The sequence below is a fragment of the Caulobacter sp. DWR1-3-2b1 genome, assembly GCF_049895765.1.
Lineage (GTDB): Bacteria > Pseudomonadota > Alphaproteobacteria > Caulobacterales > Caulobacteraceae > Caulobacter.
The window spans coordinates 1-56,389 of record NZ_JAFCSZ010000003.1 but is presented as its reverse complement, the minus strand read 5'-3'; the positions used below and the strand labels follow the sequence as shown (position 1 = coordinate 56,389).

Genomic DNA, 56,389 nt, shown 5'->3' with positions numbered 1-56,389 from the left:
TCACGCCCGTGGCGATCTTGGAGAGGTCCATTATGACTCTTCTGTGGAATGGGCTCCGCGGGGAGGCGGGCCTGCGCGGGCGGATGTATAGGCTACAAGTGTTGCGGTGCGAAAGAGGCCCCGCATGACGGCGGTTCCAGGGGTTGTCGCCGTGGTCTTTGAGGGGCTTCCAACCGTTCGCCTATCGCGCTATACAGCTCACACATCGTCCGTCAGCGCTGAGTGCGCTTTCGAGCGGCGGCCCGAAAGGCTGCCGCTTTTTCTTTGGCTGTTTGGCGTCAGCGCCTTTTAGCCCTGTTCTGAGTTGAGAAATCTGTTGCGCGGCAAGACGCAGGAAGACCGTGATCTGATCGAAATTCTCGATCCCGTAGCCGAAACCGTTGGCTTCGAGATCGTCCGCCTGCGCCTGATGGGCGGGGCGGAGACGCGTCGCCTGCAGATCATGGCCGAGCGTCCGATGCAGCCCGATGGCTCGGGCGGCGATATGAATGTCGAGGATTGCGCCAAGCTGTCGCGCGCCGTGTCCGAGATCCTGGACGCCGCGGATCCGATCAGCGGCGAATACACCCTGGAAGTCTCCAGCCCCGGCGTGGATCGCCCGCTGACGCGACTGAAGGATTTCGACGACTATTCCGGCCTTGAGGTGCGCATCGAGCTCGATCGCGTCGCCGAGGGCCGCAAGCGTTTCAAGGGCGAACTGGCCGGGGTCGAAGATGGCCAGGTCGGTTTGAACATTGAGGGCGAGGACGACACCACCGTCTATTTCCCGTTCGAATGGCTGGTCGACGCCAAGCTGGTGCTGACCGATCAGCTGATGAAGCGGGGCGCCGCCCAGCGCGCCGCCCGCGTCGGAGCCGAAGGTGAAGACGCCAACGAGGATGACGTCGGAGCCCAAGGCGAAGACGTGGACTCCGAAGATTTCGGCGACGACGCCGAAGAGGACATTGACCTGTCCGAAAGTGAAGAGGACTGACCATGGCCATCGGCATTTCCGCCAACCGGCTCGAGCTGCTGCAGATCGCTGACGCGGTCGCGCGCGAAAAAGGCATCGAGAAGGAAGTCGTCATCGAGGCGATCGAGGACGCCCTGCAGAAGGCGGCTCGCGCCCGTTACGGCGCCGAGCACGACATCCGGGTGAAGATCGACACCAAGACCGGTGAGACCTCGCAAAAGCGGATCATCACCGTGGTCGGCGACGACCAGGAGATCGAGGGCGAGATCGGCCAGGTCCAGCTGTCGATCGCCAAGCGCACGTGGCGCGACGCCGAAATCGGCAAGGTTTATGAAGAAGACCTGCCGCCGTTCGAGATCGGCCGCGTCCAGACCCAGATGGCCCGTCAGGTCGTCATGCATAAGGTCCGCGAGGCCGAACGCGAGCGCCAGTACGACGAGTACAAGGATCGCGCCGGCGAGATCATCAACGGCAGCGTCAAGCGCGTCGAATACGGCAATGTCATCGTCGATCTGGGCCGCGGCGAAGGCATCATGCGCCGCGACCAGTCGATCCCGCGCGAGAACTTCAACGTCGGCGACCGCATCCGCGCCTACATCTACGACGTCCGCCGCGAGACCAAGGGTCCGCAGATCATGCTGTCGCGCGCCCACGGCGGCTTCATGGCCAAGCTGTTCGCGCAGGAAGTGCCGGAAGTCTATGACGGCGTCATCGAGATCCGCGCCGTGGCCCGCGACCCGGGTTCGCGCGCCAAGATGGCCGTGATCTCCAACGACGGCAGCATCGACCCCGTCGGCGCCTGCGTCGGCATGCGCGGTTCGCGCGTGCAGGCGGTGGTGGCCGAGCTGCAGGGCGAGAAGATCGACATCATCCAGTGGTCCGAGGACGAGGCGACCTTCATCGTCAACGCCCTGGCCCCGGCCGAGGTCTCCAAGGTCGTCATGGACGAGGAAGACGAGCGCGTCGAAGTCGTGGTGCCCGACGAGCAACTGTCGCTGGCCATCGGCCGCCGCGGCCAGAACGTCCGCCTGGCCTCGCAGCTGACCGGCTGGCAGATCGACATCATGACGGAAAGCCAGGAGAGCGAGCGCCGTCAGAAGCAGTTCACCGAAACCACGGCCCTGTTCCAGGAAGCCCTGGACGTCGACGAGGTCATCGCCCAGCTGCTGGTCACCGAAGGCTTCGCTGCGGTGGAAGACGTCGCCTATGTCGAGCCGCATGAAATCGCGGCCATCGAAGGCTTTGACGACGAGACCGCCGACGAACTGCAGACCCGCGCCCGCGAATTCCTCGACAAGGAAGCCGCCGCCCTGGACGCCAAGCGCGTCGAACTGGGCGTCGAGGACTCTGTGCTGGAAATCGAAGGCGTCACCCTGCCCATGGCTGTGGCCCTGGGCGAAGGCGATGTGAAGACCGTCGAGGACCTGGCCGGTCTGGTGCCAGACGACATGCGTGGCTGGTTCGAAACCAAGGACGGCGCCCGCGTGCGCGAACCGGGCATCCTGGAAAGCTTCAACCTGTCGCCCGAAGACGCCGAAGCGCTGATCATGCGCGCCCGGATCGTCATGGGCTGGGTCGAGGCCCCGCCGGAGCCAGAATACGAAGAGCCCGTCTATGAAGAGGGCGAGTTCGTCGAGGGCGAGGCCGGGACGGAAGTCGAGGCTGAAGCCGAGGTCGAAGCTGAAGCTGAAGCTGAAGCTGAAGCTGAAGCTGAATCGCCGGCCGAAGTCGCCGAAGACAAGCAGGACTAAGAAAGCTTCGGCCCTTCCGGATCGCCGGGAGGGCCGAGGTCGTTCAAGAGACGCATGGATCAAGACCCCGCCGATACTGCCGTTGAGCTGGACGTTCCCGTCGATCCCAACGCGCCCCAAACCGGGCCCCAAACTGGGCCGAAGACCCATGCCGAGGCCTTTCGCCTTCGCAAGGATGTCGTTCTGGGCGAGGCGACCGACGAGGCCAAGCTGATCCGTTTCGTCGAAGGTCCGGGCGGCGTCGTGGTTCCAGACCTGGCGCGCAAGCTGCCGGGACGCGGGATCTGGGTCGGGGCTGACCGCGCCTCCGTGACGCTGGCGGCCAAAAAGGGTCTGTTCTCGCGCTCCGCCAAGACCAAGCTGAGCGCGCCGGCCGATCTAGCCGATCAGGTCGAGGCCTTGCTGGCCAAGCGGGTTCTTGACGGTCTGGGTCTTGCGCGGCGAGCCGGAAACATTATCTCGGGCTTCGAAAAGGTCGCCGCCGCGCTGAATTCCGGCAAGACGGCCTGGCTGATCGAGGCGTCCGACGGCGCCGACGACGGTCGCCGAAAGATGCTCACCGCCGTCTACAAGGCCCCGAACAGCCCGCGAATTCTGGGGATGTTCACATCCGACGAATTGGGTTTGGCCTTGGGCGGGGAGAATGTGATACACACAGCGCTTCTTGCCGGGCGTGGCACTGATCGCTGGACTTTGGACGTCGAGCGGTTATCAGGCTTTCGCCCACTACTCCCCCCGACCTGGTCGGCGAGTTGGCGCGAGGAGCCCTAGTGTCTTTCCATCCGACCGGCGCGTCCGGCTGGACGGTAAGGCTCTAGAATCTTTTAGGGGGCTCGACCCGATGGGGTCGAGCTTGTGAGTTTAGGGTCTGGAAACGAGCCTTCTTCGTGAAGGTACGTCCGGGCCCCTTTCTCATATGGAACGAACGGTTTTTGGCTGGGTGATCCCGGCGGAAGTACAAGCGAGCGCATGAGCGACGAGAACGATAACGGTCGGCCCGGCACCCCAGGTGGGCGCGCGCCCATTACACTGAAGCCCCGCCAGGGCTCGGTGAGCGCCGGCGTGGTGAAGCAAAGCTTCAGCCACGGCCGCACCAAGACGGTAGTGGTCGAAACCAAGCGGACACGTCCGCACGCCGCGCCTGCCGGTAACCTGGCCGCGCCGTCCTCGGCCGAGCGCCGCCACACCAACGAACCACGTCAGTCCCAGTCTTCGGGCGGCGGCGGCAGTTCGGCAGGGGGCCTCTCGCAAGACGAGATGCGCGCCCGCCAACGCGCCATCGAAGCGGCTCGCGAGAACCAGGATCGTCAGGCGACGCAGCGCGCCGCCGACGAGGCGGGCGCCCGCGCCGCTGAAGCCGCCACGCGCGAGGCAGCGGCCAAGGCCGCAGCGGCTGCAAAGGCCGCCGCGGAACCAGCGCCGGCCCCAGCGCCCGCGCCAACCCCGGCTCCCGCTCCGGTCGCCGCCGCACCTGTGGCTCCGGCGCCGGTCGCTCAGGCTCCTGTGCCTGCCGCGCCCGTTGCGCCCCCGGCTCCTGTTGTGCCTCCGGTCGCTGCAGCTCCAGCCGCGCCGCGCGCCGAGGCTCCGCGTCCTGCGGCGGCCTCGCCCAACCAGACCCGGACCTACGAGCCCAGCCGCGAACGTCGCGACGACCGCACGTCGACCACCACCTATCGTCCGCCGGCCGGCGAGCGCCCGCCTCAGGGTGATCGTCCGCAGGCCGATCGGCCGTTCAATCAGCGCGCTCCGCGTCCGGACGGCCCCTACAATCAGCGCACGCCGCGTCCCGATGCGGCCGCGCCGCGTGGTCCGCGTCCGGAAGGCGCCGGCGGTTTCCGCCCCGACCGTCCGCAGGGCGACCGTCCACAGGGTGACCGCCCGCAAGGCGACCGTCCGCAGGGTGATCGTCCGACCCAGACCGTCCGCTATTCGGCCCTGGCTCCGCGCCCAGCTCCCGGCGCTCGCCCGGGTCCCGGCGGTCCGCCGCGCGGCCCGCGTCCCGGCGCCCCGGCAGCCGCTCCGGCGACCCCGGAAGTCCAGCGCGCCATGCGCTCGGCTCCGCGTCCCGGCGGCGAAGTCAGCCGTCGTCCCGAGGACGATGATGATCGCCGCAAGGCCGCCGCCCCCGGCAAGGCAGTGTCGCGCGCCAAGGGCGCTCCGGTGCGCCGCGAAGGCCGCCTGACCATCCAGACCGTGGCCGGCGATGGAGACTCCGCCGACCGCATGCGCTCACTGGCCTCGGTTCGCCGGGCCCGTGAACGCGAAAAGGAAAAGCGCCGTGGCGGTCCCGCCGAGGTTGTGAAGGTCGCCCGCGAAGTGGTTATTCCCGACGTCATCACCGTGCAGGAGCTGTCCAACCGGATGGCTGTCCGCGGTGTCGAGATCATCAAGTTCCTGATGCGTCAGGGCGTGATGCTCAAGGTCAACGACATCATCGACAACGACACCGCCGAACTGGTGGCGACCGAATTTGGTCACACCGTCCGCCGCGTGTCGGAAGCCGACGTCGAAGAAGGCTTCATCGGCGCCGAGGACATCGACGATCACCTGGAGTCGCGGCCCCCGGTGGTCACGGTCATGGGTCACGTCGACCACGGCAAGACCAGCCTGCTCGACGCGCTGCGCAAAGCCGATGTGGCCGGCGGCGAACATGGCGGCATCACCCAGCACATCGGCGCCTATCAGGTGCGTCTGGAAAATGGCGAGAAGGTCACCTTCCTCGACACCCCGGGCCACGCCGCCTTCTCGCAAATGCGGGCTCGCGGCGCCAACATCACCGACCTGGTGATCCTGGTGGTGGCCGGCGACGACGGCGTCATGCCGCAGACCATCGAGGCCATCAAGCACGCCCGCGCCGCGGAAGTGCCGATGATCGTGGCCGTCAACAAGATGGACAAGCCGGGCTCGGATCCGACCCGGGTGATCAACGAACTGCTGCAACACGAGATCGTTGTCGAAAGCCTGGGCGGCGAAACCCAGATCGTCGAAGTTTCGGCCAAGACCGGCCAGGGCCTGGACGAACTGATCGAACGCATCCTGCTGCAGGCCGAAGTTCTCGACCTGAAGGCCAACCCCGACCGCACCGCCGACGGCGTGGTGATCGAGGCCAAGCTCGACAAGGGTCGCGGCGCGGTCTCCACCGTGCTGGTCAAGCGCGGCACGCTGAAGCGCGGCGACATCGTCGTGGCCGGCAGCCAGTTTGGCCGGGTTCGCGCCCTGCTCAACGAGCGTAACGAGCAACTGAACGACGTGGGTCCCTCGACTCCGGTCGAGATCCTAGGCCTGGACGGCGTGCCGTCACCCGGCGACCCCTTCGCGGTCGTCGAGAACGAAGCCCGGGCTCGCGAGCTGACCGAGTACCGCATCCGCCTGAAGCGCGAGAAATCGATGCATCCGGTCGGCGCGGGCGCCACCAGCATGGCCGACATGATGGCCAAGCTGCAGGACAAGAAGTACCGCGAGCTGCCGCTGGTCATCAAAGCCGACGTGCAGGGCTCGGCCGAAGCGATCATCGGATCGCTGGACGCCATGTCGACCGACGAGGTTCGCGCGCGGATCATCCTGTCGGGCGCCGGGGCGATCAGCGAAAGCGACGTCATGCTGGCCAAGGGCGCCGGCGCGCCGCTCATCGGCTTCAACGTCCGGGCTTCCGCCCAGGCGCGGGCGCTGGCCGAGCGCGAGGGTGTCGAGATCCGCTACTACGCGATCATCTACGACCTGCTGGACGACATCAAAGGCGTGCTCTCGGGCATGCTCGCGCCGATCCAGCGCGAAACCTTCCTGGGCAACGCCGAAGTGCTGCAAGCCTTCGACATCTCCAAGGTCGGCAAGGTCGCTGGCTGTAGGGTCACCGAAGGCGTGGTCCGCAAGGGCGCCAAGGTCCGGATCATCCGCAACGACATCGTCGTTCTGGAACTGGGCACCCTGCAGACCCTCAAGCGCTTCAAGGACGAGGTCCCCGAGGTCCCGTCTGGCCAGGAGTGCGGCATGATGTTCGCCGGCTTCCAGGACATCAAGGTCGGCGACACCATCGAGTGCTTCACCGTCGAAGAGATCAAGCGCCAGCTCGACTAGGCGTTCGATCGAAACTCAGCTTAAAGGAAAGGCGCGGGCGCAAGCTCGCGCCTTTCCTGCTTTGGGAGATCGCGGATGGACGCGCGTATCGACTTTCTCAACGGGATATGCCAGCATATTCCCTGCTGAGTGGAGCGATGCTATGACCAAGGTCACCGTGGGAACCTGGGGCAAGAGCCTCGCCGTCCGCGTGCCGCAGGACATGGCGCGTCTGGCGGGTCTCGTCGATGGCGAGCAGGTCGAGATCGAGGTCAAGGATGGCGACATCCTGATCCGTCGGTCGGACGCCAAGGCGGAGGCCCGGGCAGAGGCCTTGGCGGCGATGGAGCGTATTGTCGAGCGTAGTAAGGGCTTTACGCTTGGCGACGTAACGCTGCGCGAACTGATCGACGAGGGTCGCCGCGGGTGACTTTGGTCCTTGACGCCTCACTGACGATCGCAGCGCTTCTCAAGGACGAGCGCACCCAAGCCGCTCAGGAAATTCTACATCGCGTATCCGACGTAGGTGGGTGGGTTCCATCGTTGTGGCGGCTTGAGGTCGCCAATGTCCTGCGCAATGCGGTCAGGCGGGGCCGTTGCGATCAAGCCTTCACCGATGCGACGTTGAAAGACTTGGCGGGATTCCCGATTACCGTAGATGCGGAAACCGACAGTCAGGCATGGGGCGCGACCTTGAACCTTTCGCGCGCTGAAAGTCTCACCCTCTACGACGCCGCCTACCTCGAGCTGGCGATCCGGCTGGGCGCGACGCTGGCGTCTTGCGACAAGGATCTGGCCGCCGCCGCGCGCCGCAACGGTCTCGAGGTTCTCACCGCCTAAACCCGTCGGACTGGAATTCGCCCGATTCCGGCGCTACGCCTTTAACATGCGTATCAAAGCCCTCCTCGCCCTAACCGTCGCGACGCTCTCGCTGAGCGCCTGCGCTACCGCCGACCGCTATGACGCGGCGGGCGACGTCCATGCCCTGCTAACGGCGATCCGCGACAGGGATCGGGCCGCCTTCGACGCGCGCGTCGACCGCCGGGCGCTGAAATACGAGATCGAGACGCGGTTGCTCGAAGAAGCCCGGCATCGCAAGGCTGACAATGCTCTGATGGCCGCCGTCGCCGTATTGGCCGGGCCGGCCGCCGACATCGCGGGCGAGGCTCTGATCCGGCCGGAAACCTTCCGCGCGGCGGCCAGCTATTACGGCTACACACCCGACCGGCCGCTGCCTGGACGCGTCGTCATCGCCAGCGCCCTGCGGCCGGCCGGCGACGGGCGGGTGTGCGCCGCCAAGATGAACGGCCCCTGCATGCTGACCTTCACCCGGGACGGCTCGGTCTGGCGGCTGAGCGGTTTCGACCCCGAAGCGGCGAACCTGCACTTCAAGCGATGAGGCTGGCGTTACCAATCGTTTTGGCGGCCTGCGCTCTGGCCACAACCGCCCACGCCGAGAAGCGGATGTTCTCCTACGACCCGATCTCGGCGGACGCCAAGCGGCTGACGGGGGCGGGTCTGACCGTGCTGTTCGACCAGGGCTTGATGGGCGCCAGACCCATCAAGGTGCTGGCCACCGGCGTCCCGGCCCAGGGCCTGCTGATCAAGGGCAAGGATCGCGATCTCGGGCCCAAGGGCTTGGCCGGGCTCAAGGGCGTCGACGCCGACGCGGCGCTGTACGAGATCGATCCCAAGGCCGAACAGGGCAGGGTCTATATCCGCGCCTTCTGCCCGGGGGCGACGCGCCTGTGGCTGAGCTTCAGCCGCATCGCCCTGCGCCGCGACTTGCGCATCCAGGCCCTGGGCGATGATCTGAAGGCGCCGGGCCGGGCCCGGGTGTGCGGCACACTGGACTTCTCCTGGCGCGGCGAGTGGAAGCTGCCAGACGGGCGCCGGCCAGACCCGATGGAAGACTGGACCGACAACCTGAACGGTGTTCGCTAGACGTCTTGTCGTCTGGCGAGATCACGGCCAAGCTCTCGCTCGTAGCAAGGGGCGAGACCAGAATGACCAGCGCGCTGGACGGCTTCACGCGGTTCGAGTTCGACGACGGCCGCTGGACGCGGGAGGTCTGGCGGATCGGGACTGGTCCCGCTGTCATCGTCATGCATGAAATCCCAGGCCTGCATCCCGGCGTCCTGGACTTCGCTCGCGACGTGGCCGCCGCCGGCATGACCGTGTTCTGTCCCAGCCTGTTTGGCGAGCCGGCCAAGCCGGTCAGCACCGGTTACGCCCTTCGCGTCATCGGCAAGATCCTGTGCGTGCGCCGCGAGTTCAACGCCTGGGCCACCGACCGCTCCAGTCCCATTGTTGACTGGCTGCGAGCCTTGGCCCGGCAGGTCCACAAGGAATGCGGCGGCAAGGGCGTGGGCGCCGTGGGCATGTGTTTCACCGGCGGTTTCGCCCTGGCGATGATGACCGAGCCGTCGGTGGTAGCCCCGGTGCTGTCGCAGCCTTCGCTGCCGCTGGGCAAGAAGGGCAGGGCGTCGCTGGGCTGCTCTGATGTCGAGATCGCCTGCGCCCGCACCCGGTTCGAGACCGAGGACCTGTCGATGCTGGCCCTGCGGTTCTCTTCCGACAAGCTGGTCCCCGACGAACGGTTCGAGACGCTGAAGCGCGAGTTCGGAGACCGGGTGGAGACGGTGGAACTGGCCGACTCCGACGCGGCGCCAAATCCGGCCATGGCGCCGCATTCGGTCTTGACCCTGCATCTGGACCGTTCCGACCCGTTGGGCGCGACCATGCAGACGCGGGACAGGGTCATCGCGTTCTTCAAGGCTCGGACCGAGGCCTAGGGCTTGGTGCGGGAGCTGGCATGACCAAACCCGCTTTCGTCGTGCCGATTCTGATTTCCGAACGTCTGATCCTGGAGCCTTTGTCCTTCGATCATGCTGCGGGCATGTTCTCGATGTGGCGGCAGCCGGCGGTCTGTCGCTTTTCGGGCGTGACGAATGATTTCGAGGGCCGCCCGATCAGATTGCCGGCTGAAAGTTCGGCTGACAGCGACAGGATCATCGACTTCTTCGTGCGACATCAGGCGGAGGGAACAGGTTTCCGGTGGGCGCTGATCACCCGCGCGGAGAGGCGGTTTGCTGGAACCGTGGGCTTCAACAGCCTGGGTCGCTGTTCGGAATTTGCCTACCATCTCAGTCCCGATTTCTGGGGGCGAGGCTTGATGAGCGAAGCTTCGCGTGTCGCCCTCGACTGGCTGCTGGATCACGAGGGTTTCGCTGAGGCGGACGCTTTCATCGATCCGCGCAATCAGGCCTCGGTCAAGCTCGCCACGAGTCTGGGCTTCCGGTTTTCGGGCCTGACTATCGAGGGCGACGCACGCTACGTCCTCGCGGTATCGTCCGGCTAGAGCGCTTGGACTGGACTTTCCCGCCTCACGCGCCTAGACACCGCGCCTTGATTTTCTCCCCGCGCTCCGGTGTTCGATCCGCCGGCCGGGCCTTAAGGACCTTCGCGCCATGAAGCGCCATGACGACAAGACTCCCAAGCCTGTTTCGACGGGTCCGTCGCAGCGCCAGCTGCGCGCCGGCGAGCTGATCCGCCACGCCCTGGTCGAGATCCTGCGCCATGAGGATCTGCAGGACCCCGCCCTGATCAATATCTCGGTGACCGTCACCGAGGTGCGGATGACGCCGGACCTGCGCCACGCCGTCTGTTTCGTCGAGCCCCTTGGCGCCGGCATCGCGCCCCGGATCGAGCGCGAGGCCTCCTCGCCGTCTCGGATCGCCGTCGAGCTGGGCAGCCCTGAAGTGGTGGTCGCGGGCCTCAACCGCGTGGCCAAGTTCCTGCGCGGCCGCCTGGGCAAGACCATCGACATGAAGTTCACGCCGGACCTGAAGTTCATCCACGACGAGAGCTTCAACTCGGCCGCCTATATGAACCGCCTGTTCGACAATCCGGTGGTGCAGCAGGATCTGCGCAGCCTGTCCGATGTGGTCGGCGAGGATGACCAAGCAGACCGGAAAGACTAGTCGTGGCGCGCCGCAAGAAGGGCGACGCCGTCTCGGGCTGGCTGTGCCTGGACAAGCCCTACGACCTGACCTCGACCAGCGCCGTGACCCGCGTGCGCCGGGCGTTCAATGCCCAGAAGGCGGGCCATGCCGGCACGCTGGATCCTCTGGCCACCGGCATCCTGCCGATCGCCCTGGGCGAGGCGACCAAGACGGTTCCGTTCCTGGTCGACGCCGACAAGGCCTATCGCTTCACCATCCAGTGGGGCCGCAACACCACCACCCTGGACCGCGAGGGCGAGACGACGGGCACGTCCGACCTGCGTCCGACCCGCGACGAGGTCGAGGCTGTGCTCTCGGAGTTCGTCGGCGAGGTCGACCAGATCCCGCCCAACTATTCGGCCATCAAGGTCGACGGCGAGCGCGCCTATGACCTGGCCCGCGAGGGGGTCGAGTTCGAGCTCGCGACGCGCAAGGTGAACATCCACGCTCTCCGCGTGCTTGAGACGCCTGACGTCGATCATGTCGTGCTGGAGATGGAATGCGGCAAGGGCACCTATGTCCGCGCCGTGGTCCGGGATCTCGCGGCCCGGCTCGGAACCTGCGGTCACGTCGATCAGCTGCGCCGGACGCGGGTGGGGCGGTTCACCGAGGATGCGGCGATATCGCTGGAAACTCTCGAGAATTTGAGCTATGAGGCCCGCCTGTCGGAGGCATTGCTTCCGGTCGAGACCGCGCTGGACGACATCCCGGCGCTGGCCGTGACCGATGAAGACGCCTTCCGGCTTGCGCAAGGACGCGCCATCGTTCTGCTCCCAAGGCAGGTTGAAACGCTGAAAGCCGAGCTCACGCCCGGTGATCGAACCGTTTCGGCCATGGTGGGAGAGAGGTTGGTGGCCTTGTGCGAGATGCGCGCCGGACGGCTCAATCCGGTGCGGGTCTTTCAACTCACCTGAGCGGAGACACACCGATGTCGATCACTGCCGAGCGCAAGACCGCTCTTATCGCCGAACACGCCCGCACCGAGGGTGACACCGGCAGCGCCGAAGTCCAGGTCGCGATCCTCTCCGAGCGCATCGCTAACCTGACCGAGCACTTCAAGACCCACAAGAAGGACAACCACAGCCGTCGTGGTCTGTTGATGATGGTTTCCCAGCGTCGCAGCCTCCTCGACCACCTGAAGAAGTCCGATGCTGGTCGTTACACGACCCTCATCGAAAAGCTGGGTCTGCGCCGCTAGTTTTGGCGCAGTCGGCCGCTTCGCTCACGCGGGGCGGCCGAACGCTTTTATGGAGCGTGACAGTCGAAAGTGGATCCCGGTTTCGACGCCCGTCACGCGACAATGTTTTATGGCTCACGTTTCAAGACAGGCCGAAACGAGAGTTGCTGCGGATCCGCCTCATGCGGGTCCGACCACGTAAGCCGGAGATCAAGATCCCCGGACGCCTGTCGAACTGGATGAGGAATACTCGGGACCGCCATTCGGCCGCCCGCCCCTGTCCGTCCTGAAGGAAATGGGTCCTTCGGAACCGAAAGAAGCAAATATGTTCGAAATCATGCGCAAGACGATCGAGTGGGGCGGCAAGACGCTGGTCCTCGAAACCGGTCGCATCGCCCGTCAGGCTGACGGCGCCGTTCTGGCCACCATGGGCGAAACCGTCGTCCTGGCCACTGCCGTGTTCGCCAAGAAAGCCAAGCCCGGCCAGGACTTCTTCCCCCTGACCGTCAACTACATCGAGAAGACCTACGCCGCCGGCAAGATCCCGGGCGGCTTCTTCAAGCGCGAAGGTCGTCCGTCGGAAAAGGAAACTCTGGTTTCCCGCCTGATCGACCGTCCGATCCGCCCCCTGTTCGTCAAGGGCTTCAAGAACGAAGTCCAGGTCGTCTGCACCGTGCTGCAGCATGACCTTGAGAACGATCCCGACATCGTCGCCATGGTCGCCGCATCGGCCGCCCTGGTGATCTCCGGCGCCCCGTTCATGGGCCCGATCGGCGGCGCCCGCGTGGGTTACGTCAACGGTGAGTACATCCTCAACCCGACGCTCGAAGAGCTGAAGGAAAGCAAGATGGACCTGGTCGTGGCCGGCACCGCCGACGCCGTGATGATGGTCGAGTCCGAAATCCAGGAACTGTCTGAAGAGATCGTCCTGGGCGGCGTCAGCTTCGCCCACAAGGGCATGCAGGCCGTGATCAACGGCATCATCGAACTGGCCGAACACGCCGCCAAGGAGCCCTTCGACTTCCAGCCGGAAGACACCGACGCCCTGAAGGCTGAAGTGAAGAAGGCCGTCGGCAAGGATCTGGCCGAAGCCTACACCATCCGCGCCAAGGGCGACCGCGTCTCGGCGCTGTCGGCCGCCAAGGCCAAGGCCACGGAAAAGTTCGCCAAGAGCGACACCAATCCGGCCGGCATCGACCCGCTGAAGCTGGGTTCGGTGTTCAAGGAACTGGAAGCCGACATCGTTCGTCGCTCCATCCTCGACACCGGCATCCGCATCGACGGCCGCACCGTCGACAAGGTCCGTCCGATCCTGGGTGAAGTCGGCATCCTGCCGCGCACCCACGGCTCGGCCCTGTTCACGCGCGGCGAAACCCAAGCCATCGTGGTCGCCACCCTGGGCACCGGCGACGACGAGCAGTTCATCGACGCGCTGGAAGGCACCTACAAGGAAGCCTTCCTGCTGCACTACAACTTCCCTCCCTTCTCGGTCGGCGAGACCGGTCGGATGGGCAGCCCCGGCCGCCGCGAAATCGGCCACGGCAAGCTGGCCTGGCGCGCCCTGCGCCCGATGCTGCCGGCCAAGGAAGACTTCCCCTACACCATCCGCCTGGTCTCCGAGATCACCGAGAGCAACGGCTCGTCCTCGATGGCCACGGTCTGCGGCGCCTCGCTGGCCATGATGGACGCGGGCGTTCCGCTGGTCCGTCCGGTCTCGGGCATCGCCATGGGCCTGATCCTCGAAAAGGACGGCTTCGCCGTCCTGTCCGACATCCTGGGCGACGAGGATCACCTCGGCGACATGGACTTCAAGGTGGCTGGCACCAGCCAGGGTCTCACCTCGCTGCAGATGGACATCAAGATCGCCGGCATCACCGAAGAGATCATGAAGCAAGCGCTGGCCCAAGCTAAGGGCGGCCGCGAGCACATCCTCGACGAGATGAACAAGGCGATGGATGCGCCTCGTGAAGAAGTCGGCGACTACGCGCCGAAGATCGAAACCATCACCATCCCGACCGACAAGATCCGGGAAGTGATCGGCACCGGCGGCAAGGTGATCCGCGAGATCGTCGCCACCACCGGCGCCAAGGTCGACATCAACGACGAAGGCACGGTCAAGGTCTCGGCCTCGGACGGCGCCAAGATCAAGGCCGCGATCGACTGGATCAAGTCGATCACGCAAGAAGCTGAAGTCGGCGCGATCTATGACGGCAAGGTCGTCAAGGTCGTCGATTTCGGCGCCTTCGTGAACTTCTTCGGCGCCAAGGACGGCCTCGTCCACGTCAGCCAGATCAGCAACGAACGCGTCGCCAAGCCGTCGGACGTGCTGAAGGAAGGCCAGATCGTCAAAGTGAAGCTTCTCGGCTTCGACGATCGCGGCAAGACCAAGCTGTCGATGAAGGTTGTCGACCAGGAAACCGGCGAGGACCTGTCCAAGAAGATGGAAGTCAGCCCGGAAGACGCCGTCAGCACCTGAGGGTGATGCGGTCCTTCTGAGGACGGATCAGCAGGCGGGCGGCTCCGAAAGGGGCCGCCCGTTTTGCGTTTGGGGGGTAGGGAATACGCCGGTCGCGTGACACAGCTGACCTATGACCAGATGGGTGAGAATTAGCTCGGGCCGCCTTGCCGTCTTGCAGGCTACGCGATGCGCCGAACACGCTATGCGCGTGCCAGACGATGTCGATGCGTTGATTGACTGCATAAGATCAGCACACTTGTCTCTGAGCGCCGGAATGACCGAGGCGCTGACAGACACCGCAGGTGTGGGCGCTCTAGAACCAAAAATAGAAAAGCTGATCCTAGAGGCGCTGAACCTGGGACAGTTTCCCGACATCCCAGAACGGGTTCTGCCGTACGCTCAGTTGGTAGAAGCGGTTCAAGAGCCAGGCAGACTCCCTTGGGGGGACGTTCTCGTTTTCACGAATGAGGAAGCGGAAGCTTTGAAAAAGCTCAACTTCTATCGCGAGCTAATCGATCACGTAAAGCCAACCTCATGGGTGCTGGCGGCGAGTGACCTGAGTGCGGCGATAGTTGGTTCACTCAGTGTGTTGCCCCGAGTGATCGGTACCGCCGCCCAACGCTATTCCGTATGCGAAGTGGCCGCCGTTGCTGATGCGGTGAAACGGACCAGATTCGCGCTTAGTGAAGGCATCCCTCGGGATGCTTCCCCGCCTTGAAACCCTTGGTGGAATTGGAGCTCTGGGGTCAGACCGTGTCAAGGACGGCCCGCAGGGCCGCCGCGACGCGGCCGGCCCGAGGCCGGTCCTTGACACGGTCTGACCCCAGAGCAAGCTCACCTCCAAGGATTTAAGGCGCAGTCTTGGCCGGGCTGGGTGTCAGCTCCCACTCACATCCGTCATTTCCGCCCTTATGGCGGGAACCTCTGGTTCAGCTGACACGTGAAGCGCAAGCGAAGTGCGCGCACTTCGCCCCTCCCGCACCTGTTGCGGCGGCGAGGTTTCCGCCACAAGGGCGGGAATGACGGTGGGTGCAGGTGTTACCGCCGCGCCTCGGTCGCCATGCGGATCGCCAGGCCGCCCAGCACCGTCGCCATCAGCCAGCGCTGGATCAGGACCCACACCGGTCGGCCCGCCAAGAAGCTCGCGATCGAGCCCGCCGCCAGGCAGATCAGGCCGTTAACGGTCAGGCTGATGACGATCTGGCTGCCGCCCAGGATCAGCGACTGGCCCAGCACCCCGCCGTGCTCGGGCTTGATGAACTGCGGCAGCAGCGACAGATAGAGCATCGCCGCCTTGGGGTTCAGCAGGTTGGTCAGGAAGCCCATGGCCATCAGCTTGGCCGGCGGGTCTTTCGGCAGTTCGCGCACCTGGAACGGCGAGGCGCCGCCCGGCCGGATCGCCTGCCAGGCCAGCCAGCCCAGATAAAGCGCGCTGCCGAACCTCAGCACGTCATAGGCGATGGGCGCGGCTCCAGAGAGAGGTGGGGCGCCCAGGCGAACGGCTTTGCTGTGGTCCGCGCTCCCTTAAGGGTGCTCGCTCTGATCGCCAGTCGCGCGGACGGGGGGAAGCTACACCGGGTTCCGCCCGCTGACCACGGGGACCGGGATCGCGCCGTCCCCGGATGGGGAGGGGGATAGGCGGGAAAATCCTCCCCCTGGCGGGAGGTGATCACGAAGCGATCGGAGGGGGAAGTCCTGCTGAATCAATGCGGTGTTCCCCCACCGGCCTCCGGCCGCCTCGCCCCTTCGGGGGAAGGACCGCACGAGCGTCCAGACAATCGACGCAGCCCCCATAAAACCTGCCGTATTCTTGACCCACCTCGTCGCGAGGAAAGGGCGCAAGGCCAGCGACCGTTGCGGCGACGAGGGGTGATCGAGCGGGGACAGGCGGGCGTAATGGCTCGCGGTCCGGCGTGAATGCTATTCACGCCGCCCGTCCGGGGCTGGAAGCGTACGAGGCGTCACATACCGCCCAAGCGCAGGCTCTTGTGAACCGGTCACGCGGAGCGGACGGCTTCGTCGAAACGGTAATCTCTAACTCACATCCGGACGTCGTCCGGACGCTCCGCGACCCTTTCCATCCCTTCGCAGCGAGAGCGCGAGGTCGCTCAGCCGTGCGCCCCGGCGATCCCTCCATTTCTGAGAATGATTATCATTGCGACCCTGCAATGGCGCCGCTAAGAACGCCTCGCAATAACAGAAAGGGGCGCGAGGGATCGTCGCCCGCTGGGGACAGGATTTCTTATGCGTAACCCGAACACCCGTGGTGTGGTCAGCCGTCAACGTCGCGCTCTGGGGGCGGCCGCCGTCGCCGGCGTCGCCGGCCTGACCTTCGGCGCCGGCCTGGCCCATGCCGCCGATATCGACGCTCCGGTCGCGACCACCGCCGCCGCCGACGCGACCGAAGTCACGGGCGTCAAGGTCGACGGCAAGAAGGCCACCGACGTCCAGTCGGCCAAATACACCGCCCCGCTGGTCGATACGCCGCGCTCGATCACGGTGATCTCCAGCAAGATCATCGAGCAGACCGCCGCCACCTCGCTGACCGACATCCTGCGCACCTCGCCGGGCATCACCTTCGGCGCGGGCGAAGGCGGCCAGCCCCTGGCCGACCGTCCGTTCATCCGGGGCCAGGCCTCGGGCAACAACGTCTTCGTCGACGGCATTCGCGACGCCGGCGGCCAGACCCGCGAAGTGTTCAACCTGGAACAGGTCGAGGTCATCAAGGGTCCGGACTCGGTCTATAGCGGCCGCGGCTCGGGCGGCGGCAGCATCAATCTGGGCAGCAAGTCGCCCAAGCCCACCAACTTCATGCGCGGCTCGGTCGCCGGCGGGACCGACGCCTATGTCCGCGCCACGGCCGACGCCAACTACGCCTTCGGCGAAACGGCGGCCTTCCGTCTGAACCTGATGGCGACCCAGGGCGACACGCCCGGCCGCGACAGCATCGATTTCAAGCGTTGGGGCATCGCGCCATCGCTGGCCTTCGGCATTGGCGCCGACACGCAAGTGACCGCCAGCTACTATCACCTCGACACCGACCAGGACCCCGACTACGGCATCCCGCTGGCCAGCAAGCGCACCTGGGGCGTGGCGGGCACCGACAGCAAGACGCGTCCGGCCGACGGCATTTCCGACGTGTCCCGCGACGCCTATTACGGCCTTTCGGCGCGCGACTTCATGAAGACCAAGGCCAACATCGCCACCTTGGTCTTCAACCACCAGATCAATGACGACTTCTCGGTCCGCCAGGCCGTCCGCTATTCGAAGACCATCAACGATTACGTCGTCACCAATCCCGGCGACGGCGGCGCTGCCCAGTTCGTGGCCGGCGAATGGTGGATGAAGCGCGGCACCAAGGCCCGTTACAACCCGGCCACCACCGTCGCGGCGGTCACCGACTTCAGCGGCAAGTTCGACGTCGGTTCGATCAAGAACAGCTTCAACCTCGGTGTCGAGCTGTCGCGCGAAGTCAACGAAAACGCCGCCTACGTCATCTACACGACGGCGGGCTCAGCCTGCCCGACGGGCTTTACGCTCAACTCCACCACGGCCGGCGTCGGGGACTGTACGCGCCTCTACGCCCCCAACCCGGGCGATGCGTGGGCAGGGATCATCACCCGCGCCCCGGCGGCCCGGACCGTCACCAAGACCGCCGCCGCCTACGCTTTCGACACCATCACCCTGACCCCCAAGCTGCTGGTCAATCTGGGCGTTCGCTATGACGACTATTCGACCAGCGGCCTGAACGTCACGGCCACCAGCGCCAACGGTCTGATCACCGGCGTGACCTATACCGGCGTGGCCAAGGCGACCTGGAACTTCTTCAACTACCAGATCGGCCTGGTCTACAAGCCGACAGCGTCGAGCAGCCTCTACACCTCCTACTCGACGTCTTCGACGCCCCCAGGCATTGCTGGCGGCGATCAGAGCACCGCGGGCTCGGTCGGCACAGGCAACCTGGCCACCACGCAGCTGGAGCCGGAAGACACGACCAGCTACGAACTCGGCGCCAAGTGGAACCTGTTCGACGACACCCTGGCCCTGTCGAGCGCGGTGTTCCGCACCGAGCGCAAGAACGCCCAGGTCCTGATCGACGCGGGTATGTACGCCCAGGTCGGCGAGACCATGGTCCAAGGCGTCGAGCTGGGCGCCTCTGGCAACATCACGCCCAAGTGGCAGGTGTTTGGCGGCTATACCTACATGGACAGCGAACTGGTGAAGGGCGCAGTGACGATCCCGGTCGCCGGTGGTCCGCCGGTGCAGAGCCTCTTCGAGGGCGACCCTCTGGCCAACACTCCCAAGCACACCTTCAGCCTGTTCACGACCTATCGCGTGACCCGCAAGATCGCCCTTGGCGGCGGCGCGTACTATGTCTCGGACAGCTTCGGCGGTAACCAGGGCGGGGCCGGCGGCGGGGCCAACAAGGTCTATGCCCCGTCCTACACCCGCTATGACGCCTTCGCATCGTGGGCAATCAACGACGAGGCCGACCTGCAGCTGAACGTCCAGAACCTGACGGACGAGCGCTACATCACCAAGACCAACGGCGTGCACCACGCCGACCCGGCCCCGGCGCGCCAGACGATGCTGACCCTGAACGTCCGGTACTGAGACTCCCCTCTCAGACTTGACGCGCGCCCCGTCTGGCCAGCCCAATGCCGGACGGGGCGCCTTCATGTCCGGGGCTTTGGTTGTTCAAGAGATGATGCTGCAGATTCCCGAGGTGCTGACCAAAGACCAGGTCGCCGAGTGCCGGGCGATCATGGACGCCGCGCCCTGGATCGACGGCAACATGACCTCGGGCTTCCAGGCGGCCCTGGCCAAGCAGAACCAGCAACTTCCGCAGGCCGGCGAAGCCGCCAGGGCGGTCGGGGCGATCCTCCTGGCGGCGCTGGAGCGCAACCCGCTGTTCGTCTCGGCGGCCCTGCCCAGGACAATTCTCTCGCCGATGTTTAATCGCTACGGCCAGGGCATGGGCTTTGGCGACCACATCGACAATTCGGTCCGCCGCGATCCGGTCACCGGCCAGACCCTCCGCACCGATCTTTCGGCCACCCTTTTCCTGTCCGAACCCGAGGACTATGACGGCGGCGAGCTGGTGGTCGACGACCTCTATGGCAGCCATGCGGTCAAGCTCTCGGCCGGCGACCTCATCCTGTATCCGGCTTCCAGTCTGCACCATGTGACGCGGGTGACGCGCGGAACCCGCATCGCCAGCTTCTTTTGGATCCAGAGCCTGGTGCGCGACAACGCCCGGCGGGCCCTGCTGCTGGACATGGATGTCGCTATCCAGCGCCTGTCCCAGACGGTGGGGGCCGCCGACCCGTCGATCCTGGGATTGACCGGAACCTACCACAACCTGCTGCGCCAGTGGGCGGAGGTCTGAGGTGGGATCGAATGATCGCACTCGGCGAACAATGATGTCCGACGCCAACCATAAGTTTACCAAATGCCCCCCACGATCCGCTCGCGATCTTCCGGAGCTCTGATGCCTTCGCCCTCGTCACCCGACGCGACCCCGCTCGCGCCTTCGCCCTTCGGCGAGGCGCAGGCGGCGCGTTGGTTCTTCGAGAACGCCAATGACCTGTTCGCCGTAGTCACGCCCGACGGGCGGTTCTCGGTGGTCAACCGGGCTTGGACCAAGCTTACCGGATGGTCCTCCGAAGAGCTGATCGGACAGCTTTTCATCAGCTTCGTCCACGCCGAGAGCCATGACGAACTGGCCCGCACCGGCCAGCGGCTCAGGACGGCCGGCTTCGCCGTCAATCGCCTGCGGGTCCTGTGCAAGGACGGCGGCACGGTCTGGCTCGAAGGACGATCGCATCTTGGCCCCAATGGCGAACTGGTCGGCGCCTTGCACGACGTTTCGTCAGAGGTCGCCGCAAGCCGCACCCGTGAAATTCTGGCCGACGCGGCCGGCATCGGCATGTGGACCTACGATCCTCGAACGCAAGCCCTCGACTGGGAGCCCGACGCCCTGACGGCCACCGGACTGTCACCGGCCGACCTGGACACCGCCGACGCCTTTCTGGCGCGGGTTGGCGAGGATCAGCGCCAGGCGGTGTTCGACACCTATCAGCGGGGTGTCCAGACGGGCGATCCCGGGACCGTGGAGTTCCGACTGCGGGGCCGCGACGGCCAATGGTTCACCCTGCGCTCGAGCTTCCGGGCGGAGCCGCTCGAGGGTGGCCAGTTCATGCTCAAGGGCATCTCGCAAAACCTCACGGACGTGGTCCGCAGCCGCGACGCGGCCTTGTGGGGCGAGCACCGCGCCCGGCAACTGGTCGAGGACGCGCCGTTCGCCGTGGCGGTCTACGGCTTGGACCTGCGACTTCACCTCGTCAGCCCGCGGTTTCTCGACATCTTCAAGTCGAGCGAGGCCGATGTCATCGGAAAGTCGCTGCACGAGCTGACCCATGGCGCTCGCCGCCGGTTCGTCTCGGCGGTGACCCGCGCGCTGTCCGGAGAGATCATCACCCGCCGCGAGGACCGGCTGCGGGACGCCGAGGGGATGGAGCACACCCTGCGCTGGGAAGCGCGTCCGTGGCGCAATGCAGCCGGTGCCATCGTCGGCGTCATCACCTATATGGACGATGTCACCGCCCTGGCCGACGCGCGGCGCGAAGCACGGGTCAATGCTCGCCGGCTGCGGATCGCCCTCGGCGCGGCGCGGGCCGGGGTCTACGAGATCGACCATGCGGGCAAGAGCTTCTGGGGCTCGCCCGAATTCCACCGCATGCTCGGTCGGAAGATCCACTATGAAGACGTCCGGGAGGCCGTCTGGCCGATGATCCACCCCGAGGATCGCGACTCCCTGCTGGCCGCCGCTGATCTCTGGCGCAAGACCGGCGACTGGGGCGCGCATTCCGTCGACGCCCGCCTGATCACCGAGTCTGGCAAGGAGCGCTGGATGCGCATCTTCCACGAGGTTCGCAACGACGCCGCCGGCCGCGCCCGCAAGGCGTTCGGCATGATTCTCGACATCGACGAAAAGAAGCGCTCTGAGCTGGCTCTCGTCCAGGCCGAACGCCTGGCCCAGGCGGCCAGCGAGGCCAAGGCCCAGTTCCTGGCAAATATGAGCCACGAGATCCGCACCCCGATGAACGGCGTGCTGGGCGTCATGCACCTGCTCAGACGCCAGGACTTGCCAGGCGACGCCTCCGAGCTGCTGGGCGAGGCCCTGGCCTGCGGCCAGATGCTGTCGACCCTGCTGGACGACGTGATCGACATCTCGCGCATTGAGGCCGGGCGGCTGGAGATCAATCGTGAACCGGTCGACCCGCGCGAGCTGCTGAGCGGCATCGGGCGCCTGATGGCCAGCCAGGCCGAGCACAAGGGCCTGACCCTGAAGATCGACGCGCCGGATCTGGGCTGGATCGACACCGACCCGACCCGGCTGCGCCAAGCGCTGTTCAACCTGATCGGCAATGCCGTGAAGTTCACCCTGCAAGGCTCGGTCACGGTGCGGGCGCGGCCCGTCGAGGGGGCGGCGGGGCGGCAGATCGCCTTCGATATCATCGACACCGGCATTGGCGTGCCTCACGAAGCCCAGGCGCGCCTCTTCGAACGGTTCGAGCAGGGCGACGCCAGCACCACCCGGCGCTTTGGCGGCTCGGGCCTTGGTCTGGCGATCACGCGCCGGCTGGCCGAAATGCTGGGTGGCGAGGTCGAATTCCAGTCGGAGCCTGGCGTCGGCTCACGCTTCACCCTGACCATCGCCGCGTCAGCCTCCAGTGCGCCCTTGGCGGTCGAGCAGGCTTCCGACGACATCCTGGCGGGCCTGCGAATTCTGTTGGTCGAGGACAATCCCACCAACCAGCTGGTCGCCTCGCGGATCCTGGAGCAGCTGGGCGCGGTGGTTCACAAGGCCGATGACGGCCTGTCCGGCATTGAGGCGACGCGCGACGGCGCCTTCGACCTGGTGCTGATGGACATCCAGATGCCGGGGATCGACGGCCTTGAGGCCGCCCGTCGCATCCGCGCCTTGCCAGGTCGCGCCAGCGCGACGCCGATCATCGCCCTGACCGCCAATGTCATGGCCCATCAGCGCGCGACCTATCGCGCCGCGGGCATGGACGGGGTCGCCGCCAAGCCGATTTCGCCGGCCGCCCTGATCGCGGAAATCCTGCGCCTCGCCGAGGACAGGGCTATTTCAGAGACCGCCGTCGCCTGAGTTTCCCCCGCCGTCGAACCGCGCTAAAGCTGGCGCCGAAGAGAGCGTGGCGGCTCCAGGGGGAACAATATGACCGACCAGACGACCAAGGAAGAAGGTGCGTCGATGCGGACCGTGGTGGCGGCCTCGTCGGCCGGAACCGCGTTCGAGTGGTACGACTTCTTCATCTTCGGAAGCCTGGCCCAGGTCATTTCCAAGACCTTCTTCACCGGTCTTACGGACGCTGCCGGCTATATCGCGGCTTTGGCCCTGTTCGGGGTCGGCTTCGCGTTCCGCCCGCTGGGCGCGCTGGTATTTGGCAAGATCGGCGATCAGGCCGGACGCAAGGGCGCGTTCCTGGCCACGGTGCTGCTGATGGGCGGCGCGACCTTCGCGATCGCCTTCCTGCCCACCTATGAGCAGGCCGGGATCATCGCGCCGATCCTGCTGATCATCCTGCGCTGCGTGCAGGGCTTCGCCCTCGGCGGCGAATACGGCGGCGCCGCGATCTATGTCGCCGAGCACTCGCCCCCCAACAAGCGTGGCTGGTCGACCTCATGGGTGCAGACCTCTGCGGCCTTTGGTCTGTTCGGCGCCCTTCTGGTGATCATGGCCACCCGCGCCGTCGTCGGCATCGAGGCGTTCGACGCCTGGGGCTGGCGCATTCCCTTCGCTGTCTCGATCGGCCTGCTGGGCATCTCGGTCTGGATGCGCCTGAAGCTCACCGAAAGCCCGGCCTTCGCCAAGATGAAGGAAGAGGGCCAGGCCTCGAAGGCGCCCTATGCCGAAGCCTTCGGCCAGTGGAAGAACATGAAGCTGGTGATCCTGGCCTTCCTGTCGATGATGTGCGCTCAGGGCGCCGTCTGGTACACCAGCTTCTTCTACAGCCAGACCTTCATGGAGAAGTTCCTGAAGGTCGACCCGGTCACCATCAACGCCCTGATGATGACGGTTACCGCGGTCAGCGCGATCTTCTACGTCGTCTTCGGCTGGCTGTCGGACAAAGTTGGCCGCAAGCCGGTGATGCTGGCCGGCATGACCCTGGCCCTGGCCTTCTATTTCCCCGGCTTCCACCTGCTGGAGCGCGCCGCCAATCCGGCCCTTGCCGAGGCCTCGGCGAAATCGCCGGTGTCTGTCGTCGCCGATCCAAAGGACTGCGCCCTGCAGTTCGACCCGGTCGGCAAGGCCGCGTTCGTCTCCTCCTGCGACATCGTCAAGAGCGCCCTGGCCAATGCCGGGGTCTCCTACGCCAACCGGAAGGCTCCGGCCGGAACCCCAGCCGTGATGAAGGTCGGAGAGGTCGTGATCGCCTCGCCCAGCGCCCAGGGGCTGTCGAAAGCGGAGACCAAGGCGGTCAAGACCGCGACCGAAGCCAGGATCAAGGCTGCGCTCGCGGAGGCCGGCTATCCCGCCAAGGCCGATCCGGCCCGCATGAACAAGCTTGGCATGTTCGGCGTTCTGTTCGTCTTCGTGATCGCCGCGACGGCGCTGTTTGGCCCGCTGGCCGCCTGCCTGGTCGAGCTGTTCCCGACCCGGGTGCGCTACACCGCCCTGTCGCTGCCCTATCACATCGGCACCGGCTGGGTCGGCGGCTTCGTGCCGTTCTTCGCCTTCGCTATCGTCACCGCGGTGGGCAACATCTATGCGGGCCTCTGGTACCCGGTGTTCTTCACGCTGGTCAGCGTACTTACGACCCTGTTCCTGCTCCCCGAAACCAAGGGCCGGTCTCTCGACGAAGTGTGACAGCCGAAAGTGGACGCCGGTTTCGGCGCCCGTCACACGCTAGGTTGAAGTTTGATCAGGTCGCCGGCGCTGACAGCAGAACCTCGACGGCGACGCCGGCCGAGGTCAGGGCCTGAACCAGCGCCGGTTCGACCGGGCCGGTGATCAGGCGAACGACCTGACGGCCCTCGCCGGCCAGCTGGATCAGCCGATCGGCGCTGGCTTCGTCCGGCGAGATCCGCTCAACGTCGCGGCGAGCCATGGTCAGGATCTGCGGATCGACGTCGGCGTCGAACACCAGGGCGTCGGCAGCCGACAGGGCGCGAACGGCGCGGAGGGTCAGCAGGTCCGAGGGGCCCTTTCCGGCGATGAACCGGACCCGGCCCTTCCGCGCCGAGCCCTTGGCCAAGGCCTCGCGGAACAGCCGTCCGGCGGTTTCCATGTCGCCCGACATCGCCGCCTGAGCCGCCTCGCCAGCGGCCGCGTCGCGCAGGAAGGCGCGGCGCTCATGCATGGCGGGCAGGGTCTTGCGGACCTCGTCCTGAAACTTGCGGAGCAAAGCGGCGACGCGGCCTGCGCCCTCGGGCACCTGGACCTCGATATCGTTGCGCAGCATGGTGGCCAGCACCGGGGCCGAGCCGCCGGTGCCGACAGCGGCCACGACCTCGCCCCGGTCGATCACCGCCGGGGTGTTGAAATCGCAGAGGGCGGGCTTGTCGACCACATTGACCAGCACCCGCGCGGCCCGGGCGGCGGCGGCGGCGGCCTGGACGAAGACCTCGTCATCGCTGGATATGAAGGCCAGGATCGCGCCGGCATAGGAGCCGGGCAGGAAGGCGGCGTGACCGTCGATGCGCACCAGCGTGGCCGGTGAGCCTTCGAACAGGCGAGCCTTGTTGTCGGCGCCGTCACCGGAACCGGCGATCACCACCTTACGGCCGGTCAGGGGGAAATAGGCGGGAAAGCTGTCCAAGAGGGTCCCCTCAGCGCGTCTGGCAATTGTCATAGGGTCCGCCCGGAAAGCCCGAGAGGCGGGCGCCGTCGCCCCTGCCCCAGATTTCGAACGGCCCCTTGGCATACCGCGCGCCGGACGCCGACCGGGCTAGGGGCAGGACCTTGGTCACGCCGCCAGCCGAGACGACGGCTTTCTTGCCGTTGGCCTGATAGGCCGCCTTGAAGGCCTTGCCCTTGGCGCATCCGTAGGTGATCGGCGTGGTGATGGCCGGACCGGGTGTCACGGTGGCGCAGGCTGAGACGGTCAGCAGGACGACGGCGGAGACGAGCAGAAGGCGACGCAAGGCGAACTCCCGGCTTACAATGACCGCGAAGCAGGCGGCGGCCGGAGCATAAGCGGTTTCGCGGTCGCTCCGCGCCCCCTCTCATCGCCCGGCCGCGACTTTCGCACGATCTGTTTCAACCGCGCCGCGAAACCCGGCGACCGGGAGCGAAATATTGCTGGTCTTAAAGGGTGTGAACGGTGTTAGGTTTGGAGCTCTAGCAGGGTCGCGCCCCGGCCCGAGCTCGGTTGGAGGCGAAGACATATGGCCGCGACTCTCGACGTGAACGGCAAGGCGGTGACGGTCCAGGCCGATCCCGCGACACCCCTGCTCTGGGTTCTGCGCGACGAACTGGGCCTGACCGGAACCAAGTTCGGCTGCGGGGTCGCCCAGTGCGGCGCCTGCACCGTACATGTCGACGGCCAGCCGATCCGCTCGTGCGTCACACCCATCGAGGGTCTGGCCGGCGTCAAGATCACGACCATCGAAGGCCTCGGCGGGGCGCACCCGCTGCAGCAGGCCTGGGTCAGGCACGACGTGCCGCAATGCGGCTACTGCCAGTCGGGCCAGATCATGTCGGCCGCCGCCCTGATCGAACAGAACAAGGCGCCCAGCGACGAGCAGATCGACGAGGCCATGAGCGGCAATATCTGTCGCTGTGGCACCTATCAGCGCATCCGCGCCGCCATCAAGGACGCGGCGGGCCTGCCGCCGACGACCACCGCCGCGAGCGGCCAGCCGCACGCCGACATCGACGAAGCGATCGCCGCCGCTACCGGCGCGACCAGCCGTGGAGCCGGCCGATGAACGGACCTCTGAGCAAGTTTGGTGCGCAGGACGGCGTCAGCCGGCGCGACGTCGTGGTCGGCGCCACCCTGGTCGGCGGCGCTCTGCTGGTCGGCTGCTCGCCCGCCGACATCATGAGCGCCGGCTCCAAGATCGAGGTCGGCGCTTTTGGACCCTTCATCAAGGTCGCCGCCAACGGCGCGGTGACGGTGATCTCCAAGCATGTCGAGTTCGGTCAGGGCAATCACGCTGGCCTGGCGGCTATCGTCGCCGAGGAGCTGGACGCCGACTGGACCCGGGTCATGGTCGAGCAGGCCCCGGCCAACGCCAAGCTCTATGCCAATGGCGGCATGGGCGTGCAGCTGACCGGTGGCTCGTCCGCCATCTCAAATTCCTGGGACCAGCTGCGCAAGGCCGGCGCTGCGACGCGGGCGATGTTCGTCCAGGCCGCCGCCGCCAAATGGAGCGTTCCGGCGGGCGAGATCGCCGTCAAGGACAGCGTCCTGAGCCACAAATCGGGCAAGACCGCCGGCTTTGGCGAGTTGCTGGCCGAGGCCGCCAAGATCGCCCCGCCGGCGAATCCCGCCCTGAAGGATCCCAAGACCTTCACCCTGATCGGCACCGACCGAGTGCGCCGCAAGGACTCCCAGGCCAAGAGCGACGGCACAGCGCGCTTCACCCAGGACGTCCGCCTGCCGGACATGCTGACGGCCATGGTCGCCCACGCCCCACGCTTTGGCGGCAAGGTCAAAAGCTTCGACGCCGCCGAGGCCAAGAAGGTGCCGGGCGTCGTCGACGTGTTCGAGATCCCGACCGGCGTGGCCGTGGTGGCCCAGTCCACCTATGCCGCCCGCATGGGCCGCGAGGCTTTGACGCTGGAGTGGAACGAGGACAAGGCCGAGAAACGCAGCTCGTCGGCCATCGCTTCGTCCTTCCGCGACATCGCCGCCGGCAAAGGCCCGGCCGACCTGAAGTGGGAGGGTTTCGACTCCAAGGGCGACGCGGCGGTGATCGGAAACGCCAAGGGCGCCAGGGTGTTCGAGGCGACCTACGAGTTTCCCTATCTGGCTCACGCCACGATGGAGCCGATGAACTGCGTAGCCGCCGTGAACGGCAACAAGGTCAAGCTGACCTTTGGCTCGCAGGGCCAGACCCTGGACCAGATGAACGCCGCCAAGATCGTCGGCACCCTGCCGGGCTCGGTCGAGATCGAGACCCTGTTCGCCGGCGGCTCGTTTGGCAGGCGCGCCACCTTCCAGTCCGACTACGCCGCCGAATGCGTTCACATCGCCAAGAAGATCGGCAAGGGTCGGCCGGTGAAACTGGTCTGGACCCGCGAGGACGACCAGCGCGCCGGCTATTTCCGGCCCCTGGTGGTCCATGCCGTGAAGATCAGCCTCGACAAGGACGGCTATCCGGCCGCCTGGCGCCATCGGATCGTCAGCCAGTCGATCATGAAGGGCTCGCCGATGGGCGGCAAAGGCCCCGACCAGACCGCCATCGAGGGCACGGCCGGCTCGCCCTATCTGACGGCCACGCCGATCGTCGACGCTCAACTGGCCTGCCCGGAGGTGGGCGTGCCCGTGCTCTGGTGGCGCTCGGTGGGCGCGACCCACACCGCCTTCGTCATGGAACACACCATCGACCAGCTGGCCCGCAAGGCCGGCAAGGATCCGGTCGAGTATCGGCGGGCGCTCTACGTCAAGGCCGGCGCGATACGGCACCTGGCGGCCCTGAACTTGGTCATGGAAAAGGCCGGCCCTGCGCCGACTGCGGGCTGGAGCCGGGGCGTGGCGGTGCACGAGAGCTTCGGCTCGGTGGTTGCCCAGGTCGCCGAGGTCAAGCTGGTGGAGGGTCAGCCCAGGGTTGGTCGTGTGGTCACCGCCATTGATTGCGGCGTCGCCATCTCGCCCGACCAGATCGCCGCTCAGATGGAGGGCGGCACCTGCTACGGCCTGTCGGCGGCCCTGTTCGGTGAGGTCACCCTGACAGACGGCGCGGTGGATCAGACCAATTTCGATGGCTATCGCGTGCTGCGGATGAACGAGGCGCCAATGGTCGAAACCCACATCGTACCGTCGGGCGCCGCGCCCAGCGGCGTAGGCGAGCCGGGCACGCCAGTGATCGCGCCGGCTGTGGCCAACGCCCTTCTGGCGGCGACGAGCAAGGCTACCGCGCGCCTGCCTTTCACGGCGACAGTCTAGGCTTGTGACGTCCGGCGCGCGGCTTGCGCTGGACGTCGGAAGACGCCGGCCCCATGCTGTCGGTATGGTGGAACCAGGCGACAGCCCAGGCTTCGAGCGTCTGACCCCGCGTGAGCGGGAGATCCTGCGTTTGATCGCCAGCCATCTGCAGTCCAAGGAAATCGCCCGGCTGCTCAGCCTCTCGCCTAAAACGGTCGAGATGCACGTCCTCAGCGCGCGCCGCCGGCTGTCGGGCCTGAGCCGCCGCGACGCGGCCCTGGCCTTCATCGCCTGGGAAACCGACCCCGGTAATGACTACCGTAAGCAATCAGGCGATCTAGCCCTGGCCCCGGCGCGGGTCCCTTCTCACCGAACAGGTGGGAACGACCATGAACGACAACCAGACCCGGGACACGGCGCGGATGCGCCAGGAGGCCTCGGGCTTTTTCATCGCGAGCTGGCAGTCCCTGGAAGAGGGGCTGATCCTGCTGGCGGGAACGCCGGAGCGGGGCCAGCTGGTTTCCGAGACGGTGTCGGCTCTCAGGAAGTCGCAGACGGCGGGAGATCCGCCCTCGAAGCTACTGCTGCGCGTGCTGGCGGCGACGGCCTTTCTGGCCGACGACCGGCCGCTGCGGCACGAGCAGGGGGGAGCTGGCGCGATGACCTGACTCCCCTGCAATGGCTGGGCCTCATCGTTGGGCTGGCGATCCTGAGCGGACTTCTGCTTGGCGCCCTGACCACCGGAGCCCATGACTTCCTCTATGCCCTTCAGCGGTTCCGCGAGGGCTGGAGCCCACCGCCGGCGCGCTAATCGACCGGCGACTATCCCAGAAATCGAGATCTTGAACGCGCGGACGATCTCCGCGTGACCGGAGAGTCTTGCATGAAACGGATCGATGCGGCCCGCGCCGGGGCCCAGAAACTGATGCGCGCCGAGGCGGCGATCGACGCGGCCCTGCGTGAGACGGCCGAGCTGGTGGGTCTGCTGCCAACGCTCCGGCTGGAGGCCAATCTGTCGGCGGTCATCGGGCAGGACGCGGTGGACGACCTGGGCGAGACCCTGGCCCACATCCTTTCGGCTCGCCGCACGATCATCCGCGCTCACAATGGCTTGCAGGCGGTGCGCGTGCAGATCGGCTGTCGGACGGTGTCGGTCGGGGAACTGGACAAGCCCCGCGACGTGCCGCGCACGGGCGGCTTCCACGCTGTGGAAGGAGGCCGGGCCGCATGAGCTTGGCCTTCTCTCTTGGTGAAGCTTACGGCATGGTCGCGCACCAGTTTGCGTCGGGACCATGCCGTGTACCAAACCCTCACTCCGTGGATATCGTTCAGCATCGCGGTTCTGATCTGCGGCTTCGCCATCTGGAAGGCCGATCGCTGGGCTCGGTTCGTGGCGATTGTCTATCTGACGGGCTGGATCGCATCATCGCTTGTCCAGATTCGCGATCCGATGAGCCCCGAATGGGGCGTCATGGTCGTCGACGTGGTGGCGATGTTCCTGATGGTTTGGGCTTCGTTGAAGGCGCGCCGATTGTGGAGCGTCTTCGCGGCGGCCTGCCAGATGATGGCGGTGGCCTCGCACGTGGTCTCGATCATCGATCTGCGCATCTATGTCGCCACCGTGATCATGGGCCTGGCCCTGCTCAGCTATGGCGTACTGGTCGCCCTGCTGGTCGCGACCCTGTCGGCCATCCACGCCAGGCGGGCCGCCCATGAGCGGGACCTCGACCCTCGTCCATGAGGTTTCGGATGAGGAGATCGCCGAGTTCACGCGGGGCCTGAACGCGCTGGGACCGCTGCAACGCCGCATCCTGGCCGTCCTGATCCCGCGACTGATCGCGCTGGAGGAACGGGGCGACCCGGAAGGGGCGATCCGTATCATCGACGAGATCCGCGCCATCCTGCTGACCGAACGCCCGACCTGCCACTAGACCCGGTGAATATCTGCGGGACGGTCGATGTCGAACAGCACGCCGGCGTTATCCGTCTCGACGGCGATGAAGCGCTCGCCGGCCTGGCGGATCAGCCCCTGGGCGCCGGCATCGCCGTCGAGCGCTCGCAGGGCCGGGATCCAGTCGCCGCCGAACAGCACGGGATGGCCGCGCTTGCCGGCATGGGAAGGTGCGGCGATCCCGCTCCGTCCGGTGAGGGCGCGGATTAGAGCCGGCGCGACCTCTGTCCCGACCAAAGGCATGTCGCCCAGAAACACGAAGACGCCGTCGATGTCGGTTGGCACGGCCCGAGCGGCGGCGGCCAGCGAGGCGCCCATGCCCCGGGTCGGATCGGCTACCTTGACCAGGCGTGCGTCGGCGCGCTTGTCCAGTCTCCGTATTGCTGCTTCCAGTTCGGCATCATTGCCAATCGCGACCACCACCGAGAAGGCGGGGCTCTCGAAGGCGGTGGCCAACGCCCCGGCGATCAGCGGGCGACCGCGAAACGGCGCGAGCAGCTTGCCGCCGCCGAAGCGGGCGCCTAGGCCGGCCGCCAGGACGATCGCCGCGAACCTTCTGCTTTCGCTTTCCGCCATGTCGTCCAACGCCTATCTTGTCTTCAGACATGACGCCCTATGACGACAGCCCCACGCAAGCGGTCTTGACCACGCCCCGTCTGATCGACGGGTTTGGCAGGGTTGTGAGCTATCTGCGCGTCTCGGTCACGGACCGCTGCGACCTGCGCTGCGTCTATTGCATGGCCGAGCACATGACGTTCCTGCCCAAGGCGCAGGTGCTGACGCTCGAAGAGCTGGACCGTCTGGCGTCGACCTTTATCGGCCTGGGCGTGCGCAAGCTGCGTCTGACGGGCGGCGAGCCCCTGGTGCGCAAAGGCTTCATGGATCTGGTCGGCGGCTTGTCGCGACACCTGCGGTCGGGGGCGCTGGACGAGTTGACCCTGACCACCAACGGTACGCAACTGGCGAAATATGCCGTGGATCTGGCGCGAGCCGGGGTGCGGCGGATCAATGTTTCGCTGGATACGCTCAAGCCCGACCTGTTCAGGCTCCTGACCCGGGGCGGCGACGTCGCCCAGGTGATCGGCGGCATCGACGCGGCCCTGGCCGCCGGGATCGCTGTGAAGATCAACGCCGTGGCCCTCAAGCACGACAATGCCGGGGAGCTGCCGGCCCTGATCGCCTGGGCTCACCAGCGCGGCTGCGACATGACCCTGATCGAGACCATGCCTCTGGGCGAGATCGACGAGGACCGCACTGACCAATACCTTTCGCTGAAGGATGTGCGCCGCGACCTGACGTCGTTCTGGACTCTGGAAGACCTGAACTACGCAACCGGAGGCCCGGCGCGCTATACCCGCATCGCCGAGACGGGCGGGAGGCTGGGCTTCATCACCCCGCTCAGCCACAATTTCTGCGAGACCTGTAATCGGGTCCGCCTGACCTGCACCGGCACCCTGCACACCTGTCTTGGCCGCGACGACGCGTCGGACCTCCGGGCCGTGATCCGGGCCGGCACCTCCAACGCGGAACTGGAGCAGGCGATCTTCGCCGCCATCGGCGCCAAGCCTCAGGGCCACGACTTCCAGATCGCCGGCGCCCGCCCGGCCGTGGCGCGCCACATGTCGACCACAGGCGGTTGAGATGGTGCGGGTGCTGTTGTTCGGACGGCTGGCCGACCAGGCCGGCTGGCGCGACCGGGCTTTCGAGGCGACGTCCCTGGCCGTGCTGCGCGGCTTGATCGCCAATGACGATCCCGAGCTCGGCGAGGCCCTGAGCGGCCCGGGCGTTCAGGTCGCGGTCGACAAGACGTTGATGCGGGGTGAGGCGACCCTGACCACCGCCACCGAAGTCGCCTTCCTGCCGCCGATGAGCGGCGGATGATCACGCTTACCGCCGAGCCGTTCGAGCCGGGCGCATTGTTGACCGACTTCTGCGCCGGCCGCGCGGAGACCGGGGCGGTCGCCAGCTTCGTCGGTATTGCCCGGGCCGAGTACGGTCAGGCTGCGGCGTTGGAACTGGAGGCCTATCCCGGCTTCACCGACGTCGCGATCCGCGAGTTCGCCGAAGCCGCCAAGGCGCGCTTTCACCTGCACGACTACCGTATTGTCCACCGCACCGGCCGAATCGCGCCGGCCGAGACCATCGTCTTCGTGGCCACCGCCGCCGGCCACCGGCGCGAGGCGTTCGAAGCGTGCGACTTCCTGATGGACTGGCTGAAAAGCCGCGCGCCCTTCTGGAAGAAGGAGCACGGCCCTGACGGCGCCCGCTGGATCGAGCCGACGGACCGCGATAGGACCGACGCCAAACGTTGGGATCAGGAGTAGATCATGTCGGCAGCAGGCCTCACCCCGGGCGGCGGGATCAAGCCGGACCTTCCGTTCACGCCGGTGCGCGTGGCGATCCTGACCATTTCCGACACTCGTGATGAGGAAAGCGACACCTCGGGCCAGGTGCTGGTCGAGCGGGTCAAGGCCGCCGGACACGAGCTGGGTGGTCGGGCGGTGGTCCGCGATGACATTCCGCAGATCCGCGATCAGGTCCGTAACTGGATCGCCGGCGGTCAGGTTGACGCCATCGTCACCACCGGCGGCACTGGCCTGACCGGCCGTGACGTCACGGTCGAGGCGCTGGAGCCGCTGTTCAACAAGAGGATCGACGGCTTTTCGGTGATCTTCCACATGGTCAGCTACCAGTCGGTGGGCCTGTCGACCCTGCAGTCGCGGGCCACGGCCGGCCTGATCGACGGCGTCTTCGTATTCTGCCTGCCGGGCAGCAACGGCGCGGTGCGCGACGGCTGGGACAAGGTCATTTCCGCCCAGCTCGACAGCCGCCACAAGCCCTGCAACATGGTCGAGCTGATGCCGAGGCTTCTCGAACAGTGAGCAAGCTTACCCACATCGACGACCATGGCCGGGCCCGCATGGTCGATGTCTCGGACAAGGCCTCGACCGCTCGCGAGGCCGTGGCGACCGGTTTCGTGCGGATGAGCACCGAGACCCTGGCTCTGGCCGTGTCCGGCACGGGCCGCAAGGGCGACGTCCGCGCCGTCGCCGAACTCGCGGGTGTAATGGCGGCCAAGAAAACCTCGGACCTGATCCCGCTGTGCCATCCGCTGGCCCTGTCGAAGGTCGTGGTCGAGGTCGAACCCGGCGAGGGCGGGCTCTCCGTCACCGCGCGGGTCAAGACCACCGGTCCAACCGGGGTCGAGATGGAAGCCCTGACCGCCGTCTCGGTGGCCTGCCTGACCATCTACGACATGCTGAAAGCCGCCGAGAAGGGCATGATCATCGAAGCCGTGCGGCTCCTCGAAAAGACCGGTGGCAAGTCGGGCGACTGGAAGGCGGACTAGGCTTCCACCACCCGCCGCTCCAGCGCTGGCTGACCATGCCGCGTCGCCACGATCTCGCCGATCACCGCCACGGCCACCTCGAAGGGCGCCTTGCCGCCGAGATCGAGGCCGATGGGCGCGCGCAGCTTGGCGAGGTCGCGATCCGTCAGGCCGGCCGCCTTCAGCCGCTCGATCCGTTCGCCCAGCCGGCGTCGCGCGCCCAGCAGACCGACATAGGGTGCGTCCGAGGGCAGGGCGGTCAGCAGCGCGGCATGGTCGATTTCCAGGTCGTGACCGCAGATCGCCACGGCGGTCCAGGCGTCGAGGTTCAGGTCGGCCAGGGCGTCCTCGACCGCGTCGCGGCTGTAGGTCACGTCCGGCAGGGGCGGAGGCGAGGCCGGACCCTTGGGGCGGATCAGAAAGGTCTCGAACCCCGACTGCACGCCAAGGCTGGTCACAGCCAATGCCGTGGGGTCGCCACCGACCACCACCAGTCGCGGGACCGGGTCATAGGCGCGCTCGAAGGCGCCGGGCCAGGCGGCCATCGGCTCTTCCATGCACTGACGTTTGTCGCCGTCGCTGGCCCAGAAGGCCGGCATCCGCCAGTCGGCCAGCCGCAGCAGGGTCGCGACCGCTTTGTCGTCGGGCTCGATGCACTCGACCAGGATCTCGATCCTGGCGCCGCAGAGCAGCTGGATGTCGGGCCAGGGGCTGCCCTCGCCATAGACCAGTCGACGCGGCTTGCCGTCTTCGAGGCAGGCCAGGGCGTGGCCCTCGACATCGGCCTCAATGCAGCCGCCGGATAGAAAGCCGGAAACAATATTTTTTCCGAACACCATTTGCGTGCCGACCGGACGCGGCCCCCCGCCACCCAGGGCGACGATGGTGGCGAGCGCCGTCGGACCCGCCAAAAGCGCCGCCCGCAAGGCGGGACGGGCGTCATCGGCCATGCCGTAGAGGGGCCAGTCGGCGGCCGTTTGAAAGCTGTTCATCACCATCGACTTTAACGCCTCGGCAAGGTTCCAGAAACGCCTTCTTCAAACCTTGGGGCTTACGGTGATCTGACAAAGTGTCGTTCCGCACGGATGGTCATGTCCATTTCGGTTTCAAAGCTCGGTCTCGCGGCCGCCCAATTCGGGCTCGACGGCATGACGTCGTCGCCGCGCGGGCGCTCGCCTGAAGCCGAAGCGCGCGACATCCTGAGCATCGCCGACCGCTCGCGCCTGTCGGTGCTGGACGTCTCGGGCGTCTATGGCCGCGCCGAATCCGTTCTGGGCGACCTCATTCCGCGCCCCGTCAATTTCCGTGTGACCCTGTCGACCGCCCGCGCGGACCGGGGTGCAGACTTTGTCGAGGCCGAGGCTCGCGGCAGCTTGCGCCGGCTGGGCCTGGAACGCGCTGACGCCATCATCGTCCATTCGCCCTCGGACCTGTTTGGCCCGCACGGCGCGGCCCTGTGGGACCGCCTGGCCAGGCTGCGCGACGAAGGACTGTTCGAGAAGATCGGCGTTTCAGCCCACGCCAGCGACGATCCGGTGGGCGTCGCCCGCCGCTTCAAGCCCGATATCCTGCAGGCTCCCGCCTCGCTCCTCGACCAGCGCCTGCTGGCCGACGGCTCCCTGGCCCGCATCGCCGGCATGGGCGTCGAGGTGCAGCTGCGTTCGATCTTTCTCAACGGCCTGCTGTTCCTGCCGCCCGATCGCGTGCCGGCTCAGCTGAAGGGCGCTTCGGGCCGTCTGTCGCGCGTGCGCCGGATGATCGCCGAGGGCCGTTCCGATCCGCTTCAGGCCGCGTTGGGCTTTGCCCTGTCGCGTCCCGAAGCCAGCGCCGTCCTGGTGGGCGTCACCTCCGCAGCAGAACTTTCGGCCGTGGTCGCCGCCGCCTCCAGCCCGCCGCCGGATCTGGACTGGGACGACATGGCCATCGACGACCCGGTCGCCCTCGACCCGCGTCGTTGGGTCGCTTAGCGACTCCCCGAATCAAGCCCGACAGTACGAAGCCTCCCCAGCTCCAGCGGTCGCGTGAGCGGCGCTGAAACATGGTTTATGGCGCGTAAGTCTCTGATTCATCCGACTTTTATTATTCCAAGCTAAGCTATGCGGAACAACAGCTTTCAGGGGAGAGCGTCGTGATCCTTACCGTCCTGCAGGCCCGCATGGGTTCCCGCCGTCTTCCGGGCAAGGCCATGGCCACGCTCCGGGGTGAGCCGATGATCATCCGCCAGCTGGAGCGCCTGCGCAGCGCTCGCTGTCCCAGCAAGATCATTGTCGCCACCAGCACCGACGCGTCCGACGACGCCCTGGCCGGCTTCGTGGTCTCGCGTGGCTACACAGTCTATCGCGGGGCCGGCGCCGATATCCTCGACCGCATCGCCCGCTGCGCCGAAGCCATCGGCTCGGTCAGCCACGTGGTGCGGGTCAAGGGCGACGCGCCGTTTGTCGATCCCGGCATCGTGGACGAGGCCGTGCGCCTAGCCCTGGCCAGCGGCGCCGACTACACCTCCAACCATATTCAGCGCACCTATCCGACCGGGCTCGAGGTCGAGGTGATCGCCGCCAACTCCCTGCGCGTCTCGGCCGCCGAGGCCCGCGACCCGACGGCCCGCGTTTCGCCGACCGCCGCGATCCGTAACGATCCGTGTCGGTTCTCCCAGGCTCACCTGAAGGCCCGCCGCGACTGGTCGCACCTGAACTGGCGGGTGAAGACCGCGGCCGACCTGGCCTTCGCCCGCTCGATCTACGACGCCCTTCACCCGGTCGATCCGGGCTTCTGCATGAACGACGTGCTGGATCTGGTCGAAAGCCATCAAGACCTGGCGCGGTTCGCGGCTTGAACGGCTCCGCCCGCGAGCAAGAAAAAGGGCGCCGAGCGATTTTGCTCGGCGCCCTTCTCGTTTTCGGAAACTACTTCCAGGCGCCGTAGGGATCCACCGACGGCTTGCCGAGCGCCTCGGCGACAGCCGGGTGGGTCAGTTCGCCCTTCAGCACATTGAGGCCACGCGCCAGGTGGACGTTGGTCTTCAGGGCGTTCAGGCCGTGGTCGGCCAAGGCCAGGCCGAAGGGCAAGGTCGCGTTGCCGAGGGCCTCCGACGAGGTGCGCGGCGCGGCGCCGGGCATGTTGGCAACGCAATAGTGCACCACGCCATCGACCGTATAGGTCGGGTCGGCGTGGGTGGTCGGCTTGCTGGTCTCGAAACAGCCGCCCTGGTCGATCGAGACATCGACCAGAACCGAGCCCTGCTTCATCTGCTTGAGATGCTCGCGACGCACCAGCTTGGGCGCGGCGGCGCCGGCGGTGAGCACGGCGCCGATGATCACGTCGGCCTTGAGGATCTCTTCTTCCACCGCCGCGAAGGTCGAATAGCGGGTCAGGATGCGGCCCTGATAGAGGTCGTCCAGCTCGCGCATGCGCGGGATCGAGCGTTCCAGCACCACCACCTCCGCGCCCAGGCCGGCGGCCATGCGCGCGGCGTTGGAGCCGACGACGCCGCCGCCCAGCACGACCACACGGGCCGGCGGCACGCCGGGCACGCCGCAAAGCAGCAGGCCCATGCCGCCATTATGCTTGAGCAGGGTCTCGGCCGCCGAGAACACGGCGATCCGCCCGGCCACTTCCGACATCGGAGCCAGCAGCGGCAGGCCGCCCTTCGCGTCGGTGACGGTCTCATAGGCGATGGCCGCGCAGCCGCTGTTCAGCAGGCCCTCGGTCTGGGCCGGATCGGGCGCCAGGTGCAGATAGGTGAAGAGGATGTGGCGGGGTTCCAGCTTCTCCCACTCGACCTTCTGCGGTTCCTTGACCTTGATGATCATGTCCGCGCCGGCGAACACAGCCACGGCGTCGGCGGCGATGGTCGCGCCGGCCTTCAGATAGGTGTCGTCTGAATAGCCCGCGCCGAGGCCGGCGCCGGACTGGACGAGCACGCTGTGGCCGTGGCCGACATATTCCCGAACCGCGGTGGGGGTGAGACCCACGCGGTGTTCGCCCGGTTTGATCTCTGAGGGGACGCCTACGCGCATGATGGTTTCCTCCAATGGAATTTTGACGCTGGTTTACGCCTCACGCCCTGCAGGTTCCTTGGCCATTTCGTGCCATCAGAACTGTGTTATGCAGGAATCCTGCGTCACTCCGGTGAATTCATGAAGAAACCCGTCATTGATCTGGACGCCTTCGACCGGAAGCTCCTGACTCTGCTGCAGCGACGTGGCCGAGCCAGCTATGTGGAAATGGCTGAAGCGGTGAATCTTTCCGAGTCCGCGTGCCTGCGTCGGGTGCGGGCGCTGGAGGAAGCCGGGGTCATCGGCCGCTACGCCGCTGTGATCGACGAGCGGGCTGTGGGCCTGCCGCTCAGCGTCTTCGTCACCGTCACGCTGTCGTCTCAGGCCGAGGCCACGCTCAGCGCCTTCGAGAAAGCCATCGCCTCTGTCCGCGAGGTGGCCGAGTGCTATCTGATGACCGGCGGGTCGGACTATCTGCTGCGGCTGGTGGTGCGAGACGTTGACGACCTGGAGCGGGTCCACGCCCAGGAACTGACGCGAATCCCCGGCGTGGTGCGGGTCAGCTCCAGCATTGCCCTGCGCACCGTGGTCAAGCGCGCGGAATTGCCGCTGTAGCGAATAATCGAAAACCTACAGTCGGTTAACCTTGCCTCTCTAGTCCTGTAGCCGACAGACAACCCGCGTCGGGGGACGAGATGGTTTCGAGACGAATTTTGCTGGTCGCTTTGGCGTCTGGATTGGCCGGCGCGCCGTTGGCCGCCTTCGCCGAGGGCGACGATCATCCTAAGCCCGCGCCGCGCAAGCCGGCGCCTCGGCCCCGGCCGGCCGCCGCGCAGGGCGCGCCCGCGCCGCGCTCGACGGTCAATGAATACCCCAAGCCAGCCGAGACACACGCGCCCGAGATCATCATCAATCCCGATGAAGCCCTGGGCCGCCTGAAACACGGCAACGCCATCTTCGCACGCGGCGGGGCCAGCATGGCCCTGCCCAGCTGGGCGCGAATCAACGAGCTTTCCAACGGTCAGAAGCCGTTCGCGATCATCGTCGGCTGCTCCGACAGCCGCGTGCCGCCGGAACTGGTTTTCGACTGCACCCTGGGCGAGTTGTTCGTGGTTCGCGTCGCTGGCTCGACCGTCAGCCGCGAGGGCCTCGGCTCGATTCTCTATGCCGTCGAGCACCTGGGCGCGCCGCTGATCGTCGTGCTGGGCCACACCAAGTGCGGCGCCGTCGGCGCGGCTGTTGATGTGGTGACCAAGCACAGCCACCTGCACGGCGCCCTGTTCGACATGGCTTTGCCAATCATCCCGGCCGTTCTGGAGGCGCAAGCCAAGTCGCCGGCCGATCTGCAGGACGCGGCGATTCGTCAAAACGTCCGCATTACGGCCGAGCGCCTGAAGTCCGCCGACCACATCCTGGCCGACCGCTTGGCCTCGGGACGTTTGAAGATCGTCTCGGCCTGCTACAGCCTGTCCACGGCCCAGGTCGAGTTCAACATATGAGCTTGTGCGACAATGGGCTTGCGCCCGTTGACCCGGCGCCAAGCTTGGCATCACATCCGGTCTCCAAACGTGGTGAACCGGGGGATGCTGCATGTCGACGGACGAGACACCGCCCGCGAGCGGTTCGGACGACTCGACTCCCCGGCCGCGCGCGGCTTTCCTTGACCGGCTGAAGACCTGGCGGCCCGACTCCGGGCAGACGCGCATGATCGCCGTCGCCGCGGCGGCCCTGGTCGTCGGTTTCGGCGGCGGGATATTCGCGGGCAGGGCCGGCGAGCTAGGCTGGTTCGGCGGCAGCAAAAGCGCCGTGGCGTCGGCCCCGGTCAAAGGGCAAGCCTGGTCGCTGTTCGGCAAGCCCCGCTCGGCGGGCGCTGCGCGTCGCGGCATTCCCAAGCCCGAAGGCTTCGCCGTCTGGCAGAGCCGGATCGACAGCAGCGGCGCCGACCCCATGGCCTGCGTGCGGATGAGCAAGCCACTCGACCCGTCCAAGGCCTATGCGGACTTTGTGTTGATCTCGCCTGACACCGGCCGCACGCCCGCCGTGCGGGTCAAGGGCGACGAACTGTGCGTCGGCGGCGTGGGCTTCACCGATCACCGCGTGACCCTGCTCAAGGGCCTGCCCGCCAGGGGCGGCGAGACCCTGACCGCCAATGCCGATGTGGACTTCACCTTTGGCGAGAAGCCCCCCTATGTCGGTTTCGCCGGCGACGGCGTGATCCTGCCGCGCGAGGACTCCGACGGCGTCGGCATCGAGACCATCAATGTCCAGACCCTGGCCATTGAGGTCTGGCGCGTTTCCGATCGCAATCTGGTGCGCAAGTCGATCAGCGCGCCCGATCCCACGGGCGAAGGCGACTATTCCAGCGACTATGGCGAAGACAGCCCCAATGACGACGGCCGCCGCGTCTGGAAGGGCGTCGTACCGGTCAACGGCGCCGCCGGCCAGAAGGCCACCACCGTCTTCCCGCTGGGCGCGGTGCTGAAGGACATGAAGGCCGGCGGCTATGTGATCAAGGCGCGCGACGCCTCGGGCGGTCGAGATCCTGACGAGGAGGGCGATACGCCACCAGCCCAGGCCCGGCGCTGGATCGTGTTCACCGACATGGCGATGATCGCTTATGACGGCTCCGAATCCCTCGACGTCGTAATCCGCTCGCTGAAGAGCGCCAAGACCATGGCGGGGGTCCGCGTGGCCTTGGTCGCCAAGGACGGCGAGGACCTGGCCGAGGCGAAAAGCGACGCCGACGGCCGCGTGCGTTTCCTGCGTCCCCTGCTGGAAGGCGAAGGCTCTGAGCGCGCCAAGATGGTCATGGCCTATGGGCCGCTGGGCGATCTGGCGGTGCTGGACCTGGACCGCTCGCCGGTCGACCTGTCCAAACAGGGCGTCGGCGGACGCGAGGGCGCCACCACCGGCCGTTCGACCCGGACCGACATCGACGGTTATCTCTATGCCGACCGCGGCATCTATCGCCCGGGCGAAACCGTCCACCTGACCGCCATGGTTCGCGACCGTTTGGCCAAGGCGGTGAACGACCGCAAGGGCGAGATCGTCGTCAAGCGGCCCTCCGGCGTCGAGTTCAAGCGCTATCCGTTCGACCGCGCCAAGGCCGGCGCCGTGCTGGCCGACATCGCCCTGCCGCGCTCCGCGCCGCGCGGGCGCTGGACCGCCGAACTGAAGATCGAGGGTGTCGAGGCCGCCTCGGGCAGCCTGACCTTCAGCGTCGAGGACTTCGCGCCGCAACGTCTGGCCGTCACCGCCACGGGCCAGGAATCCATCCCCCTGGGCGTGGGCGAGACCCGCAAGGTCGATGTCTCGGCCCGATTCCTGTACGGCGCGCCCGGCGCTGGCTTGCAGACGCAGGGCGAGGCCCGGCTGCGCGCCGACAGCGATCCGTTCCCTGCGTTCAAGGACTATGTCTGGGGCGACGCCGACAAGCCGTTCGAGGAAAAGTTCCTGGAGCTGGGCACGACGGTCACCGACGGCGAGGGTCGGGCCGTGCTGTCGGTTGGAACCGATCTGGCGGGCGACACGGCCCAGCCCTTGGTCGCCGCCGTCACCACCTCGGTGTTCGAGCCCGGCGGGCGTCCGGTGCGCGAAGGTCTCGATCTGAAGGTCCGTGCCAAGCCGCTCTATTTCGGGGTCAAGGTCGACCAGGGCGAGTCCGCCAAGGGCGATCCGCCGATCAGCCTGAACATCATCGCCGTCAACGCCGCCGGCAAGCGGGTGGGGGCGACCGCAACCTACACCCTGATCAGCGAGAACTGGGACTATGACTGGTTCCAGCAGGACGGCCGCTGGCAGTGGCGGCGCACCAGCCGCGACGCGGTGGTGGCCAAGGCCAGTGTGAATATCGGCGCCGGCGACCCGGCCCGATTCACCCGCCGCCTGGGCTGGGGTGACTATCGTCTCGTGGTCGAGGGCGCCGATGGTTCGCGAACGGTCACCCGCTTCGCCGCCGGCTGGGGCTCGCCCGCCAAGGACGCCGAGGCGCCCGACTTCGTGCGGGTCAGCGCCGGGACCAAGGCCTATGTGCAAGGCGACACGGTCGAGATCACGCTGAAGCCGCCCTATGCCGGCGAGGCGCAGATCGCCGTCGCCACCGATCGCCTGATCGACCTGAAGACCGTGTCGGTCGGCGAGAACGGGACGACCGTGCGCCTGAAGACCTCGGCGGCCTGGGGCGGCGGAGCCTATGTGATGGTCAGCGTCATCCAACCGCGCGATCCGGTCGCCTCGCCCAAGCCGCGTCGCGCCTTGGGCCTGGTCTATGTGCCGCTCGATCCCAAGAGCCGGAAGCTGACGGTTGATCTGGGCACGCCCGTGAAGATCGACTCCAAGGCGCCGGTCGAGATCCCGGTCTCGGTGAAGGGCCTTGGCCTTGGCCAGCGCGCCCACGTCACCATCGCGGCGGTCGATGAAGGCATTCTGCGCCTGACCCGTCAGGACAGTCCCGACCCCGTGAAGTGGTACTTCGGCAAGCGCGCCCTGGGCGTCGATTATCGCGACGACTATGGCCGCCTGCTGGATCCCAATCTGGGCGCGCCGGCCAATGTCAATTTCGGCGCCGATGAGGTGGGCGGTGAAGGCCTGACGGTGACGCCGATCAAGACCGTGGCCCTTTGGTCGGGCGTGGTCGAGACCGGCTTCGACGGCAAGGCGGTGGTCAAGCTGCCGGCTGCCGACTTCAATGGCGAGCTGCGGCTGATGGCCGTGGCCTGGACCGACACCGCCGTCGGCTCGGGCTCCAAGCCCCTGACCGTGCGCCAGCCGGTGGTGGCCGACCTGAACCTGCCGCGCTTCCTGGCCCCGGGCGACAAGGCCATGGCCACCCTGGAACTGCACAATGTCGAGGGCAAGCCCGGCGCCTATACCGCCGAGGCCTTCTCGTCGGGCGGGCTGAAGGTGGCCTTCAGGAAGGTGTTTCAGCTGATCTTGGGACAACGAATCGCCGAGAAGATCCCCTTCCTGGCCCCCGACGTCACCGGCATCGGCAAGATCGGCTTCAAGGTGGCCGGCCCCGGCTTCGCGACCTCGAAGGACTATCCGATCCAGACCCGTCTGGGCTGGGGCGACGTGGTCCGCACTACCACGCAGCTGCAACAGCCCGGCGCGGCCTATACGCCGACGGCCGACCTGATGAGCGGTCTGGCGGCCGGCGATGTGACGCTGCAGGTCAGCTATTCGCCGTTCAAGGGCTTCGATCCTGCGGCCATCGCGGTGGCCCTGCAACGCTACCCCTATGGCTGCACCGAACAGCTGGTCTCGACGGCCTATCCGCTGCTGTACGCCCAGAGCCTGACCAGCGATCCCAAGTTGAAACGCACGCCGACGGCGCTCGCTGGCGCGGTGGGCAAGCTGCTGGACCGCCAGACCCTCGACGGGGCCTTTGGGCTGTGGCGGGTGGGTGACGGCGAAGCCGACGCCTGGCTGGGCGCCTATACGACCGATTTCCTGCTGGAAGCGCGGGCGCAAGGCGTCGCCGTGCCGGACGCGGCCATCGACAAGGCCATGAACGCCATGCGCCAGATCAGCCGTCCCGACGGCTGGGCCTCGGTCTCCTATCGGATGGAATATCCAGAGTGGTGGGCGTCTTCGCCGGAGGCTTCGAAGAAGGCCACCGAACGGATGCGTCGCCGGGCCTCGGCCTACGCGCTCTACGTGATGGCCAAGGGCGGCAAGGGCGATCTGGCTCGCCTGCGCTGGTGGCACGATGTGCAGATGAAGGATGAGGACCAGCCGATGGCCAAGGCCTATGTCGCCGTCGGCCTCGCCCGCATGGGCGACAACGCCCGGGCCCGCTCGGCCATGCGTCAGGCGGTCAAGTCGCTGGGCTATCGCGACGAGCAGGACTGGTACCAGAGCCCGCTACGCGATGTAGCCGGCCTTACCGCCTTGGCCGTTGAAGCCAATCAGGGCGACATCGCCCGCCAGCTGCAAGGTCGGCTGGAGAACGTGGTCAAGGATCCCGACGCCCTCAACACCCAGGAACAGGCGGCCGTGCTGCACGCGGCCTTTGCCCTGCTGAAGGCGGCCGGCCCGATCTCGATCGATGCCAAGGGGGCCATGGCCCTGCCGCCGGCCGGCGGCGCGCCGCGCTGGGCGGTGGGCAAGCTGGCCGACAGCCGCTTTACCAACACCAGCAAGGGCGCCCTGTGGCGGACGGTCAGCGTTCGCGGCACGCCGACCTCGGCTCCAGGCGCAGCGTCCAACGGCCTGTTCGTCGGCAAGCGCCTGTTGTCGATGAACGGCGCGGCGGTCGATCCTGCGGCTATCCGCCAGGGCGACCGGATCATCGTGCTGGTCTCCGGCCGCTCAATGCAGGCCCGCTCAACCGCCCTGGTGGTCGATGACGCCCTGCCGGCCGGCTTCGAGATCGAGACGACGCTCGGCGCTGACGACGCCCAGAACGGTCCGTACAAGTTCCTCGGCGAACTGACGGGCGCGGATGTGCAGGAAAGCCGCGATGACCGCTTCATCGCGGCCATGGATCTGGAGGGCAATAAGCCCTTCGCCCTGGCCTATGTGGCGCGAGCAGTGACGCCGGGCGAGTTCTTCCTGCCCGGGGCCGTGGCCAAGGACATGTACCGACCGAGCCTGAACGCGCGGTCGGACGCTGGCCGGGCGGTGATCGCGCCGGGGCAGTGAGGGTGCGCGGGTGTTTTATCTTCCCGCTCCGGGGGAGGAGCGCTGCAAGCGCGGAGGGGGCAAGTGACGCGAGGCGGTCGTAAGATGACGTCTCAAGATTCGGAGGGCGCGGCTTCCACTGGCCCCCTCCGGATGCTGCGAACCCTCCTTCCCCGGAGGGGGAAGATGGTCGCGCCGCTCACCCGCATCCTCGTCGCTGTGCTCGGCGTCCAGGTCGTTCTCGCCACCCTCAGCGCTGTCTTCCCGCCGGACTTGACCCGCGCCCGGCAGTCCTCGCCGGTGGCGCTGGATCGACGCGGGATGTGGTTGCGGGCCCTGCCGGTCGAGGATGGTCGTTGGCGGATCCGGGCCGATCTGGACCGCACCGACCCGACATTCCGCAAGCGCCTGATCGCGGTCGAGGATGGCCGATTTTACCGGCACCTTGGCGTCGATCCTCTGGCGGTGGTCCGGGCGTTCGGCTCGGCCGTGGTCCATGGCCGTCCGACCTCCGGCGCCTCGACCCTGACCATGCAGACGGCCCGCCTGCTGGAGCCGCGCCCGCGCAATCTGGGTTCCAAGCTGATCGAGATGGTCCGCGCCGTGCAGCTGGAGTCGCGGCTGACCAAGCGCCAGACCCTGGCGCTTTACCTGACGCTGGCTCCCTATGGCGGCAATCTGGAGGGCGTGCGCGCCGCCAGCCTGGCCTATTTCGGCCAGGAGCCGAGCAGCCTGACCGACGGCCAGCAGGCCCTGCTGATCGCCTTGCCGCAGTCGCCCGAGGCTAGGCGGCCCGATCGTCGGCCCGAGGCGGCGCGGTTCGCGCGACGGGCGGTGCTGGACAAGATGGTTCGCGCCGGGGTGCTCACCGAGGCAGCGGCTGCCGAAGCTGACGCCGAGCCCCTGCCGCGCCGCGCGCCGTTCCCGGCCCTGGCCTGGAACGTGGCGGGGGAGCTGGCTCTCGCTGCGCCGATCAGCCAGGCCAGCGTGATCACCACCCTCGACGCCGACCTGCAGGCGCGGCTGGAGCCGATGGCCGCCGCCATCGCGGCTTCGCAAGGCGCCGACGCCACAGCCGCGATCCTGGTGGTCGAGATCAAGGGGCGGGCCGTCCGCGCCGCCGTCGGCTCGGCCGGTCGCGACCGGGCCGGGGGCTGGGTGGACATGACGCGGGCCCTGCGCTCGCCGGGCTCGGCCTTGAAGCCCTTCATCTACGCCATGGCCATGGACGACGGACTGGTGGCGGCCGACACCCAGCTGACCGATAGCGCCACCCGCTTCGCCGACTATCAGCCCGAGAACTTCGACCGCGTCTTTCACGACAAGGTCACGGTGCGCGAGGCCCTGACCCACTCGTTGAACGTCCCGGCCGTGGCGACGCTTGAGCGCCTGGGTCCTGAGGCTTTCGCGGGCCGCATCGAGGCGGCCGGCGCCCATCTGGCCCGGCCGAAGTCGGAGCTGAAGGCGGCGGGTCTGGCTCTCGCCTTGGGAGGGGAGGGAATCACCCTGCGCGACCTGGCCCTCCTCTATGCTGCTCTGGGGGACGGCGGCATAGCCAAGCCGTTGGCCTGGACCGAAGCCGACGCCAAACTGCGCGAGAAATCTGGCGGAACGCGGCTGGTGCGGCCCGAGGCGGCGCGGCAGGTCCTGGACATCCTGCGCGAGGCCCCCGCGCCACGCGGTCGCGCGCCGTCAGCCCTGACCCGGGGCGGGCCGGCCATGGCTTTCAAGACCGGCACCTCCTACGGCTTCCGCGACGCCGTGGCGGCCGGGGTGGTTGGTGGTTATGCGATCATCGTCTGGACAGGACGAGCCGACGGCGGCGCGCGCGGCGGCCTGACCGGACGCGACGCCGCCCTGCCGCTACTGTTCGACGTCGCCGACGTGGTGGGCGCTCCGGCGACCGCTCCGCGTCCCATCGCGCCAAAGGCCGCGCCCGAGGCGTTGCAAACCCTCAGGGCCCAGACCGAAGGCCCGCGCCTGATCTTTCCGCCCGACGGCGCGGCGGTGCAGGTCGAAGCCCTTGGGCCGAGGTCGCGGGGGCTGGTGCTGGCGGCGGGCGGCGAGGATCTGACCTGGTACGTCGGCGGCGCGCCGCTGGCGGCCGATCCGGTCAGCGGTCGTGTGGTCTGGAAGCCGGCTGCGCCTGGGTTCTACAGGTTGTCGGTGGTGGATGGGCAGGGGCGCAAGGCCTCGGCGCGGGTGCGGATCAAGGGGGGATAGGTTGCTCTCAAACTCCGCTCTTCCCGGCGAAGGCCGGGACCCAGATTCATCGAGAGCCTTTAGCGTGTCTGCGCCAGAGGCCTAGCGCATTTTCCGATAAGTGTGAAACGGTTATCGGATCGAAAAATGCTCTAAACTTTTGATTTAGAGCCTTTTTCGCCCGACCCTGATGAAGCCATCAGGTCGGAAAGGGCTCTAGCCGGATCTTCGACGCTCAGGGTTCGATCTGGGCCCCGGCTTTCGCCGGGGAGAACGGAGTTTGGTTGGCTTCAGACCGGCCTGCCAGCCACCGTCTCATAGTCGTCAAGGCAGGAGATCCCGACGTTCAGGTCGTTCACCAGGCCGTTGGCCAGCGAATAGACCCATCCATGTACGGCCAGCGGCTGGCCACGCGCCCAGGCGTCCTGGACGAAGACGTCGGCGGCCACGTTGCGCACCTGACGGATGACGTTCAGCTCACACAGGCGGTTGAGCTTTTCCTTCTCGCCGGGCATGGCGTCCAGTTCGTGGCGGTGCTCGGCATGGACCTCGCGGATCGGGTGCAGCCAGTGATCGACCAGGCCGCGCCGCTTGCCGTCGATGGCCGCCGCCACGCCGCCGCAGCCATAGTGGCCGACGACCATGACGTGTTTGACCTTCAGCACATCGACCGCGAACTGCAGCACGCTCAGATAGTTGGCGTCCTGAGGCGGGGCGAGGTTGGCCACATTGCGGTGGACGAACATCTCGCCCGGATCCAGGCCGACAATCTCGTTGGCGGGCACGCGACTGTCGCTGCAGCCGATCCAGAGATATTCCGGGCTCTGCTGGTTTTCGAGCCGTTTGAAGAAGGCCGGATCGACCTCGGTTTTGCCCTTCGACCAGGCGGCGTTATTGGCCTTGAGATCCTCAAGCATGCTTTTCCTCACGCCTTTTGGGCATCCGGTTGAAGGTTGGGGTGAGCGGCGGCGATCGCCGGGTGTTCGGAGGCCCGAGCCACAGCGGCGGCGATCGCCGGGAACGGCGTCATGTCTACGTGGAAGCGGGCGGCGTTATAGACCTGTGGGACCAGGCAGCAATCGGCCAGACCGGGCGTGTCGCCGAAGGCGTAGCCCTTGCCGTGCCGGGCCACCATCGGCTCCAGAGCGGTAAATCCGTCGGTGATCCAGCGCTGGGCCCAGACGTCGCGGCCGTCCTGATCGACTCCCAGGCCGGTCAGGGCGCGCAGGATGCGCAGGTTGTTCACCGGGTGGATGTCGCAGGCGACGATCTCGGCCATGGCGCGGACAGTGGCGCGGTCGAACGGATCGACGGGCAGCAAGGGCGCAGCTGAGACCGTCTCCTCGAGCCACTCCAGTATGGCCAGGCTCTGGGTCAGATGGCGGCCATCCACGTCCAGGGTTGGCACCAGGGCCTGGGCATTAAGGGCGCGATAGGCCTCGCCATGATGCTGGCTAGAGACCAGATCGACTGGCTGGATCTCGTAGTCCAAACCTTTGAGGTTCAGGCCGATCCGCACCCGATAGGGCGCGCTGGCCCGCCAGGCGCTATGCAGAATGAGCTTCATAGGGCGCTCCTAGGCCAGGGTGAAGGACAGCTTGCCGACACCCTCGACCTCGCCCTCGACCTTGTCGCCGCGGGCGATGGGGCCGACGCCCTCCGGCGTGCCGGTAAAGATCAGGTCGCCGGCTTCCAGCCGCCACAGCTGGCTGGCCTTGGCGATCACCTCGGCGACGTTCCAGATCATGTCGGCCAAGTCGCCGCGCTGTTTCTCGACGCCGTTGACCGACAGGAAGATCGCGCCTTGCGGTGGCGGGCCGCTCATCGGGCGGATGGCGGAGATCGGCGCGCTGGCGTCGAAGGCCTTGGCCGCTTCCCACGGATGGCTCTTGGCCTTGGCGACGGCTTGCAGGTCGCGGCGGGTGAGATCGACGCCGACCGCGTAGCCGAACACCAGATCGATGGCCTGCTCGGGCGTGAGATTTTCACCGCCAGCCTTCAGGGCCGCGACCAGCTCGATCTCGTGATGCAGGTCGGATGTCGCCGACGGGTAGGGCACGCTCGCCGGCGCAGGAACGACCGCATCCGCCGGCTTGGCGAAGAAGAACGGCGGATCGCGGGTGTCGGCGCCCATTTCGCGGGCGTGGGCGGCATAGTTGCGGCCTACACAGAGGATGCGCCGCACTGGAAAGACGTCGGAAGATCCCTCGACCGGGACCACGGGAACGGCTGGCGGGGGGAAGGGGTACGTCGTCATGGCGCCTGATTAGCGCCAAACCGCGCACTTCAAAAGCACCCTGCCCAGGTTATCGCGTGTCAGAAATTATCGCGACACCGTGGGCGCTTAAACGTTCTTTCACTTGCTCCCATCCGCGCAGCCGAGTCATGACGGGTGCGGGGAATATTGAGCGTCTATCCTGCGGGGGCTGTGAGCGCGCGAATGTTGATCATCGAGAATCTGACTCACGTCTACGGAAACGGCGTTCGCGCCCTTGACGAGGTCAGCCTGACCATACCGCGCGGCATGTATGGCCTGCTGGGTCCGAACGGCGCCGGCAAGTCGACCCTGATGCGCACCATCGCCACGTTGCAGGCCCCGACCTCGGGCCATATCCGCTTTGGCGATATCGACGTGCTGAAGACGCCCGAGCTGCTGCGTCGCACTCTTGGCTATCTGCCGCAGGATTTCGGCGTCTATCCGCGCGTCTCGGCCTACGACATGCTCGACCACATGGCGGTGCTCAAGGGCATAGCCGGCGCCAGGGAGCGCAAGGAAACGGTCGAGAGCCTGCTCAATCAGGTCAATCTGTGGGGCGTGCGCAAGAAGGCCCTGGCCGGGTTCTCGGGCGGTATGCGCCAGCGCTTCGGCATCGCCCAGGCCCTGATTGGCGATCCGCGGCTGATCATCGTCGACGAGCCGACGGCCGGCCTCGACCCCGAAGAGCGCAACCGGTTCCTGAACCTGCTGGCCGAGATCGGCGAGAACGTTGTGGTGATCCTGTCGACCCACATCGTCGAGGACGTGTCGGACCTGTGTCCCGCCATGGCGATCATCTGCGACGGCCGCATCGTCAAGGAAGGCGCGCCGGCCGACTTGGTTACCCAGCTGGATGGCCGGGTCTGGCGCAAGACCATCGACAAGGCCGATCTCGAAGCCGCCAAGGCAAAGTATCAGGTGATCTCCACCCGCCTGATGGGCGGTCGCACGGTGATCCACATCCTTTGCGACAGCGACCCGGGCGATGGCTTCACCGCCGTCGAGGGCGGTCTGGAGGACGTCTACTTCTCAACCCTGTCCACCACCCGCCGCGCGGCGTAGGAGGACTCATGTTCGCCAAGATCGCGGGCTTCGAGCTCCGCTACCAACTGAAGTCGCCCGTCTTCTGGGTGGTGGCGACGGTGTTTTTCCTGCTGACCTTCGGGGCGGCGACGATCGATCAGATCCGCATCGGCGGTGGCGGGCAGATCCACAAGAACGCGCCCTATGCGATCGCCCAGACCCATCTGATCCTGTCGATCTTCTACATGTTCGTAACCACGGCCTTTGTGGCCAATGTAGTGGTGCGCGACGACGAGACGGGGTTTGGGCCGATCCTGCGCTCTACCCGGGTCGGCAAGTTCGACTATCTGTACGGCCGCTTTACCGGTGCTTTCCTGGCGGCGGCGATCTCGTTCCTGGCGGTGCCTCTGGCGATCTTCATCGGCTCATTCATGCCGTGGATCGATCCTGAGCGGTTGGGTCCGAACATTCCGCAGGCCTATCTCTTCTCCTATTTCGCCTTGGCTCTGCCATCGATCTTCCTGACCTCGGCGATCTTCTTCGCCCTGGCCACCGTGACGCGTTCGATGATGTGGACCTATGTCGGCGTCATCGCCTTCATGGTGGTGTGGATCATCGCCGGCATCGCCCTGGACCGGCCTGAGTTCGAGAAGGGCGCGGCCCTCTGGGAGCCTCTGGGCACAGCCGCATTCGGCCTCGCGACCAAGTACTGGACCGCTACCGAGCGCAACACCCTGACCCCGCCCCTGGTCGGCGCCCTGCTGTTCAACCGCATCTTCGCCGTGACCCTGGCCAGCGCCTTCCTAGCTTCGGCCTATTTCCTGTTCAAGGTCCAGGCGGCCGAACTGGCGGGGGATCGCAAGGTCAAGAAGGCCAAGTCCGCCGAGGCGGACCTCCCGCCCACCGCGCCCGCTACCCGCGCGGTTCCGCAATATGATCGCAAGGCTGCATGGGCACAGCTGGTGGCGCGCACCCGCCTCGACATGGGTCAGGTGTTCAAAAGCCCGGCCTATTTCGTGCTGCTGGCGCTTGGCCTCGCCAACGCCATGGGCGCCCTGTGGTTCGCCACCGAGGCCGGCCGCTATGGCGGGGTGGTCTATCCGGTCACCCGGGTGCTGCTGATGCCGCTGACGGGGTCGTTCGGCCTGATCCCGATGATCATCGCCATCTACTACTCAGGCGAGCTGGTCTGGCGCGAACGCGAGCGCAAGACTCACGAGATCATCGACGCCACCCCGGTTCCGGATTGGGCCTTTGTCGGTCCCAAGACCCTGGCCATTTCGCTGGTGCTGATCTCGACCCTGCTGGTCAGCGTGCTGGCCGCGATCATCAGCCAGCTGGCCCACGGCTACACCAACCTGGAACTGGGCAAGTACCTGTTGTGGTACGTCCTGCCGCAATCGGTCGACTGGATCCTGCTGGCGGTGCTGGCGGTGTTCCTGCAGGCGATCAGCCCGCACAAGTTCATCGGCTGGGGCCTGATGGTGATCTACATGGTCGCCACCATCACGTTCACGAACCTGGGTTTCGAGCACAAGCTCTACAATTACGGCGCGGTCACCGACACGCCGTTCTCGGACATGAACGGCCAGGGCCGGTTCTGGATCGGGGCCTGGTGGCTGCGGCTCTACTGGACGGCTTTCGCGGTGGTGTTGCTGGTTCTGTCCTACGGCCTGTGGCGTCGCGGAACCGAGACCCGGCTGTGGCCACGCCTGGCGCGGTTGCCGCGCCGCATGACCGGAAAGGCCGGCCTGACCCTGGCGGGCGCGCTGGTGATGTTCGCGGCGACAGGCGTGTTCATTTTCGTCAACACCAATGTCTGGAACACCTACCGGACCAATATCGACAACGAGAAGTGGCAAGCCGACTACGAAAAGACCCTGTTGGCGTTCGAGACCGTGCCGCAGCCCAAGATCGTGGCCATGACCCTGGATGTGGACATTCATCCGGGTGAGCCGCGCGTCGACACCAAGGGCTTCTATGTCATTGAGAACAAGACGACGGGGCCGCTGAAGGAGATCCACGTTCGGTTCGACCGCGACCTCAAGGTCAAAGGCCTGTCGATCCAGGGCGCCTGGGCCAAAAAGACCTATGATCGCTTCAACTACCGGATCTTCGCGTTCGACACGCCGATGGTCCCGGGCGAGCGGCGCAAGATGAGCTTCATCACTCGGCGCGCCCAGAAGGGCTTCCCCAACAGCGGCGCGGAAACCCGCGTGGTGGCCAACGGGACCTTCATCAACAATCTGGAGATCGCGCCGATCCTGGGCATGGCCCGCGACGGCCTGCTGGTCGATCGCGCCAAGCGCCGCAAATACGGCCTGCCGCCCGAGCGACGCGTGGCCAGGCTGGGCGACGTTGCCTCGACGCAGTTCAACGGCTTGCGCAAGGACGCCGATTTCGTCAGCGCCGACATCACTGTGACCACCGCCGCCGACCAGACGCCCATCGCGCCCGGATACAAGGTGTCCGAGAAGGTCTGGTTTTCGCGCGACGACATCAAGGGTCCGGTGAAGGGTGAGGGCGACCGCCGCACCGTGCGGTTCGTTACGGAGGCGCCGATCCTGCCGTTCCTGTCGATCCAGTCGGCCCGCTACGCGGTGTCGCGCGAGACCTACAAGGGCATCGATCTGGCGGTATATTACGACCCCCGGCATGCCTGGAATATCGACCGCATGAAGACCAGCATGAAGAGCTCGCTGGACTATATGCAGGCCGAGTTCAGCCCCTATCAGTTCCGTCAGCTGCGGTTCCAGGAGTTCCCTGACTACGCCCAGTTCGCCCAGGCCTTTGCAGGCACAATGCCGTGGTCGGAAGGCCTGTTCTTCATCTCCGACTACAGGAATCCCGAAAAGATCGACATGATCACCTATGTCGGGGCTCACGAGATCGGCCACCAGTGGTGGGCCCACCAGGTGATCGGCGCGGACCAGCAGGGCGGCGCCATGCTGTCCGAGACCTTCGCGCAATATTCGGCTCTGATGGTGATGAAGCGGACCTATGGCGAAAGCCAGATCCGCAAGTTCCTGAAGTTCGAGCTCGACAGCTATCTGCGGGCGCGGGGGGGCGATGCGCTGGAGGAACAGCCGCTCTACAAGGTCGAAAACCAGCCCTATATCTATTATCGCAAGGGCTCGCTGGTTATGTACCGGCTGCAGCGGGAGATCGGCGAGGCGGCGGTCAACCGGGCCCTGCGCAAGCTGATCGCCGACCACGCGTTCAAGGGCGCTCCCTATCCCACGACCCTGGACTTCATGAGGGCGATCCGGGCCGAGGCGCCGGCCGACAAGCAGGCCCTGATCACCGATCTCTTCGAGAAGATCACGCTCTACGACATCAAGACCAAGGCCGCGGGCGTGAGGAAGCGCGCCGATGGCCGGTTCGACGTGACCCTGACCATCGAGGCCAAGAAGATGTATGCGGACGGCAGGGGCAAGGAGACCGAGGCCCCGCTGAACGAGACCATGGACATCGGTCTGTTCACGGCCGAGCCCGGCAAGAAGGAGTTCAAGGCTGCCGACGTGGTGCTCTATGAGCGCCGCCCGATCCGCTCGGGCGTCCAGAACCTGACCTTTGTCGTCGACAAGGCGCCCAGGCATGCGGGCATTGACCCCTACAACACAGTCATCGACCGCAATGGCGACGACAATACGGTCAAGGTGGGTGGATGAGCGGGGAAGGTGTCCTGAAGCTGAACGCCGAGGCGCTGAACGCTTTCCTGCGGCGCGCCTTTCCCGAGGGTGATGCGCGGCAGATGCCGTCGGTCGTTGAAGTCGCGGAGGGGCGGGTCCTGATGAAGGTGGGCTTCGAGAGCCGCCAGCTGCGGCCGGGCGGGTTGATCTCTGGCCCGACCCAGATGGCCTTGGCCGATACGGCCGCCTATGCGCTGGTGCTGGCCCATATCGGCGAGGTGGCCATGGCGGTCACGACCTCGCTGACGATCCACTTTCTGAGGGGATGCAAGCCGGGCGATCTCTATGCCGAGGCGACCTTGCTCAAGCTCGGCCGCCGCATCGCGACGGCCGATATCCTGATCTGGACGGAATCGCGCGAGCGAGCCGCCGCCAAGGCGACGGTCGCCTACGCGATCCCCTAGAAGACTAGTTCACGAAGCCCTTCTTGAGACCTTCGGCCTTGTTCAGATGTTCCTGAACGGTCGGGGCCGTGGCGGCGGCGAAGGCCTTGATGGCCGGAGTGTCGCCGTCCTGGGCGTAGCGCTGCAGCAGGTTCAGGGCCGCTTGGTGGGCGTCGACCTGGCTGTCGGCGTACTTTTTGTCGAAGTCCTCGTTGCTGGCCTTGGTCAGGTCGTCGAGGTCATTCTGCGTGTCCTTCGACAGGGCCATCGGCAAGGTGATCGCCGCACCGGAGGCCGCGATGGCCGCCTTGAGGCCTTCGCTGGTCTTCATGTGACCAGTTTCCATCATCTTGGCGAAGGCTTTCACCTCGGCGTTGGTGGAGCGCTTGGCCGCCAGTTTGGCGGCTTCCATTTTAAACATGTCGATGTCGGCGGCCTTCATGGCGAAGACGTCGGCCTTGGTCTCGTCGGCCATCGTGGGGACGGTGGCGGCGGGGTTGGCGTCCGGGGTCGCGGCCTGTTCGGCGGGCGTCGCGGCGCCCTTGGTCTCGTCGGCCTTGGGGCCGCAGGCGGCGAGGCTGAGGGCGGCGAAGGCGGCGCCGACGATGAGGAGTTGACGGGTCATGGCTGTCTTTCCCTGCGCGTTTTTTCTAGAGGTCATTGGCAGTAGGCGTCGCGCGGCGCCGTACCTCTACAAGAACATCACGGGGCCGTGACCGGTTCCGTGAACACGGGGAAAGATCGACATGGCTGATGCGCCGCTGACCGGACTGCGGGTCATCGAAATGGGCTCGCTGATCGCGGGGCCCTTCTGCGGCCAGATCCTGGGCGACTTCGGCGCCGAGGTGATCAAGCTGGAAGATCCCAAGGCCGGCGATCCCATGCGCCAGTGGGGGCGCAGCAAGCCTCAGGGCCTGTCGCCCTGGTGGCCGGTGATCGGCCGCAACAAAAAGTCCGTCACCGTCGATCTGCGCACCGAGGAGGGCCGCGATCTGGCCCGGAGCCTGATCGCCAAGGCCGATGTGGTGGTCGAAAACTTCCGCCCCGGCACGCTGGAGGCCTGGGGCATGGGCTACGAGGCCCTGTCGGCCACCCATCCCGGGCTGGTGATGGCGCGGGTGTCGGGCTTTGGCCAGACGGGCCCCTACTCGCACCGCGCGGGCTACGCCCTGGTCGGCGAGGCCATGGGCGGTCTGCGCCACATCACCGGCGAGCCTGACCGCAATCCCGCCCGGGCCGGTATCTCGATCGGCGACAGCCTGTCGGGCCTGAACGCCGCCCTGGGCGTGATGATGGCCCTGCATTCGCGCGACCGCACCGGCAAGGGCCAGGTGGTCGATGCGGCGATCTATGAGAGCGTGCTGACGGTGATGGAGAACCTGATCACCGAATACGATCTGACGGGCTATATCCGCGAACGGTCGGGGGCGGTGCTGCCCGGCATCGCGCCGTCGAACGTCTATCCCACCAAAAGCGGCGAGCTGATCCTGATCGGCGCCAATCAGGACAGCCTGTTCAAGCGGTTGTGCGAGCTGATGGGCCGCTCCGACCTGATCGACGATGTCCGCTATCGCGATCATGCGGCGCGCGGCGCTCACCAAGCCGAGCTCGACGCCCGTATCGCCGCCTGGACGGCCGACCAGGAGATTGAGGCTCTGCTGCCGCGCCTGGAAGAAGCCGGCATCGCCACCGGCCGGATCTATCGCGCGCCCGACATGCTGGCCGATCCGCACTTCGCCGCCCGCGACTCCATCGTCACCGTGCCGCATCCGGTGTTTGGCCAGGTGAAGATGCAGAACGCCTTCCCGCGCCTGTCGGAAACCCCGGGCGGTGTGCGCTGGACCGGGCCGACGCTCGGCGAGCACACGGACGCGGTGCTGCGGGAGGTGGCGGGACTGAGCGCGGAGGCGGTTGCGGGATTGCGGGCGCGGAAGGTGCTCTAGATGTTTGGTCCCGGACTTTGATGGGTTGGATCGACGTTGAATCTTTCAGGCTCTTTTGTCCAGATTTTGCAGATGTATTCGTATGGGGTCTGAGGTGGCGCCGGTTCTAATTCGCCAACCCAAAGCCTAGGCGCCAGACATCTAGTGGTGAGATTCAGTCGCTTGGAACCCGCCTAAATCCTTCTCGAGAAAGGGATCGAGCGATTTCCAGAGGGACTCAAGCGTCGCGTTCTATCCACTAGATGTTTGGTCCCGGACTTTGATGGTGCACTATTTTCCGATGGTTGGAAGGATGCGCTATGGGGCAGGTACACCACGGGAGCGCCACAACGACAGCGGCGGTTCGTCGAGCGGTACAGCATAGTCAAGAGAGCCTGAGGGGCCTGGCGAAGCGTCATGGGATCAACCCCAAGACCGTCGCCAAGTGGAAGGGACGGGCCTCGGTCGAAGATCTGCGAACCGGACCGAAGGAT

Annotated in this window: 51 protein-coding genes, 3 pseudogenes and 1 riboswitch (1 of these 55 cut by a window edge); of the genes and pseudogenes, 42 read left to right on the top strand and 12 right to left on the bottom strand. The window is 66.6% G+C overall.

Translation table 11 applies throughout. The annotated features are described in order from the left end of the window. Positions 1–31, bottom strand: partial view of an inorganic diphosphatase gene (gene ppa, locus ACP69S_RS04040; RefSeq protein ID WP_062142568.1) — the start only. 503 nt of this gene lie to the left of the window's left edge; the window shows 31 of its 534 coding nt (coding positions 1–31); it begins with the start codon at positions 29–31; its stop codon lies beyond the left edge, outside the window. 285 nt (positions 32–316) lie between these two features. Between ppa and rimP the strand changes: the two genes are divergently transcribed. The 15 genes from rimP to ACP69S_RS03965 all read left to right on the top strand — a co-directional run bounded on the left by rimP (position 317) and on the right by ACP69S_RS03965 (position 15,113). After that, positions 317–973: a ribosome maturation factor RimP gene (rimP, locus tag ACP69S_RS04035; RefSeq protein WP_425995100.1), complete on the top strand. Its 657-nt coding sequence runs from the start codon at positions 317–319 to the stop codon at positions 971–973. A 2-nt stretch (positions 974–975) separates the two neighbouring features. Next, entirely contained in the window at positions 976–2,703 is a 1,728-nt protein-coding gene (gene nusA, locus ACP69S_RS04030) for a transcription termination factor NusA (protein WP_425995098.1), read from the top strand. Between the two features lie 54 nt (positions 2,704–2,757). Next, positions 2,758–3,474: an RNA-binding protein gene (locus ACP69S_RS04025; protein ID WP_425995096.1), complete on the top strand. Its 717-nt coding sequence runs from the start codon at positions 2,758–2,760 to the stop codon at positions 3,472–3,474. Positions 3,475–3,672: 198 nt separating this feature from the next. Further along, a complete protein-coding gene (gene infB, locus ACP69S_RS04020; protein WP_425995094.1) occupies positions 3,673–6,777 on the top strand; it encodes a translation initiation factor IF-2 in 3,105 nt (1,034 codons plus the stop codon). Positions 6,778–6,919: 142 nt separating this feature from the next. Continuing rightward, positions 6,920–7,186 carry an AbrB/MazE/SpoVT family DNA-binding domain-containing protein gene (locus ACP69S_RS04015; protein WP_425995092.1) on the top strand — a complete coding sequence of 89 codons (267 nt, stop codon included), beginning with the start codon at positions 6,920–6,922 and terminating at the stop codon, positions 7,184–7,186. Continuing rightward, entirely contained in the window at positions 7,183–7,596 is a 414-nt protein-coding gene (locus ACP69S_RS04010; RefSeq protein WP_425995091.1) for a type II toxin-antitoxin system VapC family toxin, read from the top strand. Before ACP69S_RS04015 ends, ACP69S_RS04010 begins: the two co-directional genes overlap by 4 nt. A 46-nt stretch (positions 7,597–7,642) precedes the next feature. Beyond that, positions 7,643–8,155, top strand: a complete 513-nt coding sequence (locus ACP69S_RS04005) for a DUF2939 domain-containing protein (protein ID WP_425995089.1) — start codon at positions 7,643–7,645, stop codon at positions 8,153–8,155. Positions 8,156–8,220: 65 nt separating this feature from the next. Further along, on the top strand, positions 8,221–8,700 hold the full coding sequence (locus ACP69S_RS04000; protein WP_425995087.1) for a hypothetical protein: 480 nt from the start codon (positions 8,221–8,223) through the stop codon (positions 8,698–8,700). A gap of 62 nt (positions 8,701–8,762) precedes the next feature. Further along, complete coding sequence (locus tag ACP69S_RS03995) at positions 8,763–9,551, top strand: dienelactone hydrolase family protein (RefSeq protein ID WP_425995085.1); 789 nt, start codon at positions 8,763–8,765, stop codon at positions 9,549–9,551. 20 nt (positions 9,552–9,571) lie between these two features. Beyond that, positions 9,572–10,117 carry a GNAT family N-acetyltransferase gene (locus ACP69S_RS03990; protein ID WP_425995083.1) on the top strand — a complete coding sequence of 182 codons (546 nt, stop codon included), beginning with the start codon at positions 9,572–9,574 and terminating at the stop codon, positions 10,115–10,117. Positions 10,118–10,226: 109 nt separating this feature from the next. Further along, positions 10,227–10,739: a 30S ribosome-binding factor RbfA gene (gene rbfA, locus ACP69S_RS03985; RefSeq protein WP_425995081.1), complete on the top strand. Its 513-nt coding sequence runs from the start codon at positions 10,227–10,229 to the stop codon at positions 10,737–10,739. Positions 10,740–10,741: 2 nt separating this feature from the next. After that, entirely contained in the window at positions 10,742–11,674 is a 933-nt protein-coding gene (gene truB / locus ACP69S_RS03980; RefSeq protein ID WP_425995079.1) for a tRNA pseudouridine(55) synthase TruB, read from the top strand. Positions 11,675–11,688: 14 nt separating this feature from the next. Beyond that, positions 11,689–11,958, top strand: coding sequence for a 30S ribosomal protein S15 (rpsO, locus tag ACP69S_RS03975; protein WP_035048944.1), 270 nt, complete (start codon positions 11,689–11,691; stop codon positions 11,956–11,958). Between the two features lie 304 nt (positions 11,959–12,262). Then, positions 12,263–14,413 (top strand): polyribonucleotide nucleotidyltransferase, encoded by a 2,151-nt coding sequence (gene pnp / locus ACP69S_RS03970; protein WP_425995076.1) that lies wholly within the window; start codon positions 12,263–12,265, stop codon positions 14,411–14,413. Positions 14,414–14,669: 256 nt separating this feature from the next. Then, on the top strand, positions 14,670–15,113 hold the full coding sequence (locus ACP69S_RS03965; protein ID WP_425995074.1) for a hypothetical protein: 444 nt from the start codon (positions 14,670–14,672) through the stop codon (positions 15,111–15,113). A 320-nt stretch (positions 15,114–15,433) separates the two neighbouring features. Here ACP69S_RS03965 and ACP69S_RS03960 read toward each other — a convergent pair whose 3' ends face one another. Both ACP69S_RS03960 and ACP69S_RS03955 read right to left on the bottom strand, forming a co-directional pair. Further along, entirely contained in the window at positions 15,434–15,889 is a 456-nt protein-coding gene (locus ACP69S_RS03960; protein ID WP_425995487.1) for a LysE family translocator, read from the bottom strand. Continuing rightward, a riboswitch (ZMP/ZTP riboswitch) is annotated at positions 15,877–15,959 on the bottom strand. Its footprint overlaps the gene before it by 13 nt. A gap of 139 nt (positions 15,960–16,098) precedes the next feature. Next, positions 16,099–16,307, bottom strand: a pseudogene (locus tag ACP69S_RS03955) (hypothetical protein); the annotation flags it as partial. 332 nt (positions 16,308–16,639) lie between these two features. On the opposite strand from ACP69S_RS03955, the gene ACP69S_RS03950 reads away from it, so the two are divergent. The 4 genes from ACP69S_RS03950 (at position 16,640) to ACP69S_RS03935 (ending at position 24,293) form a co-directional block, all read left to right on the top strand. Continuing rightward, positions 16,640–19,009: a TonB-dependent receptor gene (locus ACP69S_RS03950; protein ID WP_425995072.1), complete on the top strand. Its 2,370-nt coding sequence runs from the start codon at positions 16,640–16,642 to the stop codon at positions 19,007–19,009. Positions 19,010–19,100: 91 nt separating this feature from the next. Beyond that, the gene (locus ACP69S_RS03945) at positions 19,101–19,784 is read left to right on the top strand and encodes a Fe2+-dependent dioxygenase (protein WP_425995486.1); all 684 of its coding nucleotides are present in this window, start codon (positions 19,101–19,103) and stop codon (positions 19,782–19,784) included. A 102-nt stretch (positions 19,785–19,886) separates the two neighbouring features. After that, complete coding sequence (locus ACP69S_RS03940; protein WP_425995070.1) at positions 19,887–22,571, top strand: PAS domain S-box protein; 2,685 nt, start codon at positions 19,887–19,889, stop codon at positions 22,569–22,571. A 69-nt stretch (positions 22,572–22,640) separates the two neighbouring features. Next, positions 22,641–24,293, top strand: coding sequence for an MFS transporter (locus ACP69S_RS03935; protein ID WP_425995068.1), 1,653 nt, complete (start codon positions 22,641–22,643; stop codon positions 24,291–24,293). Between the two features lie 55 nt (positions 24,294–24,348). Here ACP69S_RS03935 and ACP69S_RS03930 read toward each other — a convergent pair whose 3' ends face one another. Then, on the bottom strand, positions 24,349–25,245 hold the full coding sequence (locus ACP69S_RS03930; protein ID WP_425995066.1) for an NAD(P)-dependent oxidoreductase: 897 nt from the start codon (positions 25,243–25,245) through the stop codon (positions 24,349–24,351). A 10-nt stretch (positions 25,246–25,255) separates the two neighbouring features. Continuing rightward, positions 25,256–25,570, bottom strand: coding sequence for an MliC family protein (locus tag ACP69S_RS03925; RefSeq protein WP_425995064.1), 315 nt, complete (start codon positions 25,568–25,570; stop codon positions 25,256–25,258). 243 nt (positions 25,571–25,813) lie between these two features. On the opposite strand from ACP69S_RS03925, the gene ACP69S_RS03920 reads away from it, so the two are divergent. From ACP69S_RS03920 to ACP69S_RS03890, 7 genes and pseudogenes are all read left to right on the top strand, one after another. Further along, entirely contained in the window at positions 25,814–26,356 is a 543-nt protein-coding gene (locus ACP69S_RS03920) for a (2Fe-2S)-binding protein (RefSeq protein WP_425995062.1), read from the top strand. After that, the gene (locus tag ACP69S_RS03915) at positions 26,353–28,539 is read left to right on the top strand and encodes a molybdopterin cofactor-binding domain-containing protein (RefSeq protein ID WP_425995060.1); all 2,187 of its coding nucleotides are present in this window, start codon (positions 26,353–26,355) and stop codon (positions 28,537–28,539) included. Before ACP69S_RS03920 ends, ACP69S_RS03915 begins: the two co-directional genes overlap by 4 nt. Before the next feature lie 64 nt (positions 28,540–28,603). Further along, a pseudogene (locus ACP69S_RS03910) lies at positions 28,604–28,786 on the top strand (LuxR C-terminal-related transcriptional regulator); the annotation flags it as partial. A gap of 121 nt (positions 28,787–28,907) precedes the next feature. Next, positions 28,908–29,186 (top strand): hypothetical protein, encoded by a 279-nt coding sequence (locus ACP69S_RS03905; protein ID WP_425995058.1) that lies wholly within the window; start codon positions 28,908–28,910, stop codon positions 29,184–29,186. A gap of 215 nt (positions 29,187–29,401) precedes the next feature. Continuing rightward, positions 29,402–29,749, top strand: coding sequence for a hypothetical protein (locus ACP69S_RS03900; protein WP_425995056.1), 348 nt, complete (start codon positions 29,402–29,404; stop codon positions 29,747–29,749). A gap of 66 nt (positions 29,750–29,815) precedes the next feature. Continuing rightward, positions 29,816–30,259 (top strand): hypothetical protein, encoded by a 444-nt coding sequence (locus ACP69S_RS03895; RefSeq protein WP_425995054.1) that lies wholly within the window; start codon positions 29,816–29,818, stop codon positions 30,257–30,259. After that, positions 30,231–30,449 carry a hypothetical protein gene (locus ACP69S_RS03890; RefSeq protein ID WP_425995052.1) on the top strand — a complete coding sequence of 73 codons (219 nt, stop codon included), beginning with the start codon at positions 30,231–30,233 and terminating at the stop codon, positions 30,447–30,449. Before ACP69S_RS03895 ends, ACP69S_RS03890 begins: the two co-directional genes overlap by 29 nt. Here the strand turns inward: ACP69S_RS03890 and ACP69S_RS03885 are convergent. After that, a complete protein-coding gene (locus ACP69S_RS03885; protein WP_425995050.1) occupies positions 30,446–31,045 on the bottom strand; it encodes a nucleotidyltransferase family protein in 600 nt (199 codons plus the stop codon). The genes ACP69S_RS03890 and ACP69S_RS03885 overlap by 4 nt on opposite strands. Before the next feature lie 29 nt (positions 31,046–31,074). Here ACP69S_RS03885 and moaA point away from each other — a divergent pair, with 29 nt between their 5' ends. From moaA to moaC, 5 genes are read left to right on the top strand one after another with little or no spacing between them, the layout of a single operon-like run. Beyond that, positions 31,075–32,109, top strand: coding sequence for a GTP 3',8-cyclase MoaA (gene moaA / locus ACP69S_RS03880; RefSeq protein WP_425995485.1), 1,035 nt, complete (start codon positions 31,075–31,077; stop codon positions 32,107–32,109). A gap of 1 nt (position 32,110) precedes the next feature. Further along, positions 32,111–32,350 (top strand): MoaD/ThiS family protein, encoded by a 240-nt coding sequence (locus ACP69S_RS03875; RefSeq protein WP_425995048.1) that lies wholly within the window; start codon positions 32,111–32,113, stop codon positions 32,348–32,350. Beyond that, positions 32,347–32,793 (top strand): molybdenum cofactor biosynthesis protein MoaE, encoded by a 447-nt coding sequence (locus tag ACP69S_RS03870; RefSeq protein ID WP_425995046.1) that lies wholly within the window; start codon positions 32,347–32,349, stop codon positions 32,791–32,793. Before ACP69S_RS03875 ends, ACP69S_RS03870 begins: the two co-directional genes overlap by 4 nt. 3 nt (positions 32,794–32,796) lie before the next feature. Next, positions 32,797–33,351 carry a molybdenum cofactor biosynthesis protein B gene (gene moaB / locus ACP69S_RS03865; RefSeq protein WP_425995044.1) on the top strand — a complete coding sequence of 185 codons (555 nt, stop codon included), beginning with the start codon at positions 32,797–32,799 and terminating at the stop codon, positions 33,349–33,351. Then, a complete protein-coding gene (moaC, locus tag ACP69S_RS03860) occupies positions 33,348–33,818 on the top strand; it encodes a cyclic pyranopterin monophosphate synthase MoaC (RefSeq protein ID WP_425995042.1) in 471 nt (156 codons plus the stop codon). Before moaB ends, moaC begins: the two co-directional genes overlap by 4 nt. On the opposite strand, the gene ACP69S_RS03855 is transcribed toward moaC, so the two are convergent. Next, positions 33,815–34,789, bottom strand: coding sequence for an XdhC family protein (locus ACP69S_RS03855; RefSeq protein ID WP_425995040.1), 975 nt, complete (start codon positions 34,787–34,789; stop codon positions 33,815–33,817). The two genes, moaC and ACP69S_RS03855, sit on opposite strands and share 4 nt — an antisense overlap. A 99-nt stretch (positions 34,790–34,888) precedes the next feature. Here ACP69S_RS03855 and ACP69S_RS03850 point away from each other — a divergent pair, with 99 nt between their 5' ends. Next, entirely contained in the window at positions 34,889–35,764 is an 876-nt protein-coding gene (locus ACP69S_RS03850; RefSeq protein ID WP_425995038.1) for a bifunctional regulator KidO, read from the top strand. 161 nt (positions 35,765–35,925) lie between these two features. Further along, positions 35,926–36,630: a glycosyltransferase family protein gene (locus ACP69S_RS03845; protein ID WP_425995036.1), complete on the top strand. Its 705-nt coding sequence runs from the start codon at positions 35,926–35,928 to the stop codon at positions 36,628–36,630. Between the two features lie 70 nt (positions 36,631–36,700). Here ACP69S_RS03845 and ald read toward each other — a convergent pair whose 3' ends face one another. Next, a complete protein-coding gene (ald, locus tag ACP69S_RS03840) occupies positions 36,701–37,813 on the bottom strand; it encodes an alanine dehydrogenase (RefSeq protein ID WP_425995034.1) in 1,113 nt (370 codons plus the stop codon). A 120-nt stretch (positions 37,814–37,933) separates the two neighbouring features. Between ald and ACP69S_RS03835 the strand changes: the two genes are divergently transcribed. The 4 genes from ACP69S_RS03835 (at position 37,934) to pbpC (ending at position 46,639) form a co-directional block, all read left to right on the top strand. Then, positions 37,934–38,407 (top strand): Lrp/AsnC family transcriptional regulator, encoded by a 474-nt coding sequence (locus ACP69S_RS03835; RefSeq protein ID WP_425995032.1) that lies wholly within the window; start codon positions 37,934–37,936, stop codon positions 38,405–38,407. Positions 38,408–38,487: 80 nt separating this feature from the next. After that, complete coding sequence (locus ACP69S_RS03830; protein ID WP_425995030.1) at positions 38,488–39,291, top strand: carbonic anhydrase; 804 nt, start codon at positions 38,488–38,490, stop codon at positions 39,289–39,291. Between the two features lie 91 nt (positions 39,292–39,382). Beyond that, complete coding sequence (locus ACP69S_RS03825) at positions 39,383–44,437, top strand: alpha-2-macroglobulin family protein (RefSeq protein WP_425995028.1); 5,055 nt, start codon at positions 39,383–39,385, stop codon at positions 44,435–44,437. A 132-nt stretch (positions 44,438–44,569) separates the two neighbouring features. Next, positions 44,570–46,639, top strand: coding sequence for a penicillin-binding protein 1C (pbpC, locus tag ACP69S_RS03820; RefSeq protein WP_425995026.1), 2,070 nt, complete (start codon positions 44,570–44,572; stop codon positions 46,637–46,639). 269 nt (positions 46,640–46,908) lie between these two features. On the opposite strand, the gene ACP69S_RS03815 is transcribed toward pbpC, so the two are convergent. The 3 genes from ACP69S_RS03815 to ACP69S_RS03805 are packed head-to-tail and all read right to left on the bottom strand — an operon-like array spanning position 46,909 to position 48,875. After that, complete coding sequence (locus tag ACP69S_RS03815) at positions 46,909–47,535, bottom strand: carbonic anhydrase (protein WP_425995024.1); 627 nt, start codon at positions 47,533–47,535, stop codon at positions 46,909–46,911. Between the two features lie 8 nt (positions 47,536–47,543). Next, positions 47,544–48,185, bottom strand: a complete 642-nt coding sequence (gene maiA, locus ACP69S_RS03810; RefSeq protein WP_425995022.1) for a maleylacetoacetate isomerase — start codon at positions 48,183–48,185, stop codon at positions 47,544–47,546. Between the two features lie 9 nt (positions 48,186–48,194). Further along, positions 48,195–48,875, bottom strand: a complete 681-nt coding sequence (locus ACP69S_RS03805) for a fumarylacetoacetate hydrolase family protein (protein WP_425995020.1) — start codon at positions 48,873–48,875, stop codon at positions 48,195–48,197. A gap of 183 nt (positions 48,876–49,058) precedes the next feature. Between ACP69S_RS03805 and ACP69S_RS03800 the strand changes: the two genes are divergently transcribed. From ACP69S_RS03800 to ACP69S_RS03790, 3 genes are read left to right on the top strand one after another with little or no spacing between them, the layout of a single operon-like run. Next, complete coding sequence (locus tag ACP69S_RS03800; RefSeq protein ID WP_425995018.1) at positions 49,059–49,937, top strand: ABC transporter ATP-binding protein; 879 nt, start codon at positions 49,059–49,061, stop codon at positions 49,935–49,937. An 8-nt stretch (positions 49,938–49,945) separates the two neighbouring features. Further along, positions 49,946–53,569, top strand: coding sequence for a M1 family aminopeptidase (locus ACP69S_RS03795; RefSeq protein ID WP_425995016.1), 3,624 nt, complete (start codon positions 49,946–49,948; stop codon positions 53,567–53,569). Further along, positions 53,566–53,994, top strand: a complete 429-nt coding sequence (locus tag ACP69S_RS03790) for a PaaI family thioesterase (RefSeq protein WP_425995014.1) — start codon at positions 53,566–53,568, stop codon at positions 53,992–53,994. Before ACP69S_RS03795 ends, ACP69S_RS03790 begins: the two co-directional genes overlap by 4 nt. 4 nt (positions 53,995–53,998) lie before the next feature. Here ACP69S_RS03790 and ACP69S_RS03785 read toward each other — a convergent pair whose 3' ends face one another. After that, on the bottom strand, positions 53,999–54,598 hold the full coding sequence (locus ACP69S_RS03785; RefSeq protein WP_425995012.1) for a DUF4142 domain-containing protein: 600 nt from the start codon (positions 54,596–54,598) through the stop codon (positions 53,999–54,001). Positions 54,599–54,719: 121 nt separating this feature from the next. On the opposite strand from ACP69S_RS03785, the gene ACP69S_RS03780 reads away from it, so the two are divergent. After that, on the top strand, positions 54,720–55,916 hold the full coding sequence (locus ACP69S_RS03780) for a CaiB/BaiF CoA transferase family protein (RefSeq protein WP_425995010.1): 1,197 nt from the start codon (positions 54,720–54,722) through the stop codon (positions 55,914–55,916). 299 nt (positions 55,917–56,215) lie between these two features. Continuing rightward, positions 56,216–56,389: pseudogene (locus tag ACP69S_RS03775) on the top strand (IS481 family transposase); the annotation flags it as partial.

Excerpts from the sequence above, each read along its gene's own strand:
- ACP69S_RS03915 (WP_425995060.1), top strand. The coding sequence starts at position 26,353 with ATGAACGGACCTCTGAGCAAGTTTGGTGCGCAGGACGGCGTCAGCCGG.
- ACP69S_RS03780 (WP_425995010.1), top strand. The coding sequence starts at position 54,720 with ATGGCTGATGCGCCGCTGACCGGACTGCGGGTCATCGAAATGGGCTCG.
- rpsO (WP_035048944.1), top strand. The coding sequence starts at position 11,689 with ATGTCGATCACTGCCGAGCGCAAGACCGCTCTTATCGCCGAACACGCC.
- ACP69S_RS03905 (WP_425995058.1), top strand. The coding sequence starts at position 28,908 with ATGAACGACAACCAGACCCGGGACACGGCGCGGATGCGCCAGGAGGCC.
- moaA (WP_425995485.1), top strand. The coding sequence starts at position 31,075 with ATGACGCCCTATGACGACAGCCCCACGCAAGCGGTCTTGACCACGCCC.
- ACP69S_RS03885 (WP_425995050.1), bottom strand. The coding sequence starts at position 31,045 with ATGGCGGAAAGCGAAAGCAGAAGGTTCGCGGCGATCGTCCTGGCGGCC.
- nusA (WP_425995098.1), top strand. The coding sequence starts at position 976 with ATGGCCATCGGCATTTCCGCCAACCGGCTCGAGCTGCTGCAGATCGCT.
- infB (WP_425995094.1), top strand. The coding sequence starts at position 3,673 with ATGAGCGACGAGAACGATAACGGTCGGCCCGGCACCCCAGGTGGGCGC.
- ACP69S_RS03990 (WP_425995083.1), top strand. The coding sequence starts at position 9,572 with ATGACCAAACCCGCTTTCGTCGTGCCGATTCTGATTTCCGAACGTCTG.
- ACP69S_RS03950 (WP_425995072.1), top strand. The coding sequence starts at position 16,640 with ATGCGTAACCCGAACACCCGTGGTGTGGTCAGCCGTCAACGTCGCGCT.
- ACP69S_RS03825 (WP_425995028.1), top strand. The coding sequence starts at position 39,383 with ATGTCGACGGACGAGACACCGCCCGCGAGCGGTTCGGACGACTCGACT.
- ACP69S_RS03785 (WP_425995012.1), bottom strand. The coding sequence starts at position 54,598 with ATGACCCGTCAACTCCTCATCGTCGGCGCCGCCTTCGCCGCCCTCAGC.
- ald (WP_425995034.1), bottom strand. The coding sequence starts at position 37,813 with ATGCGCGTAGGCGTCCCCTCAGAGATCAAACCGGGCGAACACCGCGTG.
- ACP69S_RS03815 (WP_425995024.1), bottom strand. The coding sequence starts at position 47,535 with ATGCTTGAGGATCTCAAGGCCAATAACGCCGCCTGGTCGAAGGGCAAA.
- pnp (WP_425995076.1), top strand. The coding sequence starts at position 12,263 with ATGTTCGAAATCATGCGCAAGACGATCGAGTGGGGCGGCAAGACGCTG.
- ACP69S_RS03995 (WP_425995085.1), top strand. The coding sequence starts at position 8,763 with ATGACCAGCGCGCTGGACGGCTTCACGCGGTTCGAGTTCGACGACGGC.
- ACP69S_RS03920 (WP_425995062.1), top strand. The coding sequence starts at position 25,814 with ATGGCCGCGACTCTCGACGTGAACGGCAAGGCGGTGACGGTCCAGGCC.
- ACP69S_RS03850 (WP_425995038.1), top strand. The coding sequence starts at position 34,889 with ATGTCCATTTCGGTTTCAAAGCTCGGTCTCGCGGCCGCCCAATTCGGG.
- ACP69S_RS03790 (WP_425995014.1), top strand. The coding sequence starts at position 53,566 with ATGAGCGGGGAAGGTGTCCTGAAGCTGAACGCCGAGGCGCTGAACGCT.
- rbfA (WP_425995081.1), top strand. The coding sequence starts at position 10,227 with ATGAAGCGCCATGACGACAAGACTCCCAAGCCTGTTTCGACGGGTCCG.
- ACP69S_RS04025 (WP_425995096.1), top strand. The coding sequence starts at position 2,758 with ATGGATCAAGACCCCGCCGATACTGCCGTTGAGCTGGACGTTCCCGTC.
- ACP69S_RS03935 (WP_425995068.1), top strand. The coding sequence starts at position 22,641 with ATGACCGACCAGACGACCAAGGAAGAAGGTGCGTCGATGCGGACCGTG.
- moaB (WP_425995044.1), top strand. The coding sequence starts at position 32,797 with ATGTCGGCAGCAGGCCTCACCCCGGGCGGCGGGATCAAGCCGGACCTT.
- ACP69S_RS03965 (WP_425995074.1), top strand. The coding sequence starts at position 14,670 with ATGACCGAGGCGCTGACAGACACCGCAGGTGTGGGCGCTCTAGAACCA.
- ACP69S_RS03800 (WP_425995018.1), top strand. The coding sequence starts at position 49,059 with ATGTTGATCATCGAGAATCTGACTCACGTCTACGGAAACGGCGTTCGC.
- ACP69S_RS03875 (WP_425995048.1), top strand. The coding sequence starts at position 32,111 with ATGGTGCGGGTGCTGTTGTTCGGACGGCTGGCCGACCAGGCCGGCTGG.
- ACP69S_RS03890 (WP_425995052.1), top strand. The coding sequence starts at position 30,231 with ATGAGCGGGACCTCGACCCTCGTCCATGAGGTTTCGGATGAGGAGATC.
- pbpC (WP_425995026.1), top strand. The coding sequence starts at position 44,570 with ATGCTGCGAACCCTCCTTCCCCGGAGGGGGAAGATGGTCGCGCCGCTC.
- ACP69S_RS03945 (WP_425995486.1), top strand. The coding sequence starts at position 19,101 with ATGATGCTGCAGATTCCCGAGGTGCTGACCAAAGACCAGGTCGCCGAG.
- ACP69S_RS03870 (WP_425995046.1), top strand. The coding sequence starts at position 32,347 with ATGATCACGCTTACCGCCGAGCCGTTCGAGCCGGGCGCATTGTTGACC.
- ACP69S_RS03900 (WP_425995056.1), top strand. The coding sequence starts at position 29,402 with ATGAAACGGATCGATGCGGCCCGCGCCGGGGCCCAGAAACTGATGCGC.
- ACP69S_RS04005 (WP_425995089.1), top strand. The coding sequence starts at position 7,643 with ATGCGTATCAAAGCCCTCCTCGCCCTAACCGTCGCGACGCTCTCGCTG.
- ACP69S_RS03855 (WP_425995040.1), bottom strand. The coding sequence starts at position 34,789 with ATGAACAGCTTTCAAACGGCCGCCGACTGGCCCCTCTACGGCATGGCC.
- ACP69S_RS04000 (WP_425995087.1), top strand. The coding sequence starts at position 8,221 with ATGTTCTCCTACGACCCGATCTCGGCGGACGCCAAGCGGCTGACGGGG.
- ACP69S_RS03940 (WP_425995070.1), top strand. The coding sequence starts at position 19,887 with ATGCCTTCGCCCTCGTCACCCGACGCGACCCCGCTCGCGCCTTCGCCC.
- ACP69S_RS03835 (WP_425995032.1), top strand. The coding sequence starts at position 37,934 with ATGAAGAAACCCGTCATTGATCTGGACGCCTTCGACCGGAAGCTCCTG.
- ACP69S_RS03830 (WP_425995030.1), top strand. The coding sequence starts at position 38,488 with ATGGTTTCGAGACGAATTTTGCTGGTCGCTTTGGCGTCTGGATTGGCC.
- ACP69S_RS03795 (WP_425995016.1), top strand. The coding sequence starts at position 49,946 with ATGTTCGCCAAGATCGCGGGCTTCGAGCTCCGCTACCAACTGAAGTCG.
- ACP69S_RS03805 (WP_425995020.1), bottom strand. The coding sequence starts at position 48,875 with ATGACGACGTACCCCTTCCCCCCGCCAGCCGTTCCCGTGGTCCCGGTC.
- maiA (WP_425995022.1), bottom strand. The coding sequence starts at position 48,185 with ATGAAGCTCATTCTGCATAGCGCCTGGCGGGCCAGCGCGCCCTATCGG.
- ACP69S_RS04015 (WP_425995092.1), top strand. The coding sequence starts at position 6,920 with ATGACCAAGGTCACCGTGGGAACCTGGGGCAAGAGCCTCGCCGTCCGC.